The following is a 57,671-nucleotide window of genomic DNA, read 5'->3' as shown; positions in this document are numbered from 1 at the left end:
CGGTCGCGATCGTCGGGCTTGGTGCGCAGTCCAACAGCTATGATCCCAACATCGAGCTGATGCCCGGCACCGAGCGCTTCGTGAAGGTGATTGCGGAGCGGGTGCCGAGCATCGGCGTGCGTGGCCCTTATACGCAGCAGGTGCTTGCACGGCGCGGCGTTCACAACGTCACCGTTACTGGCTGTCCGTCGTTCTACATGCGCGGGCCGGGTGGCCTCAACCTGCAGGCCAAGCCATTCGATCAGGTCAAGCGTATCTCGATCAATGCCTCGCGCGACGTCATCGGACACTCCTTCGACAAGGAGAAGATGAAGAACCATGTGCTGGACATCTACCGCGCCGGCGTCGAATGGAAGGGCGACTTCATTGCCCAGAGCGAGCAGGCCGAGATCAGGCTCGCGGACCGTCAACTTGGCGCTTCGACTGATGCCCAACTGAACGAGATCGTCACCTTCCTGAGTGGTGCGGTCCCCGCCGACGCCGCACGGGCCTGGGCTAATGAGCATGTGAAGGTCTTCTTCGACGTCGATCAGTGGCTCGATGCAATGTCGAACTACGATTTCGTCTTCGGCACGCGCTTTCATGGTTGCATGGCGGCAATTCAGCGAGGCGTGCCGGCACTGGTCATCTGCCACGATACGCGGACAGAGGATATGTGCAGCTTTCTTGGCATGCCGAATGTCAGCATTGTAAAGCTGAATGAGGTCAACGTTCGACAATTATATGAGTTGAGTGAGCCCAGCAAACTTAACCGACGCTACAGTGATCTCTATCCAAAGTACGTCGAGTTCTTGCGAGCTAACAATCTTTCTACAAGGTGATTGCGGGGCCGCCTATGCCCACAATTATGTCTGCATCCAGTGGTGTTTGAATGTCAACGTCAATCAATCAGCCAAGAGTTGCGGCTGTTACGATGGTTTGGAACGAGATGCTGTTCCTGCCGCTATGGCTCGACTATTATGGTCGCCAGCTTGGGCGTGAAAATCTCTTTATAATTGATAACGATTCAGACGACGGGACTACGGCTGATCTCTATCCTTCTTCTCGCGTACGCTATAGGCGATCTGAATTCGACGACGTTGCGCGGACCGCCTTCGTATCGTCATTCGCAAATTTAGTTCGCAGGGACTATGACGCGGTTGTTGTCACGGATTGTGACGAGTTTCTGGTTGCCGATCCGACCCAATATTCTTCGCTGAAGGATTACATAACCCAGACTCCTGGCGACGCATTAGCCGCGATTGGTCTGAACGTGCATCATGTTCTTGGTCTTGAAGCGGCCCTAGACCCGACTAAGTCGATTTTTGAGCAAAGGCGCCATGTACAATTCGTTTCACCCATGTGCAAGCCAGCAATCACCCGCAAGGACGTCGTATATGCTCCGGGCTTCCACAGCTGCTCGTTGTCTCCGACATTCGGCCGGCTGTATAATTTTCACTTAAGATGGGCAGACTACGATTACGCTCTCAAGCGCCTTTCGATGACGAGAGAGATGGCTTGGAAGGACTCTTCAAATTGGCACTATCAGCGGCAATCCGACCAGGAAACAGCGGCTCAGTTTCGATATTTCAGCGGTTTTGAGCGCCGCGTTGATGATGAGTTCAAGTTCTCAGATCGCATAGCCGAAGTGTCTGCCTCAATCTCCGAACAAGCTTCTAGTCCAATTTACAAGCTTCCAGATGTGCGGGATAAGTTCTTGACAAGCCTGCCGGCTAGATTCAATCGCTCGGTGCTGTAGTGAGCTGTTAGCTGCTACTTTGTGCAAGAAGATAGCGTGTCTCTCGCAGCGCGCAGCATTGATGAGTTCGGATCCCCAATGGTTGGAGCTAGAGCTCCACCTTCGCTATATTCGTTCCAAGAGTAAATCAATACAAGCCCGTACGGGCATATACTTGGGTGGTCTACTACGAATCTCTCTGCCTTCTGGCAAGCAGTAGCGAATTCTCCGGGCGTTGCTATTTCGACGTGCGCTTGGCGATCGATGCGGCTATAATCTCGCTTGTCGTAGGCTGGCGGAGTTTCCTTGCGCGGCCTTGAATCCCATCCAACGACTACGGTCGGCACTACCCCAGCCTTGGTCACCTGCGCTTCTGTGCGCCAATAGCTCTCAATATAATTCTCAAGCTTGGAATAGGCTGCGTTTCCGTTTGGGCCTAAGCTAATCCCATATGTGGATATTGCATCGGCGCCGATCTGCGAACGGACCGCCTCGGCTTCCGGCGGAGGTCCGTGCAACAGGACGATAAACGGATCGCCATGGCCGGCCTTCCTCGATCTAGCTCGTAACGCCTTTAATGCGCTCTCAAGTTCGAAGGTGGAGTTCGCCCAATAACCGGGGAGAAGAGCAGCGAGGTAGTACAAAAACAATACGGGGCGCCCATCTGGCGTGCGTTGATAATTTCGATCACTAAACAAGTCGCAGATCCGGCCTATGGCGTCATCGAACGCCTTGGCCCTTCCCAAAGTATCTAAAGTCGATATCAAACAGTAATTCACTCGCGAAGAGATGGTGCTCTTTCTGTGAAAGTTAAGTCCGCTCATCATCGAATGAGTAAAGTCGAGTTTGCCGTCTTTGCCGTAGGCGAGGTACGCCCAATAACCAAGTCCAGCTTGGTGAGCGACCTGGATCTCGTGGTCGAATGTTTGCTGGGTTGCGTCAAACGTCAGCTCTCCTGTGCCTATGTCGCGGCTGTGTACCGGAGCCCGAAAATGCCACTTCGCCGGGCTTAGAGCTCTACCTTCTTCGAAGCATGGCTCCCCCTTCGTATTGCAGTATTGCGCGTCCCACCTTATGGCGCCGAAAGTTGCGCATCTTGCTCCTGCAGACGCACTGCGTGGTACCAGCAGGTATCCGGCAAGCGCCGTACAAAGTTGCCGGCGTGTTACTGAGTTCAGGATCATGTGCGGCAAATTTCCACGTTCAGCGTTTCAAGTAGGATCGCGCGTCCCTTAAGAAGGACGAAAGGAGCGGCTTCTGAGTTTCTTTGGTGAATTCAAGCTTTCCGTCTTGAAGAAACTCGATTGCGTCAGGCGGCAGACTTGTTGGAACAACCTCGTTCTCCGTCGCCAAAAGATTCTTGATCTCCTGAATCCAGTTCCGCACATTTCCTTTGGGAAACCGCTGGGCATCTTCGTGAAGAAGGTCTTCTGGACGGGTTCCCGGCGAAATTGCTCCAAAAGTGACTAATTTTCGCAGGTTTGCTTCGATCCGCTGCCTCGGGAAGAGCAGATTCAGATGTAGCAAAAACAAATCCGCAACTAGGGGCGTGGTGTCATCCATGAGGCTCACAAGTTGATGATTGTGATTCACAAACTCAGGCAGGACTGCATCTCTCCGGATTATCGGCTTACCCCAGAGCATGCCTTGTACCAGCCGGTCCTCGGTCAGCCAGAACCGTCTATCGCTTTTGGCAAGATTCTGAAGCCATACGCCAAAGTACGCGGCTTTTCCCGAGTGCAAAATTTGGCTTCGTGTGGCGTCCGCAGACAACAATTTGTCTTCGTTCATTCCAACTAGGAATTCATCGGTATCAAGAAATGCGAAGTATTCCGATGATTGTCTTAGGGCGTCGTATAGCCGCTTGAAGTTGGTAGTAATATGAATTGTGTCAACGGACCCTTTGTATGTGTAAATCAATATACGATCTGAATATGCTTCGTATGTTTCAATCACCGACTCGTTGGTTGAGCCGTTATCAAATATAACTATTCCGTCGGATCCGAAGAGATCGATGTAGTGCTGGATCCATCGCTTCAAAAGGAACCGCTCGTCTTTCGTTTTCAAAACGACCTTGATTGGCGATTCGCGCCCAGCGATCTCTCGGCAAATTTGATCGGCGTTTTCCTCCCAATTGAGAAGTCTCGTCTCAAGCATATTTTGTACCTCAGCAGTGAAACGACACCTTCCTGTGCAGTCATCCAGAAGGCTGGGATCGAAGTGCATCTTGGAGTTTTTTGTTGGCGTGCATCTTAATGTCAATGTCGTCTTTAGGTATGCTCCGCATAAACCGCTCGGCGATCTCGGTAAGAAGAATGTCAGGCTTGAATTCGTCGACTATCTCCCAGTCAATTGAAGACGACCAGACAAACATCACAGTGCGAACGGTCTCTGCGAACATCCCTGTGAGCATATGGGGGCGATACTCAAAAAAGGAGTCCCCGAAAACCAGGAGCCGAATGTCAGATTTCGCCTCCCGCTCGTTTTGGTACTCTACCATTGAGCCGACATGAAGCATGAGACCATTTGGAAGCTGGCCCGCTTCGCGAATCGTTACCAACTCATTCGCATTCGTACGTGAGGCGCCGATTCCAAATCGTCCAAACCGGATCGTCTCGGTCCTGTGCGGAATCAGTTTGGAACCCAAGTCCCAGCTGCCCTGGATTGATGGTGCAGGGCGTATAATGAGTTCCGCATTTTGCGGTACGTCCATATATGAGCAGAGCATCTGGTAGGCGCTATAGGCACCTTCGATCGTCCAGTGTGTATCTGTTTTGTGGAATATGTTGTATGTTCTCGCCTGCTTCCTGAGGTATGCCGTCAACGGCACTATAGTGCGCGTCAGGAGAGGGTCGTCGATCCTCTCGAGTTCTTCTGCGGGAAAACGCATATTCGATGTGATCGAACTGGCTTTGTCGCGCAAGATCGACAGCTTGTCTGGAACAAAGCAGTGGAGGTAGCGCGTGCCCTTGCGGGCCGCAGTCTCCGCGCGTTCAGCTAAAAGATTGCTCCAGCCAGAGCAGATGGATCGAAGGGCATCGTCGGATTCGGTGAACAGCTGCTGCACATTGTTGGTGCCGCCAACTAGGAAGAGGTGATTGTCGTCACCTTCGAATACATCGTTTGTCACGTGCGCCATGTGGGGCTCTCATCGACGTGGGGCGATATGTGAAAATTGCCCGTCGCGTTAACATGTCGCACCCTACAACGCTTGCGCCGTCGGGCAAATCAGAAGCACCTTTCTCGACGTCCCGGGCTCCTCGGAGGGGCGTGCGCGTCGTCACGGACGTTGGGCCTGGGATGCGGTGGACGTGCCGTGGCCGACTGACGAGCGGCCCTGGTGCGGATGGTCAAGTCGTGTGGTCCTGGCATCCCGATGCTGGTGTCAAGCGCAGCGCGATGACGCGTTGGCGCGACGGGGGCAAACAAGCCGGTCCCCGGGGAGAGCACGAAGTAAGCCGTAAACCACTGTGCAGGGAAGGCCGGCGTGATTCCGGCGCGACCTGTGGTTCCTGCCCCGTGCATTCTTTTCGCACGGGGGCCATGGGTGCGTTGGGCACCCGGTCTTCCCTGCGCCCTCGTCGATGAGGGCTGTGTCTTCAGGACAACTCGGGCGCCGATCGCGCCGCGAGAACGCGGTGCCATGGCCGGAGGTTGCAGGCCGCCGCGGGGCATCGGAGGTCTACTGCGCTGCCTTGCGGCCGAGCCGCTCGGTCTGATAGCCGCGCTGCAGGATCGTCTGCCACCACGGCTGCTGCTCGACATACCAGCGCACGGTCTTGGCGATGCCGGTCTCGAAATTCTCCTGCGCATTCCAGCCGAGCTCGCGCTCCAGCTTGGAGGCGTCGATCGCGTAGCGGCGGTCATGACCGGGGCGGTCGGTGACGAAGCTGATGAGCTGGCGGCGCGCGCCTTGCGGCGCAGGCGCGACCTCGTCGAGCAGGTCGCAGATGGTCTCGACCACGTGCAGGTTGGTGCGCTCGTTGCGGCCGCCGACATTGTAGGTCTCGCCGATCTGACCGCGCTCCAGCACCAGGGTCAGCGCCTTGGCGTGGTCCTCGACGAACAGCCAGTCGCGGATGTTCTGGCCGTCGCCATAGACCGGCAGCTTCTCGAAGCCGAGGCCCTTGATGATCATGTGCGGGATCAGCTTCTCGGGGAAGTGATACGGCCCGTAATTGTTGGAGCAGTTGGTGACCATGGTCGGCAGCTCATAGGTCTCGCGCCAGGCGCGCACCAGATGATCGGACGAGGCCTTGCTCGCCGAATAGGGCGAGTTCGGCGCGTAAGCCGTGGTCTCCGTGAACAGGCCCTCGTCGCCGAGCGTGCCGAACACCTCGTCGGTCGAGATGTGCAGGAAGCGGAAGCCGGCGCGTTTCTCCGGCGAGAGCGTGCGGAAGTGGCGCAGCGCCTCCTGCAGAATCGTGAAGGTGCCGACGATGTTGGTCTGGATGAACTCGCCGGGGCCGTCGATCGAGCGGTCGACATGGCTCTCGGCGGCAAGGTTCATCACCGCGTCCGGCTGGTACTTCTCGAACAGCTTGCGCAACGCAATGGCGTCACAGATGTCGGCCTGCTCGAAGGCATAGTGCAGATTGCCGGCCGCGCCGGGCAGCGAGTCGAGATTGGCCGCATAGGTCAGCTTGTCGATGTTGACCACGCGGGCATGGGTGTCGCGCAGCAGGTGCCGCACCACGGCCGAGCCGATGAAGCCGGCGCCGCCGGTGACGAAGATGGTGGAGCCCTTGAAACGCATCGATGCCTCCAGGCGTCAGCGGTGGAAGGAACGGGAGACGGACTGCAGATATTCGCCGTAGCTGCTCTTGGCGGTGCGCTCGGCGACCTTGTCGAACTGCTCCAGCGAGATGTAGCCCTGGCGCAGCGCGATCTCCTCGGGGCAGGCGATGCGCAGGCCCTGGCGCTGCTCGAGGATCTGGACGAAATGGCTGGCCTCGACCAGCGAGGCGTGGGTGCCGGTGTCGAGCCAGGCGAAGCCGCGGCCGAGCACCTCGACATAGAGGTCGCCGCGCTTGAGATAGGCGTTGTTGATGTCGGTGATCTCGATCTCGCCGCGCGCCGACGGCTTGATGTCGGCGGCGATGCTGACGACGTCGTTGTCGTAGAAATACAGCCCGGTCACCGCGACGTTCGACTTCGGCTGCTTCGGCTTCTCCTCGATCGAGAGCGCCCGTCCGGTGCCGTCGAGCTCGACCACGCCATAGGCCTGCGGCTCGTTGACGACATAGCCGAACACGGTCGCGCCCTTCTTGCGGAACGAGGCGCTCGACAGCATGCTCGGCAGGCCGTGGCCGTAGAAGATGTTGTCGCCGAGGATCAGGGCGACGGAATCATTGCCGATGAACTCGCGGCCGACGATGAAGGCGTCGGCGAGGCCGCGTGGCGTGTCCTGGGTGGCATATTGGAACCGCAGGCCGATCTCGGCGCCGTCGCCGAGCAGGCGCTGGAACAGCGGCTTGTCCTGCGGGGTCGAGATGATCAGGATGTCCCGGATGCCCGCGAGCATCAGCGTGGACAGCGGATAATAGATCATCGGCTTGTCGAACACCGGCAGCAATTGCTTGGAAACAACTGTCGTCACCGGGTACAGGCGCGAGCCCGTGCCGCCGGCGAGAATGATGCCCTTCATGGGACCCCTCAATGCGCAATAAATGTTAAGTTAACAGATGGCGTGCATTGCACAAGTTAGATATCCGGATAGAGTAAATTGGTATGGCTCTTATTTTTCAGCGTTGCCGATGAACCTTATCAAAACCGACCTGCCGGAAGTTATCATTCTCGAACCGAAACTGTTCGGTGATACCAGGGGCTTCTTCCTGGAGACGTTCCAGGCGGCCCGCTATCGCGACCTCGGCATCGCCGGGCCGTTCGTGCAGGACAACATGTCCCGCTCGGCCTATGGCGTGCTGCGCGGGCTGCACCTGCAGAACCCGAACACGCAGGGCAAGCTGGTCAGCGCGATGCGCGGCCGGGTGCTGGATGTCGCGGTCGACGTGCGCGTCGGCAGCCCGAATTTCGGCCGCCATGTCGCGGTGGAACTGTCCGAGGACAACCGCCGCCAGCTCTGGGTTCCCCGCGGCTTCGCCCACGGCTTCGTCGTGCTGTCGGACAGCGCCGACTTCTTCTACAAATGTGACGATTATTACAGCCCGAAGGACGAGATGTCGGTGCGCTGGAACGATCCGGCGATCGGCATCGATTGGGGCGTCGCCGATCCAAAACTGTCGCCCAAGGATGCCGAGGCGCCGCTGCTGGCGAATGCCAGGAATCTCCCGGTTTACGGACAGGTCTGATGCGGATCCTGATCACCGGAACCAGCGGGCAGGTCGGCGGCGCGTTGCGCCAGCTGTTGTCGGCGCGGGGCGCCGATGAGCTGATCTGCCCGCCGCGCGCGGACTTCGACCTGACGCAGCCGGACAGTCTGGCGGCGGCGCTCGATGGCATCAAGCCGGACCTCATTCTCAATCCGGCCGCCTATACCGCGGTCGACCGCGCCGAGGACGAGGTCGAGCTCGCGATGACGGTCAACGGCGCCTCGCCGGGGGTGATCGCGCGCTGGGCTGCCGCGCGTGGCGTGCCGCTGCTCCATGTCTCGACCGATTACGTGTTCGACGGCTCGGGCGAACGGCCCTGGCGCGAGGACGACCCGGTCGCGCCATTGTCGGCCTATGGACGCAGCAAGCTCGCAGGCGAGGACGAGATCCGCGCCGCCGGCGGAGCGCATCTCGTCATGCGCACCGCCTGGGTGTTCGGGGCCGAGGGCGCCAATTTCATGCGCACCATGATCCGGCTGGCGCGCGAGCGCGATAGCTTGCGCGTGGTCGCCGATCAGCTGGGCACGCCGACCTCGGCGCGCACCATCGCCGAGGTGATCGCCGCGATCCTGGCGCAGGGCAAAGGCGATCTGCCGGCGACCTTCGCCAAGGCCGGCGGGCTGGTGCATCTCACCAATGGTGGATCGACCAGCTGGCACGGCTTCGCCAGCGCCATCGTCGATGGCCTGCGCCAGCGCGATGTGGCCGTGAAGGCCGGGGACGTCGAGGCGATCACGACCGCGGACTTCCCAACCAAGGCGCGGCGTCCGGCCAATTCGCGGCTCGATCTGTCCCGGCTCGCGGTCGTGTACGGCATCGTGCCGCCGACCTGGCAGTCCGCGCTGGACGACGAGCTGGCCGAGGTTGCGCCGGGCTTGCGCTGATCGGCTCAGGCGCTGCGGCGCTTGCGGCCGAACGCCTGGCGGCTCCAGTGCCGGTCGGTCGATTTGTAGCGGACGGGGCAATGGATGCCGACCACCCGCTGCAGCGCGCCGAGGTCGAGCACCTGGGTCCGTCGCAGCAGGCCGCCCGGGCGCGGTGTCGCCCATTCCTGCGCGAAGGCGCGGGTGAACAGGCCGGGGCCGGTCGAGAGCCAGACGAGATCGGAATCGCCGCGGTTCATCGCGGCGACCGCCATGTCGAGCGCGCGCATGATGACCGGATGCTCGGGCGTCGCGGCGATGAAATTGTTGCCGATCGAGCCGTAGTTCTCCTGATGGACCACGAGCGTCGCGTCGGACCGGATGAAGTCGTCGACCGGCGCCAGGCAGCGATCGTCGGCATCGGCATAGATGCCGCCCCGCGCGGCAAGGTAGGCGAGGCGGAACAGGTCGGCCTTCTGCGCCGGCATCCGCGTGCGGCGGTAGGCGGACGCGACGTCGTCGCCGAACGCCGCGTCCAGGAAGTCCTGCGCCCGTCGGTCGTCGAAGCAGGTCCAGCGGTGCTTCGGATTGTGCTTGAGCCAGGACGACATGATCTCGCCGACGTCGTCCGGCGGATCGGCGTCCCAGAACTGCACGATATGGCGGGGTATCGGGCTGACGGCGCCATCCTCGCCCGCCGGGGGAGGCGGATCCAGCTGCCCGTCCTGGCGCAGCGCGATCGCGGCGATGATCGCGGCCGGGGTATAGTCGGGATGGGATTTGACGAGCTGACGCAACGGCTCGAATTGCTCGTCGAGCGGCAGCAGGCGAACGAGCCGCAACTGCGCCAGCGCGTCGGCATCGAGAGCAAACTCGTCCAGCAGTTGGCCGACATGATTTTGCGACAGGCCCAGCGACTGCTTCTTGAGCAGCAGCGACGACCGGTTGATGCGGACAAAATCCGACAGGGCCTTGCGTGAGCTCTCGAGGTCCAGGTTCATCAGCGCCGCCCTGGCGAGCTCGAAATGTGCCCACGCGTCGCTCGGGTTGAGACCGATGGACGTGCGATACGCCGCGATCGCCTCGTCATAGCGGAATTGCGCTTCCGCATTTTGCCCTTTGAACAAAGCAACGCGCGCCCGGTCCATCACGCTCGTTGCCGGCGCATCGTCGAGCGTCTTTTTCGCCTGGTCATAGGCCCCGGTCAGGGTCATGATCTGCACGCGGTGCGACCATAGCCAAAAGTTCGGGCGGGCGGCGTGGGCCAAGGCTTTGTCGAGCTGGTCCCGCGCACGGGTCCAGTCGCGCAGGTGACGCAACAGCTCGACCTCCATGCCGACCATCTCGGGATGTGCTCCGATCTGCTCGCGTGCCACCTCGATGATCTGAAATGCTTCCTCGCGCCGACCGAGTTCGAAAGCCGTCCGCGCGGCACCAAGGCGCGCCCAGACATTGGTGGGATGCGCGGCGGCCGCGCGCATGTATAGCGCCAGCGCTTCCTCCGGTTCGTCGCGCTGCACGGCCAGTTCGGCGAGCGCACATAGCGCGCCAGCGTGACCGATTTCTGTTTGAAGAGCGCGCTTGAGCCATTCGCTCGCGGACTCCGGCCGGCCGAGCGCGCGCTCCTCGGTTGCGGCTTCGATCATCGCCTGTACGTTGTCCGGATGATGCTCGATGAGGTCGGTAAACGCCTGGAGCGCGTCGGCGCGGCGATCCTGTCGGCGCATTAGCAGCCCGCGTTGCATCAACGCGCGTGCTTCCACCGGCAAGCTCGCGAGAACGTCGTCGAGAATGGCCGAACTTTGCTCAACGTCGCCCTGATCGCGCAACTCGACCGCGATGTCGATTAGTCTCGCTTTATTGGTCGGGTCAGCTCCTGCAGCTCGTCGGAACATCTCGAGCGCCGTGTTCCGGTCGCCGCGCCGGCGCATGATGTTGCCTAGCGCCGCCAGGCTATCGGCGTGACTTGGTTGAGACGCAATGACGGCAGAGAACAAGGTGGCAGCTTCATCGAGCCGATATTGCGCCTCGAGGAGATAGCCAAGTGCAATTCTTGCCCCGTTGTTGTCGGGCTGCGCAGCGAGAGCCTCACGCAATGCAGCTTCCGCCTCGTCCATTCGGCCAATCCGGCGCAGCGCGTAGCTCAGGCCGACAAGTGCGGCCAAGTTGCCAGGAGACACATTGAGCGCGGCTCGAAACTTTCGCTCGGCCTCGTCCGGCCGTGAAAGACGAAGCAAGATATGCCCCGCCTCGATATTGGCATGAGGATAGGATGGGGCACATCTGTCAGCGTTCTCAAAAGCTTCCAGTGACTGCTCAAGACGGCCCAGGCTTCGGAGCGCATAGCCGATTCCGAGATGCGCCGAGCGCGTATCGGCGCAACTGCTCGCGAAGCGCGTGAATCTTTCGATCGCTTCATCAAACCGCGCGAGCTTGTGCAAGCAGTTGCCGATTTCGATCTGCAGATCCGGCGCGTCCGGGGAATGCTCCGCGGCTCGTTCAAAGAATCTCAAAGAAGCTTCGTGGTCACCGCGTTCACGGGCGATCATCCCGAGTGCGCGCAGTGTTCCAATGTTGGTAGGCTGAAGCTCAACAATCTTCTGGAAACAGGCCATCGCTTGATCGAGGCGTTTGGCCTTGCGATGAACCCAGCCCAGCGCATTCAAGGCGCTGATGTTCTCTGGCGCCTCCTGCAAGACTTCCCCAAGGACCTGCTGGGCATCGTCCAGCGCGTCAATTTCCCGGAGACGGTGCCCAAGCTCGATCCGATGGCCAAGATCCGAAGGATCGAGCGCAATCGCCTGACGAAGAACTGAAGCCGCCTCTGAGGGATTGCCGATCTGCGTCAAGAGTTGACTCAGAGTGCGCAGGTGGGACGCCTTAGATGGTTCGTGCGCCACAAGGGCGCGCAATGCCGCGACGGCCTCTTCGATCCGGCCGAGTTCACGTAGCAGATTGGCCGCCTCGACCAGTGCGGAATTGTTCGACGTCGCGGTTGCTGCGCTCTGAAACGCCTGCAGTGCCTCCTCCGAGCGGTTCATGGACTTCAGCGTGTAGCCAAGCCCCATGCTGGCGCCGCCATGCTTGGGCTCCAGCGCGAGTACGCGACGGAAAGCGCGCTCCGCGTCGGCCAACTGCTTGAGGTGTCGGAAGGTGTGGCCGAGTCCGATCAGCGCAGCCTTGTTGTCTGAGTCGAGATCGAGACCTCGTTCGAACGCCGCGCGCGCTTGTGGTATCTGCGTCATGTGCAGATAGTCATAGCCGCTCTCAATGACTGCTGTCGCATTCGTGGGGTCGAGCGCACAAGCCGCCGTGAACGCGTCAAGCGAAGCCGTTCGATCTCCGCTCGTTCGCGATTTGCGCCCTCTTTCGATCAGTTCTCTGACCTGCTCGGTTTGAGACATCACCTATCCGCTGAATCGGCCATTATTAGTGGTTCTAACGCAAGCATGTCCTCGCCGAACGATATTGCCGAAGCGGCGGTCGAGAAAAACGATCTTCGTTCAGAGTTAACCGGTCGATCGTCAGCAAGAACAGCTTATCGTAACTCCATCAACCCCCGCGCCAGCAGACCCATCGGATCCGCGCTCCGGGCTTCCGCCGGGCCCTGCCGCGCGCCTCGACGCGATTGGCGCGGGCTCTCGCCGAAGGCCTGGCGGTAGGCGCGGTTGAAGGAGGCGATGCTCTTGAAGCCGTTGCCGTAGGCCACCGGTGCGATTCTCCTGTTCAAGAGGCCCGGCTCCTTGATTGTCTCGCGAACACGCTCGAGTCGGCGCGAGCGGACGTAGCTTGCGACGCCCCCGACCGGCTCGAACAGCCGGTACAATGAGGCGCGCGACAGGCCGAATGTTCGTGCAAGCGTTGCGGCGCTCAGATCATGCGCGTTCAGATGAGCGTCAATGTAGTTTCGAATGGTCACAAAGGACGCCAGTTCGGATGTCGCAGCGTCCATCGGTTTGCCGTCCGCGGTCAGGAGATTGAGAGAAAGCGCGGCGACTCCCTCGATGACGTCGTCGAGCACTTGCTGGCCCGTTCGCCGGACTTCCTCAGCGACTGTTTGCAATGCGGCGCCAAACACCGCGACGGCTGCGCTGGAGGCGAGGACGCGCCCGTGCACCCGATCATCGGGGATGCCATTTAACCTCCCCTGCGAGAGCCATAACGTGACGTGGGATCTCGCCGCTTCGCTGTTTTGCCATGCAAGACGAAAGGGATAGCGAAGACTGAACACCAGGATACTGCCGGCCGTACACAGTCGCCGATGGCCCTGTGTTTCGAGACTCAGCGTGCCCGAGCGGATCAGACAGAGCGCGATCTGATCAAAGGAGCGGCCGCTGATCACCCGGGGGATGCGGAGCAACTCCGGCGGCCCGCCCTGACCCATGCTGAGCGCGCCGCGTTGCGTGGCCCACACGCTGAACTCGTCGCTCGGTACGGCGGCGTCATCCTCGGCGACGTCAAATATTGGAAACAGAACGTCACGCCAGCGACGTCCGCCAAGCGTGCCGGAGATGGGTAGTTCGGAGCTTTCAAGGCAATAGGTCAGATCCATACAAGGTAATCGGTGGCCGCTGTTTTTGCAGTTCGTCTCAAATTGTTACTAAATCGTTTATGGGGTGCGTATGTTAATTGCTGGCCTTTTATCACATTGATAACAAATCGCGGCAATCGATTTCAGTAGGGAGCGTTTCATGGCATCGACGACCGAGACTTATAATTACGCATACTCCGTGATTTATAGCGGCGGCAGCTACAAGTTGGTTGACGCCAATCCCGGCTCGCCTGGCGTGAATCCCGTCGCTGACGGCATCAAGGTTCGCGATCCCGACGGTGGTTCCCTCTCGTCCGGTGAAAGCGTTCGTATCCCTAACATTGCCAGCGGTTCACTTGGTACGAGCGCGAAGTACGACTTCGTTGGTACGGCGACGCTTCAGGGCGCGGACGGCATCATCGTCGAAGACAAGTCCGGCAATCTCTTCTTCCTGACGGACAGCGCTTACACGGGCAATCTCAACGGTAATCACGGTACACTGAAGAGCGTCGATACCTCGACGACGATCTCACTCTGCTTCATGGCCGGCACCCTGATCCGGACGCCGGATGGCGAAGTTGCCGTCGAGACGCTGAAGCACGGCAATCAGGTTCTCACCCACGATGGCCGCGTCGCGACGGTCGACTGGCTGGGCGTGCAGACCATCTCGCTGCGGTTTGCCGACAAGCTGCGCGTGCTGCCGATCCGCATCAAGACGGGTGCGCTCGGCGACAACGTGCCGGCTCGCGATCTGCTCGTCTCGCCCGATCACGCCATCCTGGTCGAGGGCGCGCTCATTCACGCCGGCGCGCTCGTCAACGGGACGTCGATCGTGCGCGAAACCGACGTGCCGGCGACCTTCACCTACTACCACGTCGAGGTCGAGGATCACTCGTTGATCCTGGCGGAGAACACCCCGGCGGAGACCTTCGTCGACAACATCGACCGGCTGCATTTCGACAATTGGGCCGAGCATGAAGCGCTCTATCCCAACGGCAAGCCGATCAACGAGCTGCCTTATCCGCGCGCCAAGTCGCACCGTCAGGTCCCGGTCGCAACCCGGGTGATGCTGGCCGCTCGTGCTCAGGCGCTGTCGGGATCGACTGACGATAGCGCAGCCGCGTAGGCGCCGACGAATTCCGCTCTACTGATGGAACAGGCGGCGCCGCCAGCGCCGCCTGTTTTACTTTGAGGGCGGAACGCCCTCAAATGCCGTTCGGAAGATCGCGCGCGATCGGCGGCTCGTTCAGGCGCGGTTCGCGGTCGCCGGGCGGCCAGGCGAGCGCGCCATAGGGCACGCCGTTGCGGGACATCTGCGGACTGTAGAGGGGATCCGCGATCAGATGTTCCCCCCAGCGCGCACGCAGCATGTCCAGCTCGCGCTCGTAGCGATCGCGCCGGTCGGCGCGGCGGTCCTTGCCCCGGCTGGCGGATTCCGCATGGATCAGGCGGGCGTGTGGCGTGAGCACGATCCGCTTGCCGGCCTCACGGAGACGCAGACAATAGTCCACGTCATTGTACGCGACGGGGAACCGGATCTCGTCCATCCCGCCCATGGCGAGATAGTCGCTGCGCCGGGTGAGGAGACAGGCGGCTGTCACCGCACTGCACTCATGGCTCACACGCAGAAGATCAAGGTAGCCGGCATCGTCGGCCATGCGATCCGTGAAGGCGTGAGCGGCACTGAAATTGGTGCCCAGCACGATGCCGCCGTGCTGGATCACCCCGCCGGGCCACGTCAGGATCGCGCCGACCGCGCCGACGTCGGGTTCGGCCAGGCGCGTCAACATCTCCTCGAGCCAGCCGTCGTCGCGGGCCTCGATATCGTTGTTGAGAAGGCACAGGATTTCGCTGTCGACGGCTGCGGCCGCGCGATTGTTGAGCCGTGCGAAGTTGAAAGGCCCAGGGACCTTCAATGTCTTGATTCCCCGGCCTGGCAAAGCGGCCAGGAACGACAGCGTTTCCGGATCGGAGCTGTCGTTGTCGATCACCAGGATCTCTGCCTTCGAGCGCGCCACTGCTGGGGCAATGCTGTCGAGGCAGGTCCGCAGCAGCGGCAAATGGTCGCGCGTCGGGATCACGATGGTCGTGCGGTGGTGCTCGATCTCTCGCCGGACACGCACCGCCGGAAACAATCCGCCGTCACTGACCGTGACTTTCGCGGGCAGGCCGCGTGTTTCCAGGTGCAGCCGGGTGGCCGAGGCCAGACACTGGCCGGCCGCAGCGACATCGAAGCGTTCGACGGTTCCGAGCGAGCCCGGCAGATGCAGCACAGGAGCTGATGACGGCCCGGGCACATCGAACGACGCATTGAAAAGCCGATAGAGGTTTTCCGGCCGGACCACCAGGGCGACCCGGGCGGCATTCGCGCGTAGCGCAAAGAGGTGCGCGCAGTATCCCTGCTCCAGCATGCGTTCGTAGTCGAAGGCTGGAAAGGCCATCGGCCACAGTTCACCATCGGCCGCAACCAGATCAACGTCGCCATACAGCGCGACGGATTGCGGATGCTGGTCGAAGGCTGCAGCGATGCGGGCGAGGGCGTCCGGTGCCAACAGGGCGCCCGCCGCGAGCGCAACGATCGCGTCCGAATCAGCCGCGACTTCGTCGAGAAATTCCTCGAAGGCGTCGGCGTCCAATGCCGGGGCCGGGGCGTCCAGGATGCCGGCGGTCCAGTTCGCGTAGCTCTGCGCCTCGAGCGAGTCGATCGTCCGTTCAGCTCCGGCCTGGCCGACAATGATGACGGACAGCTGGAGCTGGCTCGCATCGGGTTTCGGCAGTGGAAAGCGGTCGCGCCAGGACACGTAGTTCGCGATCGGCAGCGAGGACGGAATGATCTGATCGTACAACTCGCCGCGCAGCCGCTCCGAGGAGAGGTCGCTGATGCGATCCATCATCCCGGCAAGCCCGTCGGGAAAAGCAACGAACATCGTGCTTGCGGGAAGCGGCTCGCGCGCTTCCTTGCGCATGGTCAGCTGATGAACACGGCCGTCGGCGAAGCGCTCGGGCAGATGGAGGTCGAAGGCGCGGACGTTGCGTCCCCCGCCGGGCGCGGCCGCATCGTCGATCCGCGACCAGATGGCCGCACGGACCTGAGCGACCGCCTCGCCGTCGACCAGGACTTCCAGCAGGCCCTCGGTCTGGCTGTCGATCCAGCCCGAAACGCGCAAGCCGCCGTGCCAGCGCAGAACAGCGTTCGGGCGCGGATCCTCGACCCCATCCTCGACGGCGGACAGGTCGATCGGGCGGCCGACCGCAGTCCCCAGATTCGCGATTCTCGCTTCAACGCGGCTGACCGCCGCGAGCTTCGCCTTGAGGATGCTGACGGCAAAGCCGAACGCGCCATCATTGAGTCCAAGCGCCGCAAGCTCGGGAACGAAATTGTCGGCATGGGCGGCGGCCACCACGATCCCGTCCAGGAGGATTTCGACCGTGAGGCGCCGATCCAGATCTGTGGGATCGAGGACGAAGCCCGCGAGCGTTCCGTCCTCCAGTAGGGCGATCCGGCTGGTTTCTGTCAGACCCTCGATCTCTGGGGCGGCCGGCAGCCGCGCGGGGGTGTTGTGCCTGCGCAAGGTGGTCATGATGTCGCGATCCAGCGGGTTACCGCTGCAGCTAGAGCTTCGTCGTCCGCAGTGCCTGGAAGGCCAAGGTCTCCTGGACGCGGTTCGAGCGTTTCGCCTGCCCAGTTGCGATAGGCCACCGGGCGCGGCGCCAGCCTGGCTGCCTCCAGAAGGGGATGGCCGAACACCGGCACTTCGAAATCCGTCAGGATCCAGCCAGGATTATGCGGAGCGAGGACGTCCGGCAACTCTTCAATCGCCACAGGGCCTGTGACAAAGATGTTCGGGAAAGACATCAGCCGGCGGTCATCGAGCGTTTCGCCCACGACGACGATCGAGACGGGGGATTTCGAGCTCCGTAACTGATGCGCCACGGCGCGGATGGCCTGCCAGGCCTGACTTGATGGTGCCATGGGGATGACGACCAGAGCGCGCGGTCGTTCAGGCACGGCTTCCGCGAGGGCCAGCGGCTGCACCGGCCATGCGTTCAGCTGAGCGGGACGACCCTGGCGCCCCTGTCGTACGGATGTCGACGGGCCTTGCGCGGTGCGGTTCTCGGCATAACGAAGCGCGGCCTCGGTCGGGGCCAGGACGCGCTCGTCGGCGCGTCCCTCCATCACCGGTATGTCGGCCGTCGTGATCCAGCGGTCGAGAGCGAGCCCAAGACGGTGGGCGACGTCCGCCAGGGCAGGCGGAAGCGCCGGGTCAGCTACTTCGATCCGCGATGGCCGCAATCTGGCGATCTCGCCTTCCGCCTCCGCGATCGCACTCGGCGTGTCGAAGCGCAGCAGCAGAGATTGCGGGACGTCGCCGTCGGCGGCTTTGAGCCGAAAGGTAAGCTTGGTCTGCTGCGGAATGAGCAGAACCGCTCGCTCGCCATCGTCCGCCAGGTGACGCGCCCGGGTCTCGGCGACCGGCAGCATAGCGCCACGTCCCGCGACGATCAGCACCCGGTTGCCCTCCGTGGCGGGAAGCGCGGATTCCAGCGCAGCACGGGACGAGCGTAACGGATCTGCGGCTTCGATCGCCCGGCATTCACTACGGTAGTTGGGGAATCGCCGATCGAGAATGTCGAAGTTGTAGAGCACGAGGGCCCGCTTGCTCTTCTGGAAGGAGAGCGAACCATGATGCCCGACATAGACGGACGGCGCGCAGACGTTGCGGAAACCTGCGGCGCGGGCGCGAAGGCAGAAATCGACGTCCTCGAGATAGCCGCGCCGAAAGCTCTCCGAGAGCGCTCCGATCCGATCGAGCACGGCTCGCTTGATGTAAAGGCAGAAACCGATGCCGCTCGGCATGTCGACCGTCGTGCCTGCATTCGCCTGTGCGGCGGCCTTGTCCCTGGCGACGATCTCGCCATCGCCGAGCATCGGGTTCGAGATGTCCGACGTCGGAAACGAAAAGAACTCGCCGTTGTTGGAGAGCGGCGTCACGGTTCCGATGTCAGGCGCCGAATAGGCCGCGGCTGCAAGCCTTTCGACAAAGCCCGGCGGCACGATGGTATCCGCATTCAGCAGGATGACATCGCCGTCTCCAACCTTCGTCAAGGCGCGGTTGACGGCGCCGATGAAGCCCTGGTTGGTGGGATTGACCAGAAGCGCGATGTCCTGAAGGGCCGCCAGCGCCTGAAGCTGGGCCTTCAGTGCCGGCTCCGGGCTCCCATCGTCGACCACCAGGATCTGGAACGGCGATCCGGCGCCACGCTTCGTTCCGAGCGCGCGTGCACGGCAGAGACTGTCGAGGCAGGCCATGGTCGCATCGGCATCGCCATAGACCGGCACGATGACCGTCTTGGTCTTTCCGTCCTTCCGTTCGACGGGGGACGGCGCGGGGCGGGGCAGCACCGGTCGGCTCGCAACCGGCGACAGCCGATAGGTCCGAAAGGTGCGCCCACCCAATCGCAGCGTCAGCGTTTGTGCCGTCTCAGACGAGGGACGACGTAGTTTCAACGCCGATGCCCGGATTCTGCTGCTGGCGAGCGGATGGAATGGATCCGGCTCCACAAGACTCGTGAGCGATCCGCCGTCCGTGTCGAGGCAAGCCTCGACATCGGCATCCCCGCTCCAGGCCACCCAGCCGACGATTTCGGAATCGTAGATCGACAACGCGGCCCAGCAGGTCTCGCCGGCGTCCCGCAGCACGGCCATTGCCGTCCGCAAGCTGGCGCCGACTGTGTCGGTCGCCAGCAGCTCGGTGGCTGCTTGGCGTCGACCTTCCTCGTCGGACCAGGCGAGCAGCCGCCGATTGGCGCCGACGTCGTGAGGGGCGATCTCGAGGGCTCTGGCCAGGTCCGCCAGAGCAGCCTCGCGGTGACCGAGGCGCCACGCGGCCTCGGCGCGCAGCACGAAACAATGCGCCCGGGCCGGCGGATCGAGACGGCAGCGCCGGTCGACATACTTGAAGGCAGAAACGAAATCCTCGGCCGCGAGAGCCTGCGCCGCCAGGCGCTCCAGCCGCAGATGGTGGCGAGCCGGCCTCGCCAGCTCTGATATGGCTCCGTTCATGACGAAAACCTTTGGCCGTCAGACCGAAGCCCGAACCATCATGGATGTGTCGAGCGGGCCGATCCCGTCGCAGCGGGGACGTCCTGACGCGGCCGGCTGCGGAAGACGCGAACGCGGCCCGACGAGGCTTCCTTCCGACTCGCCTTCGAAGCTTCTGGCTGAACCGGTACGGCGTCTTCGATCGGTTGGACGCTCTCGACGTTGATCCGAAGCCCGACGAGCGGCTCTCGCCCTGTGGGGCCGGAGAGGACGACTCTGCGACCGGTCGCCCGCAAGGTGGGAGCGCTCAGGAATACGGCCTCGGCGACGAATTGCAGATCACTCGGTCCGCTCATCTCGAGCACAATGCCGGTGATCGGCAGGGCGCGGCCTCGCGTTCCGGCAAAGGTCCCGAGCGGCACGAGCTTGCTGTTGCCAGCCTGGGGATTGGCGAACTGAACTGCGTAGCGGATGTCGAGACCGGCGGGGATATCCGGCCAGTCGAGCATGATCCCTTCGACGCGGGAGGGGGCCGTCGGGCCGGCGATCCAGCTGTTCTGGCCGACCATGACATCGCCGAGGCCGGCGACATGGGCCAGCAGGCGCAAGCCGGGGCCGACATCCTGCGTCAGAGCGGAGGCGGGAGCGGCCGCTGTCGGCGCAAAAGCCATGGTCGTTCGCGACAGCGTCGGGGGACTGCCAGGGGTGATCGGCTCGATGCGGACGGCGGCAGCACGAGAGCCGCCGTGACGCATGGGCAGAACTTGAACCAAAAGCGTGGCCGGAGCCTCGACCCGCACCACCAGTGCCGAATTGGGCTGCCACAGCACGGCCTCGTCAGCGTCCGGATGCAACACCAGCTCGATCCGCCGTTCGTGGCCCGGCGCAGGCGAGACCATCACGCGGGGCGGCGCCGCCAAGTCCTCGGCACTCTTGTAGCTGACGAAGAAAAGGCCCCGGTCGAGCTGGACGACCTTCTGCTGGTCAAGCTCTGTGCCGCGATTCATTCTTTACTCCCGCCCGCTATGCAATCCCGACCGAGGCAACGCCCCGAACACCATGACAAATCCACCATGCTGCTTTACCGTGTTGCATAATATCACATACTTCACACTTCGCGCCCGGAAATGTTCGTTATAGTGAAGGTGTCGGCGAAATACTCAGGCATCAAGTTTTGCAGGTGATTACAGGGCGCAAGCGACGTTTTTGCTTTCGGAGCGGGCAATCCAGCGTGGAGACCGCCTAGTGAAGGTTCTATTCGTTCATAACAATTTCCCAGCGCAGTATCGCAATCTCGCCGTGTCGCTGGCAAAGGAACCGGGCAACGAGCTCGTCGCGATCGGGGCTTCGAACGCGCAGCCGATGCCATCGGTCCGGCTTCTCAAATATGCCCTTGCGGGGGCCGATGTTTCCGCAACGCATCCTTTTGCAAGGCGGTTCGATCTCGAGTGCCGGCGTGCCGAACAGGTGCTCTACAGCCTGTCGAGTCTCTCTTCTTCGGGCTTCGTCCCCGATGTGATTCTCGCACATCCGGGCTGGGGCGAAACCCTGCCTCTCCGGACGATGTTTCCAACCGCGCGCCTGATTCTTTATTGCGAGTTCTTCTACGGCGCGCAGGGACGTGATCTCGGCTTCGATCCGGAGTTTCCGACGACCGGCCTGGATGGCCACATCGGCCTCCACCTGAAGAATGCGACGACTCTGCTGGCGCTGGAGGATTGCGATATCGGCGTCTCGCCGACATCCTGGCAGCATTCGACCTTCCCGACCCAGTATCAAAACAAGATCGAGATCGTGCATGAGGGCATTGATACCTCGCTGGTGAAGCCCAACCCGCTCGCGCGTTTGCGCCTGTCCGACGGACGGGAGCTGAGCCGAAACGATGAGGTCGTGACCTTCGTCGCCCGGAATCTGGAGCCGCTCCGCGGCTATCATATCTTCATGCGGGCATTGCCGAAGATTCTGGCCCGGCGCCCGAAGGCGCAAGTCGTCATCATCGGCGGCGATGGGATCTCCTACGGACTTGCGCCGCCGCCGGGCACCAGTTGGAAGGCCACCTTCCTCAACGAGGTCAGGCAGCAGATCGACCTCTCGCGAGTCCACTTTCTTGGACGTGTCTCCTACGAGACGTTTCTGGCGACCCTGCAGGTGTCCTCTGCTCACATCTACCTGACCTATCCGTTCGTGCTGTCGTGGTCGATGCTGGAGGCGATGAGTGCCGGTTGTCTCGTGATAGGCTCGGACACTGCGCCGGTCCGCGAGGTCGTGCAGCCCGACCAGAACGGAATGCTGGTTCCCTTCCACGCCGTCGACGATCTCGCCGACCGGGTCTCGGCCGTTCTCAAGGATCGTGATCGACTGCAGCCGATGCGGGACGCGGCGCGTCGCTACGTGGTCGAGAATTTCGATGCGGCGCGTGTGTGCGTGCCGAAGATGCGGAGCCTGCTCATCGGCGAACCGCCGCGTCCGCCGTCACGCCGCTTCTGGCCCGGACGGGTGCTGCCGTCCTGGGAACGCCGCGGCAAGGCCGGCGCGAGCACGATAGGTGCGGCGGCTGAGAAGGCCGCGCATGCTCCTGTGAAGAACGGCCAGCGGGCGAGTGGGGCGGAGATCGCAGCCAAGCGCGTGAAGTCTGGCCGGCGGCGATCCGTCCAAGGTGCATCCAGCGATACAGGCGCGCCGCGCCGGGGGCCGCGAGGTTAGATTTCCGTCGTTCGTCATGCTATCAATTCGACGCCTGCAGACCCGCTGCTCATGAGGAGGAACAGATGCCATCACGCGCTGCCATTCGCCAGACGCTCGCCTGCGGCGCGGCCGGCTTTCTCATCTGCTCTCTGCTCGGCATCACCGCAGCCGGTGCCGCGGACGCCGCGATCCCTCGGCGCGAGGCGCGGCATGTGAAGGCCACCACGGAATATGACGTCTATCCACGGCGCATCCGTCACCGGCATTGGGGATGCTCGGACCGGTATTCCTGCATGGCGCTCTACGGCGCCTATGGTCCCTATGGTGGCCCGGGCTATTGGGGTGCATATACGGGATGGTACCGCTGACCGCCGGCCGCGGCGCGTCCACGTGAACGACGCGGCGGTGATCTCGCATGTTTAGTCGGTTGTTGTCGCGGATCGACCAGCGCGCGCGGATTCCTGACGGTATCGTTCTCTACGCCATCGGCGATATTCACGGCTGCGCCGATCTCCTGGCCGACGCGTTCGACCTCATCGACCAGGATATCGCGCGGACGCGTTCTGGGCGCGCGATCCATGTTTTTCTCGGCGATTACATCGATCGCGGCCCCGATTCGCGCCGCACGCTCGATCTCCTGATCACGCGCGCGCGAGCTCATGAGAGCGTATTCGTCAGAGGAAATCACGAGTCGATCCTGAGCGACGTGCTCCGGCGCGACGATCTGCTGCCGGATTGGCTGCGGCTCGGCGGGGCGGCGACACTGATGTCCTATGATGTTCTCCTGCCCCGTGCGAATCCCGAGGCGGCACTGCTTCGCAGGTCGCTATCAAAGGCTCTGCCGCGCGCGCACAGCGAATTTCTCACCAGCCTCAGACCATCCTTCACCTGTGGAGATTTCTTCTTCGTCCATGCCGGTGTCCGTCCAGGCGTGCCGCTCTCGCATCAGAGCGAGGAGGACCTGATGTGGATCCGCGAACCGTTTCTCAGCAGCAGCGAAGACTTCGGCAAGGTCGTCGTCCACGGCCACACGCCGGTCCGTGAGCCGGACATTCGGGACCATCGCATCAATATCGATGTCGGTGCCTATGCCACAGGCAGGCTTGCCGTGCTCGTGATCCGCGGCCACGACATCGACATCCGCTGCGTCGGCCGGCCGAGGTAGTCCGTCATGCCTGTAGTGGCGGATCATGCCAGGCGCTTCATGTGGCGAGCGGTACGCGGGCGTACGCTGCGTGTCGTCCCCGCGCTGATCATGCTGGTCGTGCTCTGTGTTGCGGCCGGAAAGATCTGGCTCGGCCTTGCGGCCCGCGATGCCGTCGCGCTCCCTAAGCGAGGCTCGCTGTTCTACGAGGCATTGGCGGTGCTGGATCCCGCGCCCGCCGCCGCCGTGTCGGTCGACGCCGCCGAAGCCGCGTTTCGTGCTGCCACGAATGACGATCGCGCCGGCCTGATCTTCCGCAGCGAGCACGCCCAGCAACTGATCGTTCGCGCGCTGAGCGAGCGGCCCTTACAGCCGCGGCTCTGGCTGTGGCGGGTGTCTCTCCTGGAACGGCTGGATCCCGACGACCCGCGGATCGCACCGAGCATGAAGATGGTCTACTTCACCTCGCCGGCGTCGGGGACGCTCACCGCGGAGCGGCTGCGAGCAGCGGTGCAGCTGAGGAAGCTGGACGATCGGGAACTCGCGGACTTGATTCGCGCCGATATCACGATGCTGTTGTTGCAAGGTGGAATGTTACAAGGTCGAAATGCCCAACCAGCGATCATCCCGTCTGAGATCGGGGACGCCTATCGAGAAGGCTCAACGGCCGGCCGCGCTCTGCTGGTCGGGGTGGTCGCGGACACCAGGCCCGACCTGCTCTCTTTGCTTCGCTGACCCGCCCCTCGATTCTCTGGACTGATCAAGCAGGTTCCGTGGCGGCAATCAGTTCGATCCGAGACTCGATCTTCGCATGCGCTGGGTCTGGCTGGTGAGGTCTGCGGCGATGCGCCTCAGCTTCTCGTTCTCGTCGAGCAGGAGCGCAATCCGCTCCTGAAGGTAGAAATCGGCACCGGGAAATCCGCGGTGATCTTCGTAGTTCTCATCGTAATGGTGTAGTTCACTACGCTTCATGTCGCTATCCTACGTCTTAAAGCCAAATAATAATTGACGTGACTCACAATGAATAACCGACGATCTCATACGCACATGTGACGCGTTGACGGATGCGTACACGAGATGCGCGAGGTCTTCGACCAATGCACGGGAATATGTCACGGCTCGGCCGGATTGGGTAGCCGGTTTATTCGGCGGCGGCTGCAAAGCCATTATGCGGCGTGTGCCTGAAAATGTTAACGAATGAGAATCGTGCGGCTCTATGATATGTCGGCCGTAGCTGCTCCAAAGCTTGTTTTTTCAGGTTCTTCGCGCCATCGGTCCGGTCCGGATGTCGCGTTTTCTTAACAGACGAGTGTGAAGTTCCATGGATCGACGGTCAAGCTCATGACATCGGACCGTTTGCCTCCTCAGGTCAAGAACGCCGTCGCTGCGCATCCAGAGGTTGAATTTGCGCTCGTGTTGGCGCGCACGATCGATGCAGTGAACGGAGATCCCGAGCAGCTGCGTAGTGCGGTCTACGAACTCGCTCGCCACAAGTTGCAGCAGCTGTCGGAAGACGATCCGACGGAAAAGGCGCGGCTGATGCAGGCGCTCGAGGTCGCCATTGCCGGAGTCGAGTCGCACATGACGACGGCGGGTCAACAAAGTCTCCCGCGGCAGCCAACTCCGCTTGTGCATCGCGTTCAAGGAGAGCCTCGCTTGTCGGTGTCGCTCATCGAAGGTCCGGAACGCGGCTCTGAAACGCTTCATGCTCCGCCGGCGAGCGACGACAACGCGACCAGGTCCGTCGCAGTTTTCGACGTCGTCCGTCGCCTTCTGTCTTTCATGCCTGCGCGTCTTGCCGTCGTGCTGCTGTTGATCGTCATGGTCGTTGGTGGCATCGCGTCGGCTCGGCGACACGACCTTGCGGCTCTCCAAAGCCTGTTGGGCTTTCGGACGTCGGCCCCTGCGGCTGCGCCGGTCGCGGCGCCGCCTTCACCGTTGCCGGAAGTCCCGATAGCCGCAGCAACGCCGGCTGCACCGGCGCGAGACCCTCGACTGCCTACAGCCTATGGTGTCTACGCGGCGACTGCGGACCGCCTTTTCGACCTGCAGCAATTACCAGGACGCGTCCCGGATCCACGTGTTGCCATCTCGGCTGCGATCACGAAGCCGAGCGAGACGACGCTCCCTGACGGTCGCGCGAGGTTCGTCGTCTTCCAGCGGGACTCGGCCGCTGACGTATTTGAGAAGGTTGAAGTTCGTGTCATCGCGCGGGTCAGGCAGGCGACCAGCTTCGATCCATCCGGCAAGCCGATCGTCTCGAACGAGGACGAGACATGGGTCGTTCGCAACATCTCGATTCCGTGCCGAGCGGCTCCGATGAAGGATGATCCTCAGATGTATGAAGTCACGCCACGCGATCCAGATCTCCAATTTCCCGCTGGCCGCTATGCCCTCATCGTGAAAGGGCGGGCGTTCGATTTCTCAATCGCTGGCCCGGTGACGGACAAGCGCCAGTGCCTTGAAAGATTGGTCGCCGCGAACGGGACGTTTTATTCGGAGTGCCAGAAGCCTTGAAGGGGCGGTCGTGGCGTCGACCGGCTCCCTTGGCAGCAGGATATCCCGCTCGCGTACGAGGTTCCTCGGGAGTCGTCGAGCTTGCCCGGGGGTGTGACGCGCGCCACAGTCACGCCTGCTGATCTGCGCCATCCTCCACGGCAATGATGGAGGTGACAATGGTCTATGTGCTCGATTCCGTACTGGCTGCCGCGCTGCTGTTCTTCCTGTTTCTGCCGATCACGGATCGCCGAACGGTGACGATGAAGCTTGGAATGATGGTCGCTCTCGCCGCCATCCTCTCGCTCTCGCTGACCATCCCTGGCGGCTCCGCCCCGGGCGTCCAGCCTGCCGGGATGGTGTTGAGCAGCAATTGAGCATGGCGGATCGGGCATTCGCTCCGGTGTCCGCGTGCACTCCAAGCGAATGCTGGAGCCGGAACACCAGTAGCGTCGTCCTCTCCGTCGGTTCGATCGAGGTGCCTCGCCCCAACATTGGCAGCGCGTCCTTCATCGTGTAGCACCGGGCAACCTTCATACGACACCCGAGGACACAGATGCCCGCTCTTGCCCATGCGCTGCTTGCGGCACTCAAGGATCATGGCGCCCGCGAGATCTTCGGCATTCCCGGTGATTTCGTCCTGCCGCTGTTCAAGGTGATCGAGGAAAGCGATATCCTGCCGAACGTCACGCTGAGCCATGAGCCGGCGGTCGGCTTCGCCGCGGATGCAGCGGCGCGATACCATGGCGGGCTTGGCGTTGCCGTCGTGACCTACGGCGCCGGTGCCTTCAACCTCGTGAATGCGATCGCCGGCGCCTATGCGGAGCGCTCGCCGGTCGTGGTGATCGCCGGCGCTCCCGGCGCGCGCGAACGCGTCTCCGGCTTTCTGCTGCATCATCAGGCCCGCACCGTCGACACGCAACTCGCGGTCTTCAAGGAAATCACCTGCGATCAGGCGGTTCTCAGCGATCCGGTCACCGCACCGGCGCAAATCGCGCGCGTGCTGCGCAGTGCGAGGGAAATGTCGCTGCCGGTCTATCTCGAATTTCCACGCGACATGGTGGACGCCGAGGTCGAGGCGGTGGTGCCGCTGCCGTCGCGGCAGGCCAACCAGGAAGCGCTCGGCGAATGCGTCGAGGAGATTCTCGGCCGCATCGAACGGGCCGTACGTCCCGTGATCGTGGTCGACGTGGAAATCCGTCGTTATGGCGTCGAGGACCGGATCGCAGCGCTCGCGCGCAAGCTGGCCTTGCCGCTGGTCACGACCTTCATGGGGCGCGGCCTGCTCGACAAGGCGGACGATGTCGTTGCCGGCACCTATCTCGGCGCCGCGGGTGATCCGGCGATCACGCAACTCGTCGAAGATGCCGATCTCGTGCTGATGTTGGGTGTCATCCTGTCGGACACCAATTTTGCCCTGTCGAACCGCGCACCGGACCCGCGGCGCATGATCCTCGCCGCCAGTCGTGAGGTGCAGATCGGCCATCATGTCTATCGCGACATGCCGCTCGGCGACCTCATCGACGCGTTGGACGATCGCGCAACGAAGCGGACGGCTCCGACCACCTTGCCGCGGCAGCGTACGGCCTATCCGCGCGGCCTCGTTGCCGACGGCCAGCCGATCGCACCGTCGGACATCGCGACCGCCATCAACGACATGTTCGACCGTCACGGTCGGATGCCGATGACCTCGGACATCGGCGATTGCCTGTTCACCGCGATGGAGATCGACAACACGGCGCTGGCGGCGCCGGGCTATTACGCCGGCATGGGTTTCGGCGTACCGGCCGGCATCGGCGTGGCCGCGACCGGGCTTCGGCCGCTGGTCCTGGTCGGCGACGGCGCGTTCCAGATGACAGGCTGGGAGCTCGGCAACTGCCGCCGCTATGGCCTCGATCCGATCGTCGTGGTGTTCAACAACTGCAGCTGGGAGATGCTGCGCGTGTTTCAGCCGGAGTCCCGGTTCAACAATCTCGACGACTGGCACTATGCCGACATCGCCAACTCCATCGGCGGCACGGGCGAACGCGTCGCAACCCGCGCCGAGCTCGTCGCCGCGCTGGAGCGCGCCGCGCAGCGGCGCGGACAGTTCTCGCTGATCGAAGTCATGCTGCCGCGCGGCAAGACCTCGGACACGCTTGCGCGTTTCGTCGCGGGCTTCAAATCGGCCCGCGAGCGCATGACGAAAGCCTGAGGGAAGTGGCCGGCTGTCGAGCTCTCGCTGCCACGAAAAACCGTGCCCAATAGCTCCCGTTTCGCTGTGCAGGACCGATCCGATCGGTTGCCACCGACCTATTGCACCGCCTTCTCATGAGCGGCCAGGCCCACCGCCATGTAGTCGTAGGTGGGATAGAACTCGGTGCGATACGCGCCCCACGCCGTGTTCTCCAAGATGCGATTGACCTCGCGCAGACGCGATGCCGGCAGGCGCAAGGTGACGACTTGGCCGATCCCCATCATCACGTACCAGCTCACCACCTCGACGCCTGCGGGCGGAAACGCCTTGTAGTAGCCCTGGCGCTCGAGCTGGGCATTGAGCTCGTTCAGCGGCCGCGACTGATCGTGCTTGAGGAAGATGGTCAGCAGCACCGCATTGTCCGCCGTCGGCGTCGTCGCTGCCGGATCTCCCGCGCTCTGCGCGCCACCGTCGGAATTGAACAGCGCGGCGCATGCCAGCACCAGGGCGGTCATCAAAGCCTTGCTCGCTCTCACGTCAGCCTCCTTGCTTGCGGGGTCTCGCGTGCCGAGAGCCGCGATCGGCGGCTTAGCAGGTCCGGCAAATCTGGAAACGTCCGGGCGCGCCGGCTCAGGCGATTGTGAACCAGTTCACAGTCGAACACGGTGCAATGCGGTAAGAACGGCGGGTCCCTTTTCTGTGGGGAAGCCCAGATATGTCGACCCGACGTCTAGCGTTCTGGTGGCTGCAATTCGTGTTCTCGGGACGGTTCATCGAGACCTTCCTCGGCCTGCGTGCGAACCGTTCGAAATGACGGTCCCTGCTCAGCCCGTTGCCGAGCGCAACGCCGTCTTGAGCGCGTCACGGCCTTTCCAGGCGAGGTAGGTCAGGCGGCCGCCGAGCGAGCGGTGGCTGCGCAGCCGTTCCGAGCCGAGCACGTGCCCGACTTCGTCGGGGAAGCGCTTGACCTCGGCCTCCACCATCCTGGCCGTACTGGTCATGATATTGTTCAACCGGTTGCCCCAGTCGGATTCCTCGATCCGGTCGATGCGCACCTGGATCGCATATTCGATGTCGTAGATGCTGGTCAGGATCTCCTTGGCCGTCACGACGCGGTTGTTCTTCAGGGCGATCCTGAGAGCCAGGCGCTTGTCTTCGAGCTGATCGAGCACCATCGGCACGGTCATCGCATAGGGCGTCGCGAGGACGTCGGCGACGCTCTTGCTGCGCGCCGCCTTCGTCGCCAGCCGCATCACTTGCCAAGGCTCCTTCAGACGCTTGGCGACGAGCGTCAATGCAAAGGGCAGGGCGTCCGGCTCCTTCTTGCGCAGACCGTCGATGAGGAGCGTCATCTTCTTGACCTGCGGATCGTCGAATTCGACGATCCGGTCCGGCAGCGAATCGGCGAATTTTGCGATGTCCTCGCGGGCGCGCAGCGCCTTCGTCAGCTTCACGACGTCGTCGAAGACCGACGGCGACGCCGTATAGGCCTTGAGCTTGCTGCGGACCTGCTCGATCCCCTCGGGCCTCGCCAGCGTGCCTTCCAGCGACTTCGCCACCTTGGTCTGGAACACGCTTGCGGTCTGGCCGATCTCGCGCTGCTTGTCCGACGCGATGAGATCCTTCATCCGCGCATTGTAGTCGCGGGCCATCGTCGGGAGCAGATCACGCGAAATCCATTCCCAGATCGGCGTCAGTGAGCCGCGGGCGATCCGCCCTTCATTGGCATGCTCGGGCGAGCCGTCGACGAGGAGTTGCTCGATGGGCATGAAGAAGAAGCGCGAAGGATTGGCGGTCCGATGGCCACCGTTGCTATCCTTGCGGATCTCGGCGCGCAGCCGGGCCTGGATGTCGGCGAATCCGGGCATATCGACGCCGCTCAGCTCCAGTCGTTCGAGCTCGCTGAGCAGACAGCTCCGTGTCAACGGCGACAACCGCTGCAGAAATTCCCAGATGCGGTCAACCGGTCCCATTGGCGTCTGGCTGTCAGTTGAAGTCCGAAACGGCTCGTCTCCATGGACGAGAACAGAGAGCATCGGACCACGAAACAGTTGGTGCTCGATTAATTTCGGTAAACAATCGCGCGAAAGCGTGCTCTCAACGGCCCAGCGGGTCCGGTCGAGGCCGGTCGCCCGGAGCCTGCGTCAACCGTTAGCGCGTTAATCTTTCGAAATTGCAACTTCAGGAAGAAAATATCGACGTTTACGCGAGCTATCGTGGGAAACCCGTATTGTTACGGCTTCAGATGTTAACCATGTTAGAGCCCGCCCTGCGCCACTATGAGGCATGGCACAGCTGAGCAACAGCCTCTCCGATGATCGTCCCGCGGCCGTTCCAGGCGGCCAAAAGGTTAACGACTGCGCCCCCGCGCCCTCTGACGTGGTGGTGCCGCTGGCGAGGGGATGCGGGGACGACCAGGATACTTCCGCCCTGGCACGGCAGCTGAACGGGTCGCTCACGGCTCTGATGCTCTACATGGTCGAGATCAAGCAGCGCAGCGATGAGATCGCCAGGACACCCAGCGAGCGTCGACATGTGCAGATGGTCATCGACAACGCGGTGATGCAGACGGAGCGCGTCTGCGCACTGGTGAGCCGGATGTCGGACCGGCAGAGCCATGTTGTCCCCACGTCGAATACGGGACCGGTTCACGACGCCGGCGGTGTTGCCGGCACGACGTCTGCGAGGCTTCCCGGCCGTGCCGCGAGATCGCTGACCCCGCGCGAAGGCGAAGTCCTCAAGCTCATCAGTGAAGGGCATTCGAACAAGGAAGGCGCATTGCGGATGGGCATCAGCCCTCGCACGTTTGAGAGCCATCGCGCCGAAGCGATGCGCAAGCTTGGGGCGCGCAATACGGCCGAGCTGGTCCGAGCGGCACTTCTCGATCGAATCGGATGATTGCACGCGAGCGCGAAACCGTGGCGCCCGCATTTCCGATTTTGATGTGCTCGGCAATGAACGGCCGTGGCGGGTTCGCGATGGTCCAGAAACCATCACGGCCGCGGCTCGATCTCATCATGGGCTGAGGGGCCGCAACGTCCGCTGGTCCGATCATGCTCGGGTGACGACTGATCAGAATCCGGTATACATGCGCCGTCAGAAATAATCCTCTGCAAAGGGACGCGCGCGCGAGGCCGGACGCAGCGGCGCCTGGGCCTTGGGCGGCGTCGGCACGATCGTGATGGTCCAGCGCGGCGGAATGCTCGCTTCCTTTTCCATCACCGAACGGACGTGGCCGGTAATCGTTGCTCCGCCGGACTTTACGGTTGCGGTCCGGCCGTTGAACTGCGCAATTCGGAAACGCCTGACTTCCTTCTGGTCGGCGGTTTCAAAAGTAAACATGGGACACATCTCCTATGTACCCCCAATCTCGCAGCTCATGATTAGTTGATTGTGAAAATCTTGAGCCGTAGAAGTACGGCGTCAACCTATTGTAAGGGAATATGAAGATCGCGTTCAGCGAATCCCGGCGGTGAGGGTTCGCTCGGCCATCGCAATCCGCCGATCAGAGGCGCGCAGCGCGCCGCACGGTCCCAATGCGGACAGGCTCGCGCAGAAGACTGGCGCTTGCTTTGCCATCCGCCGAGCCCGCAAGTTCGATGTGGCCATTGGCCCGTCGGTAACCGCGACGGCTGCCGCCGAGCGGCGGAGAGACGCCGTACGTCACGGGATGGGCGTCGCAGAACCCCGGCCTGCGGAGACTTCAGTATTGCAGCTCTAGTATTGCAGCTCTTGAGTGCGGGCGGCCGCATAGGCTGATTCGATGCTGTCGAGCAGTTCGGAATAGTCCTTCGGTGACAGGCGCGGCGCGCTCTTCTCCAGCGCGAGGGCATAGGTTGCAAGCCGCCGGTAGCCGAAAGTTCCGGCCGCGCTCTTCAGCGAATGGGCCTCGCGGCCGATCTTGATACGCTCACCATCGAGCGACAGTTTGCGGAACAGCTTCAGCCGGGCATCCGTTTCGCTGAAGAAGACGTCGCGGATTTCCTGGGCCGCCTCGTCTCCGATCTCGCCGACCAGCTCCGAATAGGCCTCGCGGTCGAGTGCCGGTTCGGGAGCAACCTCGGTCTCGGCCGCGAGTTCGGCCTGGTTGGCGTCTCGTTCGGCCGGCACGAGCGGGGCAATGTCGGGGGGCACCGTTTCCAGCACGGCTGCGGGCGCCGGCAGCACGCGCAGGATCGCTTCGACGAGCGCCTTCTTGCGGGCGGGCTTGACGACGAAGTCGTTCATCCCCGCCTCGCGGCATGCCCGGATGTCCTCCATGAAGGCGTTCGCGGTGAAGGCAATGATTGGGACGTTGGAGCGGCGCTCGCCGCGGGCGCGAATGGTCCGCGTCGCCTGGAAGCCGTCCATCTCCGGCATCCGGACATCCATCAGGATCAGATCGTAGTTGAAGCGGCTCGCAGCGGTGACCGCCTCGGCGCCGTCGCAGGCTGTATCCGTCTGGATGTCGAAATCCTTCAGCATCTTGGTCGCCACGAGCCGATTGGTCGGATTGTCGTCGACTACCAGCACGCGCAGCGGTCGTCCGACGGCTGCAAGCCGGTTCTGCAGCGAAGCGTAGATGCTGTCGTCGTTCTGCTCGGGCACCGCGATGGCTTCAGCGATCGGCAGGGTCAGGCGGAACGAGAACGTGGAGCCTTGGCCCAGCGTCGAGGTGGCGTTGATTTCGCCCCCCATCTGCTCGGTCAGGCGTTTGCAGATCGCAAGCCCCAGCCCCGAGCCGCCGAACCGCCGGCTGATCGAATTGTCGGCCTGCACGAAGTTCGCAAACAGCGAACCGATCTTGTCCGCCGCGATGCCGATGCCGGTGTCGGTCACCGTCCATTCGACGCTCGCCGTTTGCTCGTCCTTGGCGATGCAGCGCGTCGTGATGACCACCTCGCCTGATGCCGTGAACTTGACCGCGTTGGAGACCAGGTTGAGCAGGATCTGCCGGATGCGGCCGGCATCGCCGACCAGCGCGGGCGGCACGGCCGGATCGCTGACGTTCCTCAGCTTGAGATCCTTGGCGGAGGCTCGTGGCCCGATGATGCTCAGCGTGTTCTGAACCAGTGCCTCGGCGGAGAACGCAATGTCCTCGAGCGAGAGCTGACCGGATTCAAGCTTGGAGAAGTCGAGAATGTCGTTGAGGATCTCGAGCAGATTGTCGCCGGCATTGTGGATCGCGACCACGGAACGGCGCTGCTCGGGATCGAGATCGGTCTCGAGCAGCGTGGTGGCAAGGCCGAGCACGGCATTCATCGGCGTGCGGATCTCGTGACTCATCATTGCGACGAAGGTCGACTTCGCGGCATTCGCGGCTTCGGCTGCTTCGATCAGATGTTCGTGGCGTTCCCACCAGCGCGAGATCAGGACCGCGGCCGCCAACACCGCCATCGCGCTCACCAGCGACATGATGACCAGCAGCGTCGCCATCGCGCGCCAGGCCTTCAGGACGTGCTGTTCCGGCACCGACACCACGATCATCGCGGGATAGTTGGGCAGCATCTTCGCGGCCCGCAGGCGCATCTCGCCGGTCCTGCCGGAGAGCTCGCGCAGCACGCCGCCGGCCGCCAGCGCGCGTTGGCCGAAGCCCGAGGTCGATTTGCCGATTTCGCTGGTCGGCGGGAAGTGGGCGAGCAGCGTGCCGTCCTCGCGGATCAGCGACACCGCGGCTTCGAGACCGAGCGAGGTCGAGCCGAAGAAGTTCTCCAGATAGGGGACGGACATCGCGCCGAGCATCAGGCCCATGAAGTCGCCCTTGGCGTCATCGAGCCGCCGCGCAAAATAGATGTTCCAGGTGCCGTCGCCCCGATTCTGCACGGGCGTGCTGACGTAGCTCTGAATCGCGGGGTCGGCCTTCACGGCCTTGAAATAGTCGCGGTCCGCGATGCCGACGTCGGGGATAGGCCAGTAGCGGGAGAAATTCAGGAGCTTGCCCTGTGCGTCGATCAGCGTCACCGCGTCGATCTGCGGCAACCCGGCGATCTTCTCCTTGAGCAGCAGATGCGTCTCGTAGTCGGACGCAATCTTGCGGTAAGCGGGCGCATCGATGGCGCCGCCGCGTACCAAATAGTCACGGACGCTCGACAGCACGAGGTCGACCGATTTCACCGAACGGTCGGCATTCTCTGCCAGCGTGAGGCTGTGGCGGCTGAGGTCTTCTTCGGCGTGGACGAGCGCGTTCTCGCGCAGGTTGGTGAGGAAGAACAGGTTGCTGCCGGCAATGATGCAGATGAGGATGAGTGCGATCGCGGCAGGCGCGCCCAGGAAACGTTTCTTGTTGTTGCTCATCGTCCGTTACCAACCCGCCGCTCGGACCAGCTTCTGACGATCGGTCTCGCCCGCGATCTGCTTCAGGGTCTGCCGGAGCAGCGGCAGATTGATCGGCTTGGGAAACGGGGGATACACGTTCAGCTCGAGGAAATTGCCGATGCGGACCGACGCGTGGAGTGTATCGTCCTCGGAGGCGCTGATGATGAGGACCGGACCGCGGTATTTCAGCTCCGCAAGCAGTTGGAGGACCTCGGTGCCGGATCGTTCGCCGAGCGAGAGGTCCAGCGTGACGCAATCGAAATGCCTGTTCTGCAGGACGGTGGAGGCGGCGTCGACCGAGCTCACGCCTGTCGTGCTGAAGCCGGCCTGGGCCGCGATCTTCCGCAAGATTGAAAGATGCACGTCGGCATCTTCGATCACGAGGAGTTCGTTGCGCATGAATTCCCTGTCCCCGTTGCCACCCTGTCGCGGTTGTCGGCAGGCAGAGACTTGTCTAGCGATCGGCTCTGACCCCCTCGTAAATTTTGGCTCCCGTACAACTACGGGAGCGGGGGATCCGCCATGCTGGGCGGCGGGCGCCAGGTGTCTCGCGGAGGCGCGCCCGATCGATGCAGGAGATGACCGGCAAAAAGAGAGCGGCCGGATGCCGCTCCGGCCGCCACGGACACAATGATCGAGACCGCGATCGAGACCGGGATTATTCGGACGGGCCGAATACGGCTTCCATCTTGGTCTTGAGTGTGGCGGCATTGAACGGCTTGACGATGTAGTTGCTGACGCCCGCCTTCTTGGCGGCGATGACGTTCTCGGTCTTGGACTCGGCGGTGATCATGATGAAGGGCGTCTTGGACAGCTCCGGGCTGGCGCGCACCTCGCGCAGCAGGTCGTAGCCGGTCATCGGTTCCATGTTCCAGTCCGAGATCACCAGACCATACTTTTTCGCCTGCATCTTCGAGAGCGCGGCCGATCCATCGCTGGCGTCGTCGACGTTCTCGAATCCGAGCTGCTTCAGCAGATTGCGGATGATCCGAATCATAGTGGCATAGTCATCGACCACCAGGATCGGCATCGACAGATCAAAGGCCATGTCATTACTCCGCGCGTTTCGTCAAAGGCCAAACACGGGCGAGATATATCAGCACGAAGATTATTCGACGCTTCTTGGAACTCGCGCTCGTCAGCACATCGACAATTATCAGCGCCCGTTGAACAGCGCGTTAATTCGGGACGGGCCGATGATGTCGAGAACGGCGTGGGCCGTAGTTGTACGGAAGCCGTGTGCTGGAAACCGGATGCGGATGGTCACGGCCTGCGGAGAGGAGCCGCTCAGGGCTGGCCGCGCGGACGAACCAGCCGCTCATAGTGGCCCTTGACCGCGCCATAGCATTCGCAGGCGGTTTTCTTCAGCCCTTCCAGGTCGATGATCTCGATATGGCCGCGGCTGTAGTGGATGAAGTCGGCCTGCTGCAGCGTGCTGGCCACGAGCGACACGCTGTTGCGGCGGGCGCCGATCATCTGGGCCAGGGATTCCTGTGTGATGTAGAGCTTGTTGCCGCCCGAGAGGTCATATGTCTGCAGGAGGCAGCGGGCCAGGCGGGATTCAACCGTATGGGCAGCGTTGCAACCTGCCGTTTGTTGGCTCTGCACGTAGATGGCGAGGGCATGTCTCAGTATCAGGGAGCGGAATGCGGCGCTCTGCTCGGTCGCGGCCCGCACGCGGTCGATGTCGACCACCGATGCGATACCGGGCACGATGACCGCAGCGCTGTTGATCACCACCGGATCTCCGCCGGTGAGCAGAGACATGCTTCCGAAGAGACTGTCTCGTCCGATCATGGCGACCTGTACGCGTTCTCCACGCGCCAGGTTCACGACCAGCGAGATGACGCCGCGATGGGGGAAGTAGATGCGCGGCAGCTTTTCGCCGGCCTCGGCCAGGACGGAGTCCTGCACCAGATCGACGGTCCGCAAATACGGACGGATCAGCTCGAAATCATCGTCAGCCAGCGACGACAGGAAGCCGTTCGGAGAACGCAAGCTGGGGTCCAAAGCCATCTCCTGCATTGCAGTAACGGAGCCTCGCAGATCTCAATGCACTCATGGTTCCATAGAACTGCGTCCCATCTGCTGACAAGAAAAATAGCAAGGACATCATTCCTGGCAACGCGTATTCGCTCCTGTTGTGCTTGTTGTCGTGCAGACGCGGCGGAATGTGCATTCGTGCCGCCACAACCGTGCACGCGATAAGCTGAGCGCAGGCTGTATACAGTCGAGATTCCCAGTTTGCCGCGTCGGGCGAGTCGAGGCGGCGCCGGTCCTCGGAGCGCGCATGAAGGCCGCGCCCGTCGATCCCGGCGGCTGCGAACTGCCGAGCCACGTTCGGCGCGACAATACGGGCAGCCGCGATTGACAGCGGTCATCTTGAGGCCAAAATCGATAGCAAGCGCGCTGATTCGTTGACGGATCGTTTTCCGCCGGATGCGACCCTTGGTCTTGAATGGTGGCACCAGCTGGCCTCCTGCGATTGACGGCGACGACGCGGCCGTCGTCGCGAGAGCCGTCTTCCAGGCTGATGAAGACTCACGCTGGAGCGCGATCGATGGTCAGCAATGAGGCCGCATGGCACGACGAAGCTGAACACCGCAGCCGCGTCCGATCGTCTGGATTTTCCTCGCAAGCCCGCGATCTTCCAAAACGCGATCTTCCAAAACAGGCAGCTTAGCATTCATGGCGCTTCCTACTCGTCGACGTTCCGAAAAATCACCACCGAGCAAAGGCGCGAGCGATGCGGCGCCCGCGATGCCCGAGGCCAATCCGGGCCTTGCCATCGTGGGTCAGGTCGCCGGCGGCATCCTGCACGACTTCAACAACATTCTCACGGTGATCACCGGGACGATCGATATTCTTGCAGAGGCGGTCGAAGGCCGGCCCGAGCTGGCGGCGGTTGCCCGCCTGATCGATGAGGCGGCGACGCGCGGGGCGCGATTGACGGCGCAGCTTCTGTCGTTCGCGCGGGGCCGGCCACCGCGTCCATGTGCCGTCGACTTGAACGAACTGCTGATCGACGTCGGCCGCCTGCTTCGACCGACACTCGGGACGGAGATCGAGGTCACGACGTCGGTGGACGCAGACGTGCCGGCCGTTTTCGCCGATCCGGGCCAGCTGATGGCTGCGCTGCTGTGCCTCGCGATCACGGCGCGCAACGGCATGGAGACTGGCGGCAAGGTCGACATCAGGGCGATGAGTAGCGGCTCGGGCGCACCGGACAGCGTCTCCGGCTGCGACGTCGTGATCGTGCTGAGAGCGGCGGCGCATGCGGGAGGCGCAGCGCGGTCGCATCGCCTGTTTCAGGACATCCGGATGGTCGAGGATTTCGTCAGTCGTTCGAATGGACGTCTCGAGCTCAAGGAGCCGTGCGGAGCGGCTGCAGACATCGAGATCGTGTTGCCGCGGGCCGCTCCGGACCTGCCGCAATCCGCCGGACGCCTCAGCTCATAGTTAGCGCTCTCCTAACGACGAAACCCGCGCCGGCGCGCCGCGGCCGCGGTGGCGATTTTGTGCGCCGTCGATCGTCGGATTTCGACGGATTCCGGCCGTTACATGCGTGTTTTAATGAGACGGTTAGCGGCTGATTAGGATTAACGACGGCCGTGGTCGGCGCGACGGGCCGTTCCGACCTCCCTTTAACGAACGGGTAGGATTCCGCGGATCAGTCTGCGCCCATCGCCGACAGAACGGTGCGGCGATGTTTACTCGTGTTCATCCAGAAGGGAATGACAATGTCAGGTATCGTACTCTCTGCGTCGGTGCGCCAGAATCTGCTCTCGCTCCAGTCGACGGCTCAGCTCCTCGCCACCACCCAGAACAACCTCTCCACGGGCAAGAAGGTCAACTCGGCTCTCGACAATCCGACCAACTTCTTCACCGCCCAGGGGCTCGACAACCGCGCCTCCGACATCTCCAATCTGCTCGATGGTATCGGCAACGGCGTGCAGGTCCTGCAGTCCGCCAACACCGGCATCACCTCGCTGCAGAAGCTCGTCGACAGCGCCAAGTCGATCGCCAACCAGGTGCTGCAGAGCGCCGTCGGCTACTCCACCAAGTCGAACGTCACGTCTGCTGCGCTGACCGGTGCGACCGCCACCAGCCTGATCGGTGCGAGCTCGACGGCCGTGACCGGCTCTGCCGTGCTCAACGACAACACCTCGACTGCAGTGGCGATCACCGGTTCGACGCTGCTGTCCGGCACGGCGGGCACTGCTTCGAACGACCTCGCCACCGCGATCACCACCGCGGACACGCTGGTCGTCAACGGCACCACCTTCACCTTTGTCGCCGGCTCGACTTCGTCCGGCACCAACATTGGCGTCAGTGACACCGTTACGCATCTGCTGTCGACCATCCAGAGTGCGACCGGCGTCACCTCGTCGATCACCGCTGGTGCGATCACGCTGACGCCTCCGGCAGCCGGTCTCACGCTGTCCGGTACGTCGCTGGCCAAGCTCGGTCTCAGCACCGTCGGTGACGGACTGTCCGGCCAGACGCTGACGATCGGCGCCACAGGAGGTGGCACGGCGACCAGCATCACGTTCGGTCTCGGGACAGGGCAGGTCAACTCGTTGAACGACCTCAATGCGAAGCTCGCAGCGAACAACCTGCAGGCCACCGTTGACTCGGCGACCGGGAAGATCAACGTCACGACGACCAACGACGCCGCCTCTGCGACGATCGGCACGATCGGCGGTACGGCAGCAGCGGCCAGCCAGTCCTTCAACGGTCTGACGGCAGCGGCTCCGGTGGCTGATACGACCGCGCAGTCGCAGCGCGCCAACCTGGTCTCGCAGTACAACAACGTGCTGGCGCAGATCAACACGACGGCGGCCGACGCCTCGTTCAACGGCATCAACCTGTTGAACGGCGACACGCTGAAGCTGACCTTCAACGAAACCGGCAAGTCGACGCTGTCGATCACCGGCGTCACGTTCAACTCGGCGGGCCTCGGCCTGGCGAGCCTCACCTCGGGCACCGACTTCCTCGACAACAGCTCGGCGAACAAGGTGATCGGCGTGCTGAACTCGGCGAGCTCCACGCTGCGTAACGAGGCGTCGACGCTGGGTTCGAACCTGTCGGTCGTGCAGGTCCGTCAGGACTTCAACAAGAACCTGATCAACGTGCTGCAGACCGGTTCGTCGAACCTGACGCTGGCCGACACCAACGAGGAAGCGGCCAACAGCCAGGCGCTGTCGACCCGCCAGTCGATCGCGGTGTCCGCGCTGTCGCTGGCCAACCAGTCGCAGGCGAGCGTGCTGCAGCTCCTGCGCTAAGGCGCGGCGAGACGATCAATATCGGAGGCGGCGGGGCATGCCCCGCCGCTTTCGGCTAGAGCATCCGGATTCTCGCCGATCGCGTTCGAAGGCGCCGGCTCAGGATTCCGCGAACCAATACGGCGAATTCGAAGTTCCGATCGGTTTGGCCGCGCCGGCGGCATCGGAACTTCAAATTCAAGGCCGCACTGGATCAAGCGCTTGCGAGTGCGCTGTGTTTTCCGAATTCGGAAGCGGCGCACGCGCTGCGGGGCGATCACGAGAGCGTCGTCACGTCGACGCGAAAGCAGCCTGCCGGCAATGCCGCTCCCGAGAGGACACTCCGAGAGGAGACCTGGGCCATGCCCCTGCGCGTCGAGCTGAAGCCTTTCGAACGTATCGTGATCGGCGACAGCGTGATCGTCAATTCGAACACGCGCGCGCGCTTCATCGTCGAAGGCGATGCCCCGATCCTTCGTGAGCGTGACACCGTCACTGCCGAGACGGCTGATACGCCGGCGAAGCGGCTCTATCTCTGCGTCCAGACGATGTACCTGAAGAACGACGCGATCCGCTATCGCGCGTCATATCTCGCCTGCATGGGCGACTTGGACAGCGCCATGCCAGGTGTGGCCCGCCTGGTCGAGGCGGTCGATCGTCACGTCACGGCGGGCGCTCTTTACAAGGCACTGAAGGAGATCCGGGCGCTGATCGAGCGCGAGGACAGTGCAGCTGTGCAGGCCGAAGCGGTGCCGTGACAGCGCTGCTGCGCAAGGGCATCAGCTGGCCACACCCCGGGGCGTTGGTGGCTGGTCCGTATTAGCACGGACGTTAAAATTAACGGGACGGAGAAAGGCCGGGCCTAACGATGGCAAGAAGGAAGGTCCGTTCAGCCGAGCCAAGCGACGGCCGGGGTCTGATCCACGGCGCCTGGTGAAGGCTCTGGACCGACCGTCGCTCTGACAGGATCAGCGGTCGCAGTGCGATTGCAGCGCCAATTCTTGGAAGGCCAGTTTCATGGATGATCTGTTGCGTGAGTTCCTGACGGAGACCAGCGAGAGCCTGGACACCGTCGACAATCAGTTGGTGCGGTTCGAGCAGGAGCCGAACAACGCGAAGATCCTGGATAACATTTTCCGGCTGGTGCACACGATCAAGGGGACTTGCGGTTTCCTCGGCCTGCCGCGGCTCGAAGCGCTGGCGCACGCCGCCGAGACCCTGATGGGCAAATTCCGCGACGGCATGCCGGTGACCGGCGAGGCCGTGACGCTGATCCTGACCACGATCGACCGCATCAAGGATATCCTGTCGCAGCTCGAGGCCAACGAGGCCGAGCCGGAAGGCGAGGACCGCGACCTCATCAGCGAGCTCGAGGCGATGGTCGAACGCGGCATGGCGGCGATGTCAGGCTCGGCGCAGCCGATGCCGCCCGCCGGTGAAGCCGCGCCACCTGTTGCGCCCGCGGCTCCAGCTGCGGCAGCTGCACCGGCGTCCGCGCCGGCGCTGACGCAGGGCTCGCTGATCGACCAGACGCTGGAGCGTCCGCTGCGCCCGGGCGAGGTTTCGCTCGACGAGCTCGAGCGCGCCTTCCGCGAGACCGCGATCGAGATGCCGCCCGCGCATGAGACGGCGCCCGAAGCCAAATCTGCCGAGCCGAAGCCTGCCGCGCCCGCGGCAAAGGCCAAAGCCGAAGCGAAAGTCGAAGCCAAGGCAGAGAGCAAGGCAGACGCCAAGGCAGAGGCGCCGAAGAAGGCTGTGCGCAGCAGCAAGGCCAATGCCGACGGCGAGGTGCACGAGAACGACAAGGTCGCCAACCAGTCGATCCGCGTCAACGTCGACACGCTCGAACATCTGATGACGATGGTCTCGGAGCTGGTGCTGACCCGCAACCAGCTCTTGGAGATCGCCCGCCGCAACGAGGACACTGAGTTCAAGGTGCCGCTGCAGCGGCTGTCCAACGTTACCGCCGAGCTGCAGGAGGGCGTCATGAAGACGCGCATGCAGCCGATCGGCAATGCCTGGCAGAAGCTGCCGCGCATCGTCCGCGACCTCGCGACCGAACTCGGCAAGCAGATCGAGCTCGAGATGCACGGCGCCGACACCGAGCTCGACCGCCAGGTGCTCGACCTGATCAAGGATCCGCTCACCCACATGGTGCGCAACTCCGCCGACCACGGGCTCGAGACCCCGGCCGAGCGCGCCGCGGCCGGCAAGGCTGAGCAGGGCACCATCCGCCTCTCCGCCTATCATGAAGGCGGCCACATCCTGATCTGCATCGCCGACAACGGCCGCGGCCTCAACACCGAGCGGATCAAGGCCAAGGCGGTCAGCAGCGGCCTCGTCACCGAGGCCGAGCTCGAGAAGATGACGGAAGCGCAGATCCACAAATTCATCTTCGCCCCCGGCTTCTCGACCGCAGCGGCTGTCACCTCGGTATCAGGCCGCGGCGTCGGCATGGATGTGGTGCGCACCAACATCGACCAGATCGGCGGCACCATCGACATCAAGTCGGTGGCCGGCGAGGGCTCGTCCGTCACTATCAAGATCCCGCTGACGCTCGCGATCGTCTCGGCGCTGATCGTCGAGGCCGCCGGCGACCGCTTCGCGATCCCGCAACTGGCCGTGGTCGAACTGGTGCGGGCGCGCGCCAATTCCGAGCACCGCATCGAGCGCATCAAGGACACCGCGGTCTTGCGGTTGCGCAACAAGCTGCTGCCACTGATGCATCTGAAGAAGCTCTTGAAGATCGACGACGGCTCGTCATCGGATCCGGAGAACGGCTTCATCGTGGTGACGCAGGTCGGCAACCAGACCTTCGGCATCGTGGTCGACTGCGTGTTCCACACCGAGGAAATCGTGGTCAAGCCGATGTCGACCAAGCTGCGTCACATCGACATGTTCTCCGGCAACACCATCCTGGGCGACGGCGCCGTCATCATGATCATCGACCCGAACGGCATCGCCAAGGCGCTGGGCGCCGCAGGCACCGCCTCGCAGGCGGTGTCCGACGAGCATGCCGCGCATCACGCCATCGGCGGCGAGCAGCTCACCTCGTTGCTGGTGTTCCGCGCCGGCACGGCGCAGCCCAAGGCGGTGCCGCTGGCGCTGGTCACGCGGCTGGAGGAGATCGCGGCCGACAAGATCGAGATCTCCAACGGCCGCTACATGGTGCAGTACCGTGACCAGCTGATGCCGCTGGTGCAGATGGAGGGCGTGTCGGTGCAGACCACCGCCTCGCAGCCGATCCTGGTGTTCGCTGACGAGACCCGCGCGATGGGCCTCGTGGTCGACGAGATCATCGACATCGTCGAGGAACGTCTCAACATCCAGGTCTCCGGCGCCAAGGACGGCATCCTCGGCTCGGCCGTGATCAAGGGCCAGGCGACCGAGGTGATCGACGTCGGCCACTTCCTGCCGATGGCGTTCGCCGACTGGTTCATCCGCAAGGAGATGACCACCGAGGCGCAGACGCAGTCGGTGCTGCTGGTCGACGACTCGCCGTTCTTCCGCAACATGCTGGCGCCGGTGCTGAAGTCGGCCGGCTACAAGGTCCGCACCGCGGCCTCGGCGATCGAGGGGTTGGCGACGCTGCGCTCGGGGCACACCTTCGACATCGTGGTCACCGACATCGAGATGCCGGAGATGAACGGCTTCGAATTCGCCGAAGCGATCCGTGCCGACCAGAACCTGAACCAGATGCCGGTTATCGCGGTGTCGTCACTGGTGTCGCCGGCGGCAATCGAGCGCGGCCGCCAGGCTGGCCTCTACGACTACATCGCCAAGTTCGACCGGCCCGGTCTGATCGCGGCGCTGAAGGAACAGATCGAGGAACGAGACCGCGCCGAAGCCAGCCGGCGCGCCGCGTAACACCAGGGGGCAGGAGTAGCGTGCGATGAGCAGCAAGATCGAAACCACCGAGGGCGCGGCCTCCGAATTCGTCACCGCCGTGATCGGCGGCCAGTTGTTCGGCCTGCCGATCTCGCGGGTGCAGGACGTGTTCATGCCGGAGCGGGTGACGCGGGTGCCGCTGTCGTCGGCTGAGATCGCCGGTGTGCTGAACCTGCGCGGCCGTATCGTGACGGTGGTCGACATGCGCGCGCGGCTCGGCCTCGAGCGGTTTGGCGAAAGCAAGCCGCCGATGGCGGTTGGCGTCGACCTGCGCGGCGAATCCTACGGCCTGCTGATCGACCAGATCGGCGAGGTGCTGCGGCTGCCCGAGGAGAGCCGGGAAGAGAACCCGGTCAACCTCGACCCGCGCATGGCGAAATTCGCCGGCGGCGTGCACCGCCTCGATGGCCAGCTGATGGTCGTCCTCGATGTCGATCGGGTGCTCGATATCTTGCCGAAGGCCGCGATTGCTGCTTAGCCGTGAACCGTCCCATAAGGGAGACATAAGATGAAAAGTTGTTTGGTCGTGGATGATTCCAGCGTGGTGCGCAAGATCGCGCGGCGCATCCTGGAGGAACTGGGTTTCTCGGTTGTCGAGGCGGAAGATGGCGAGCAGGCGCTTGCGCTATGCACCAAGAACCTGCCGGACGCTATTCTGCTCGACTGGAACATGCCCGTCATGGACGGCTATGACTTCCTCGGGCGGCTGCGTCGTCTGCCGGACGGCGATGCGCCGAAGGTGGTGTTCTGCACCACGGAGAACGACATCGATCATATTTCTCGCGCGCTGAACGCCGGCGCGAACGAGTACATCATGAAGCCGTTCGACAAGGAAATCGTCGCCGCGAAATTCCAGGAAGTTGGTCTCATCCAGGCATTGTCAGCCGAATCCGCCTGATCCTTCGTCTGACCAGAAGAGGCCTCCCGTGAACCAGCCAGATTACGAATTCCTCCGCAAACTGCTTCGGGACAAGTCAGGTCTCGACCTGTCGGCCGACAAGCAATATCTGATCGAGAGCCGTCTGCTTCCGCTCGCGCGCAAGGCGGGCCTCGCCAGCATCAGCGACCTTGTTCAGAAGCTGAAGGACGGGTCGATCAACCTGATCAACCAGGTCGTCGAGGCCATGACGACCAACGAGACGTTCTTCTTTCGGGATAAGGTTCCGTTCGACCACTTTCGCGACGTCATCATGCCGGAGCTCCTGAAGACGCGGGCCAATCGCAAGTCGATCCGCATCTGGTGCGCCGCGTGTTCGACCGGGCAGGAGCCCTATTCGCTGGTGATGTGCCTGAAGGAGATGGGGGCCGCGCTAAGCGGATGGCGCGTCGAAATCATTGCCACCGATCTGTCCCAGGAAGTCCTGGAGAAATCGAAGGCGGGTCTCTACAGCCAGTTCGAAGTGCAGCGCGGGCTGCCGATCCAGCTTCTGGTGAAATACTTCAAACAGGTCGGCGAGCTCTGGCAGATCAATTCCGATGTTCGCGGCATGGTGCAGCATCGCCAGCTCAACCTGCTGCACGATTTCTCGCAGCTCGGCACCTTCGATGTGGTCTTTTGCCGCAACGTGCTGATCTATTTCGATCAGGAAACCAAGGTCAACATCTTTGGCCGGCTTGCCAAGTTGATGGCGCCGGACGGCTTTCTGGTGCTCGGTGCCGCGGAGACGGTGGTCGGACTGACCGATGTCTTCAAGCCGCTCCCGGATCGGCGCGGGCTCTACCGTCCGAGCGGGGCCGCTCCCGCCGCGAAGGCGCCGGTTCCCGGCGCGTCCAGGGTCGCGGCGGCGGGACACTAGATCTTGCCGTCCCGCAACAGAGCAGGACACGAAGATGTCTGAAGAGAACAAGGGTACCGAGCGCGTCACCTTCAGCCGGGGCTACGATGTCTGCATCATGGGCATCGACGGAACCTGGCGTCGCGATTGCCAGCTCAACGCCATTTCGGACAACGACGCGGTGTTGACGGTCGAGGGATCCATCCAGGGACTGAACCTGAAGGAGTTCTTCCTGCTGCTGTCATCAACGGGCCTTGCCTACAGGCGTTGCGAGCTCGTCCGGGTCAACGGCTCGGAGATGGATATCCAGTTCATCAAGGGCAAGAACAAGAAGAAGCGCGGAAGCGGGTCTTCCGGCCAGGAAACGACCGTCAACTAGTCTAGTGCGGCGGACCGGATGATTGAGTTCCCCTGCGCGACGATCGCAATTAGGTGAAGTACTTGCTCTCAGGCCCGTTCCTCGAAATTCTCACGGGACGAGGCGATAGATCGAGCACCTTCCCCAAGGTGCTGCACAAGTCCTAAGGCCGGTGCCGGATTTTCGGATATCCGCTTTACGCCATCGCAGGGCGCCTCCGTCTATGAGAATGCGTCAGTCAATTTGCCGAGGGCGACCAATGCCGGTCATGAGTTCGGAATCCACAGTCAGCCGGCCTGAGGCCACGTGGGATGGCGAACGGCGTGCGCTGCAGCTCCTGGTCGTCGATGACGACGCGGCTCAAAGAACGCTGATTTCGCTCGCTGCCAAGCAGGCCGGCCATGCGGTCACGGTGGTGTCGAGCTGCGCCGACGCGATCCGCGAGCTCCGCACCAGGCGCTTCGACTGCGTGACGCTCGATCTGATGCTCGACGACGGAGATGGGACCGAGGTTCTCAAGGCCATCGCTGACGGCCGATTCGCCGGTTCAGTCATCGTGATCAGCGGCATGGACGCGGCGCGGCGAACCGGCGCCCGCCTCTATGCTCGCTCGCTCGGGATCGATTTGCAGAGCCTGCCGAAGCCAGTCGATCTGGCGGCGTTGCGCATCTGCCTGGCCAATCTCGGCAAGACCGCACTCGGGTTGCCGGTCGTCCACACCTGGGGCGGCGTAGCGGCCGATAGTGTTGCCGCGAAGCATCGGTCTTGAGATAGATGGATCGGCTCACGGTCGGATCGAGGCGACTCGATCTTGTGCAACTTTCCTCTCGCGCCTCCATATGATGAAAACAAGGGCAGCGCCGGCCGATGGCCCGGCCCTTGTGTCAGATGCCGTGCAGAGTTTCGTTGAATCTAAGGCCCATCGCTCTGCCGAAAGCGCCGCGATCATGCGTCGCAATGGCCCGCGCTGCCTATCAATCAGAGCTTGATGTCGATCATGATCGACCCGGCGTCGACGTGCTCTGCTCGCCAGCATGCAGCATGTGAAGACGATCTTGAGATCGTGTCCAGATCGTGTTCTCGTGGTGGCGGCTATTGGTCTGCCGCTACTACTTGTGGGCTAAGATCATAAGCCGTACAAATACGGGTGCCCAAACGACCTGCCGAGTGTGGTATCATAAGACGCGCTTTCATTGTTTCTTCTCTCTTTGCAAGAGCATTCGCCCATGGCCGAACAAACAGCTTCCCGCGGTGAGATTTTTGTCGTCGATGATGACCCAGCTGTGCGCGACACCCTCTCGATGGTCTTGTCGGCGGGTGGATATGAGGTGATCTGTTTCGCGGACGGAGCCGCGCTCCTGGCGGTGGCGCGAAGCAGGACACCGGCCTGCATTCTGCTCGACGTGCACATCCCGGGAAAGTCGGGACTCGACATTCTCAGGGAACTGCATGGCGAGGACTATCCGGCGCCGATCTTCATGATCTCGGGTCAGGGCGACATTCCGATGGCCGTGAACGCCATCAAGAACGGCGCGCTCGACTTCATCGAGAAGCCGTTCCGGGGCAGTGAAATCGTGGCGCGTCTGAGCGAGGCGATCGGCGCGTTCGCGCGGCGCCAGAAGGAGAATGCCTCGCCGAAAATCGGCTCGCTGCATTTCCCGGGACGCGAGCCGCTGACGCGGCGCGAGCGCGAGGTGCTGGAACAATTCACGGCGGGCGCGTCGAACAAGGAAGCCGGACGTACGCTCGGCATCAGCCCGCGCACCATTGAGGATCATCGCGCCAACATCATGAAGAAGCTGGGTGCGCGGAATGCGGCGGATCTGATCCGCATCGTGATGACGGCGTCGCGGGCTAATTGATAGCGCCGTCGTCGCTGCCGGCGGCCGCGCGGAAAGCCTTACATCTCCGGCGGGGCGAGCGCCTTGCGGAGCATCTTGGCCAGTTCGGATTTGCGATACGGCTTGGCAAGCAACAGGCATCCTTCGTCGAGGCGGCCGTGATGGACGATCGCATTTTCGGTGTAGCCAGAGGTGAAGAGCACCTTCTGGCCTGCCCGGATACGCTGGATTTCGGACGCAAGCTGCCGTCCGTTCATCGTCCCCGGCATGATGATGTCAGTGAACAACAGGTCGAACGGCTCGCCCGCGTTGGTGATCGCGAGTGCTTCCGTCGCATTCGCGGCCTCGAGCGTCGCATAACCCAGGGCATGGAGCTGGGCGAGCACGTAACCGCGCACCAGCCGGTCGTCCTCCACCACCAGGATCGTCTCGTGGCCGCCCTCGATCGCCGGCTCGGCTCCGGACGTCAGGGCGATCGCGCCCTCGCTGCCGGGCGGCAGGTACATGCGGATTGTGGTGCCGTTGCCTTCCTCGCTGTAGATCCTGATGTGTCCAGCCGATTGCTTCACGAAGCCGTACACCATCGATAGCCCGAGTCCGGTCCCCTTGCCGGGACCTTTCGATGTGAAGAACGGATTGAAGACCTTGTCGATGATGGCCGCCGGAATGCCGCTGCCGCTGTCGCTGACCGCGATCGTGGCGTAGCGCCCAGGCCGGACGTCGTCATAGAGGCTCGCATAGTTCTCGTCGAGGTCGGACCATCCCGTCTCCAGAATGAGCTTGCCGCCGTTCGGCATCGCGTCGCGGGCGTTGAGCGCGAGATTGATGACGGCCGTGGCGAGCTGGTTGGGGTCGACATGGGCTACGCATGTTTCGTCCTGGAATACCGACTCGATCTCGATCTGCTCGCCGAGCGTCGGCCGCAGCAGCTTGGCCGTATCGATGACCAGCGTGTTGACGTCGACCTCGCGCGGCTGCAGCGGCTGCCGGCGTGCGAACGCGAGCAGGTGCTGGGTCAGGTCGGCGCCGCGCGCCGCGGCCTCGTCGATCATCCTGGTGATGGCGGCGAGCTGCGGCTCCTTGGCAACGGCAGCCGCGAGGATCTCGATCGTGCCGGTGATCACGGTGAGAATGTTGTTGAAGTCGTGGGCGATGCCGCCGGTGAGCTGCCCGATCGCTTCCATCTTCTCGGACTGACGAATCCGTTCCTCGGTCGCGATCTTGTCGGTCAGGTCGCGGAAGAAGCCGTTGAGGACGAAACCGTTGCGGGTCTTCAGCGCGGTCACGCTCAGCTCGGCCTTGAACTCGCGACCGTCGCGCCGCCTCACCATGACCTCGCGGCGCCGGCCGGTTCCCAGCGTGCTGGCCTGTCCGGTCAGCAGGATGCGTCCGAGCGCCGCGCGCAGTTCTTCGCCCTCGCCCGCGACCGTGATGAGGTCGAGCACATCCATGCCGATGATCTCGGCGCGCGACCAGCCGAAGATCTTTTCGGCCTGTGAGTTCCAGTTGAGGATGCTCCCCTTGTCGTCGATCTGGACAAAGGCGTCGAGCGCGGTCTCCACGATGTTGCGGGCCAGCTGCTCGCTCTCGCGCAGTGTTTCCTGCGCCAGCCGGCTCTCCGTCATGTCACGCCCGATGAAGAAATGGCGTTGCACCGGCTCGGACCAGTTCGAGGTCCACGACAGGGTCACGACGCGGCCGTCCTTGTGGATGTAGCGTGCGTCGGAATTCAGCGCGCGCAAGCCCTTTCGTGAGGCGCGGAGCTCGTCGCGGGCTTTGGGCAGATCGTTCGGGTGGATGAAATCGGCGCCGTTGCGTCCGATCATTTCTGCCGGCTTATAGCCGAGAATCGCCTCCGCACTCGGTGAGGCCTGCACCACGACGCCGTGGCGATCGGTGATCAGGATCAGATCCTGCGAGGTCTCGAAGATGCGGCGGCGCTCTTCCGTCTGCTGCCGCAGGGCCTGTTCGGTCTTGCGGCTCTCGGTGATGTCGCGCGCGATCTTGGAGGCGCCGATGATCTGGCCCGTCGGCGATTTGATCGGGGAGATGCTGAGCCAGACCAGGATCGGATCGCCGTCCTTGCGGATGTGCACGGTTTCGAAGTGCTGGATCCGTTCACCGCGTGCCACGCGCACCAGAATATCCTGCGCTTCGGCGAGACGGTCGGGCGGCACGACGAAATTGGCGTCACGGCCGACGGCTTCCTCGGCGGAGTAGCCGAGCATGGTCTCGGCGGCAGGATTCCAGCCGGTGATGGTGCCGTCCAGCGAGAGCGTCACGATCGCATCGTTGGATGATTCCACTGCGGCGCTGTAGAGCCGCTCGCGGGCGGCGAAATGGTCGCGCGCCGCTTCGGTCAAATAATGTTCCTGAACCTCGCGCTCGAGTTCGGCTGTCTTGGCGCGGACCTCCTCCATGACGCGGGCGAAAGCGTGCGCCAGCACGCCGGTCTCGCCGACCGCCTCGAGCGGAATCTTCACCGCTTCGCCGCGTCCGACGCCCTCGACCGCCTGGGTCAGTTGATTGATCGGGCGTGTCAGCGAGCGCGCCACCACGAATGCGAGCGCGGCAGCGCACAGCATCGCGATCAGGCCGACCTCGATCGCCGTCTTGCGAATGGCGAGGGCGGGCGCCATGAACGCGGTGTTCGGGATCGTCTCGATGACCGCCACCCATTCCTGTCCGGCGAGCAGCGCCGGCGCGAACGCGACCCCGCCGGGACGCTCCGCCTCGTCGTGCAGGATCCGCGCGAACCCCTGCGTCGAGCCGGTGGCGCTGGCGAGCGTCGGAAAGTCGTCCTGCCATCGCGTGGACCGGCCGCGCTTGGAAGCGAATTCGCGATCGGATTCGGGATGGAAGAGATAGTCGCCCCGCGCGTTCACGACGTAGAGCTGCGCGCCCGGCCGCGCCGCGATGCGCAGATGCGCAAACACCGGCCGCATGTCGACATCGAGCATCAGGATGCCGAACGGCTTGCCGTCCGGCGAGAACACGGGGGTGCCGACGCACAGCATCGGGACGCCGGTCTTCGGGTCCGTGGTGTTGCCATCGAGAATGACCGGCGAGACGCGGATTTCGCCAGGCCCAAGGCGCAACGTCTCCTTGATGTAGTTGCGCTCGCCGCGGGTGATCAGCTCGTCTTCGGCGGCGATCCGGACGCTGTCGCCGGGCCCGAGCCGGTCGACCCGGATCACCTCGCGGTAGTTGTTGTCGATACCGACCACGCGGATCATCGCGTAGGTCTGTTTGGCCTGAAGCTCGGCGAAATAGCGCGTCGCGACCCGCTCGCGCCACGACTGCGCCGGCAATCCCTCGCGCGGATCCAGGCCGCCCGTCTTCAGGGTGCGGATGAGGGTCGCGAGGTTCGGCGAGGCGCGATAGCTCGCCAGATCGTTGCGGGCGCCCCCGACATAGTTCTCGAGTTCGTTCGCCATCAGGCGCGAATGCGCCTCGATGCGGTCGAGTGCCCGCGGCAGCAGCGCGCGCTCGAGGCTGCGGTAGCCGAGCCAGCCGACGGCGAACACGGCGATTGCGACCAGCAGAATCATCGCGATGGCCAGCCGCGTCGTCAGCGTCATGCGGCGGCCGAGACCGAGCGGGTCGTTTCCGTTTGAGGAACCGCTCAGCAAAGGCTCCTGGCCGGTTCTGCTGTCAGGAGTTCGGAATAGCATCGTGGCCTGGCCGAGGTGGAGCCGCCTTGTCGCCTGCCGACGCCAGGCAATCGGAAACCAGGGCCAGGAGGGTCGCCGGTTTGAACGGCTTCGGCAATGCGGAGACCGCTCCCAATTTGGTGGCCATGGTAAGATAATCGGGTTCTGAAATCGAGTTCGGGGTATCGGGTCGTCCCGAGGTCATGATGATCGGGACGTCCGGCCGGCGCTTGAGGATCAGGCGCATGGCCTCCAGCCCGTCCATGCCCGGCATGAAGATGTCCAGGATCACGAGATCGAAGCTGTCGCTCTCGAACCGGGCGAGGGCCTTCTGGCCGTCGCCGGCCACCGCCACGACGTGGCCTCCCTGTTCGAGCACGCGCTGAATGGTCATCTGAATGACCGGATCGTCGTCCACGACCAGTATCTTCGCCACGCTCCGCGTCTCCCCGAATGGCTGGCAGAAGGACCAACGGTCAGTTGTAAAGGTTTTGCCCAATTCGCGGCGCGCCGCAAGCGCTTCGCCGAGCAAGTCACATGGACCAGCCGGCACCGACCGCGGCGGCGGCGGTGAGTTGGCACCTTTGCGGTCGCTCCGGGCGCGGCGGCCGGCGTCTTCGGCTCTAAGCGCGCCGCCGCCTCAGCTTGAGGCATTCTCGCCGTAGTTGTACTGGCGGACAGTTTCACGCCCGCTTAATGCGATCAATGGAAAAGTTACCAAGATTCCCGCCTTGCCTGCTTCGGCGCGCTGGTTGCGATCGGGCTCGCCGCGGCCGCTTTCGCGTTGCGCCCGCCCGACATGATGTCCGCGAAAGGTTCTGCGCGTGGGAGACCAGTCACAGAACGCGATCGGAACGACCTCGCAGGCGGGGCGTGGCGGGGGACGCGGGTGGCGTGATTTGAGCTGCGCGGCGGCGAACGGCCGGACGGTCTGGGAATATTGGGGGATTGAATGTTTGGCTTCGTTTCCAGCTTGAAGATTCAGAGCCGGCTGCTCGCCGGATTTGGCTTGATCTGCATATTGCTCGCCTGCGCCGTGGGTTACTCCGCCTATGCGGTCTCGGATGTCGCGGAGAAATTCCGCAAGGTCGTCGAGCTGAGATCGCCGGTGGCCATCAGCAGCACGCAGCTGGTCGGCAATCTCTACGCGACGCTCGCGGCGCTGCGCGGCTATCTGCTGACGGGGGATCCGAACATGAAGCAGGCGCGGGCGGCGCTGTGGACGAATTTCGACCGTTCGATCCAGGAGTTCGACCGTCTGGCTGCGGGCTTCGCCGGCGCCGACAACCGCGCACTATGGGCCGACGCCAAGCCGCTGCTCGCCGAGTTCAAAGCCGCCCAGGACAAGGCCGAGGTCGTGGCCTTCACCGCCGACGCCTATCCGGCGACGAAACTGCTCGGCACGGAAGCCTCGCCTCTGATCGCGACGATGTTTGCCGAGATCACGAAGATGATCGAGGAGGAGAATTCGCTGGAAGCGACGCCGGAGCGGAAGCGTCTGTTGAAGACGATGGCCGACGTCCGCGGCAACCTTGCCGCGGCGGGCTCGCAACTCCGGCTCTATGTCGCCTCGGGCGAAGCTTCCGATCGCGACAAGTTCACCGGCCCCTACACCAATTTCAGGACCGCGGTGGCAACCGTCAGTTCGCAGGCAAGCCTGCTGTCGGCTTCGCAAAAGGCCGCGTTCGACAACGTGACCCGGGCAAGCGAGGCGTTCGCGCCGCTTCCGGACAGGATCTTCGCGATCCGCCAGTCGCCGCAATGGAATGCCGCAGTGTTCCTGCTGGCGACCGAGGCGGCGCCGCGGGCGAACAAGCTGCTCGAGCTGCTGGACGGCAAGCACCGCGCCGACGGAACCTTCGGCGGCGGACTGAAGACCAACCAGCTGGACGTGCTGGTAAAGGACTCGGGTTCTGTTGCCGCGCTGATCGAGAACCTCCTGTTCGCCGAGTGGACGCTGCTCGGCGTCGGGCTCTTGCTCGGGGTGGGCATTGCGGTCCAGGTGGCGCGCTCGATCACCAAGCCGATCAAGGAGCTGGTCGCCGATTCGGGCCGCCTGTCGGGCGGCGATACGACGGTGGAGTTCAAGACGGCCGATCGCGGCGACGAGATCGGCGACGTATCCAAGGCCGTGGCGAAGTTCCGTGACAACGTGATCGCGCAGCACGAGGCGTCCAGCAGATACGTCCGTGAGGCCGAAGCGCGCGAGGCGATGAACCGCGTCGTGGAACAGGCCGTCGAGGCCTTCCGCGCCAAGTCCGCCGAATTGCTGTCGCAGGTCGACGACAATGTCGATGTGATGAAGAGTACCGCCGTGACACTGACGGGAATCGCGAGTCACGCGACCGATCAGGCCGCGTCGGCCGCCGGCGCGTCCGAAAAGACCGCCGCGAACGTGCAGACGGTCGCGGCCGCGGCGGAGGAGCTCTCGAGCTCCATCGTCGAGATCGGGCGCCAGATCGAGCTGTCGAATTCGACCGTGCGGAGCGCCAATGCGACGACGGCCCGTTCCGAGGCGGAAATCGAGGGCCTGGCGCAGGCCGCGCAGAACATCTCGACCGTGATCGATCTGATCCAGGCGATTGCGGCACAAACCAATCTGCTGGCGCTGAACGCTACCATCGAGGCGGCTCGCGCCGGAGAGGCTGGTCGCGGCTTCGCGGTGGTGGCGCAGGAGGTCAAGTCTCTGGCCGAGCAGACCGCGCGGGCGACGCAGGAGATCGGTCAGCATGTGCAGGGCATCCAGAGCTCGACCAGCAACGCGGTCGCTTCCGTCAAGCAGGTCGCCACCGCCATGCGCCAGATCGAGGACGTCACGACCGCGATTGCCAGCGCCGTCGAGCAGCAGGGCGCAGCAACGCGCGAGATCTCGCACAACGTCCAGATGGCTGCTTCCGGCAGTCAGACGCTCGCCTCCAACATCTCCACCGTCAGCGGCGCGATCGAGGAAACCAGCCAGTCTGCCGCCAGCGTGCGCAACGCATCCGACAACGTCTCACGGGTCGCCGAAGAGCTTGCTGCGGAAGTCCAGGAATTCTTCACGCGGCTCCGCAGCGGCCCGCTCGACCGCCGCGGCGAGGACAATCCGGGCTATCGCGGACCCGAGCGTCGCGGCAATCCTGTGGCAGGGGACAGGCGGAGACGGACTGCCGCCTGACGCCGCGGCAGCGGAGTTGCCTCGGCATCGCCGCCACTACCCGCTGAGGTAGTCCGGCCAGAGGCTGCGGATGGTGGCGAGGTCGCTCAGCGTGCCCGTCAAATGCTCGCGCAGATGTGCCTGTGCCTCGTCCGGCTGGCCGGCCGCGATCGCCTCGACGATCTGCTTGTGGTGGCGCAGGATGGTCTGCGCCTTGCCGGGCGACGGCAGATGCAGCCGGCGCAGCCGGTCGATGTGGCCGCTGCGGCTGCGCACCAGAGTCCACAGCTCCTGCTTGTCGGCCGCGCTGTAGAGCCGCGCATGGAACGCATTGTCGACCACCGTGAAGGCGGCGAAGTCGCCGTCCTTGGCGAACCGCCTCTGCTGGCTGATCAGGCCATCCAGCTCGTCCACGGGGGCGCTCGCCGGTTGCAGCGCGAGCAGGCGCACGATCTCCAGCTCCAGCGCCTGGCGCAGGAACTGCGCCTGCTGGGCCCTGCCGATGTCGATGCGGCTGACCAGCGTCGCATGCTGCGGGAAGACGTCGACGAGGCCCTCTTCGGCCAGCCGCATCAGCGCGTCCCGGATCGGTGTCGAGCTCAGGCCGAACTCGGTCTGCAGCGCCGTGCGCGACAGCGGCGCGCCCGGCGGCAGCGCCAGCGCGATGATCTGGTCGCGCAGCCGATCGAACACTTGCGGCGCCGCGCGCCGGCTCGGATCGAGCCGGTCGGGCGAGCTGGCGGCGGAGTGCGGCGCGGGCAGGGAGGCCATGGGGTCCAATCGCGGACGTTCGGACGCAGGACGGAAAGGACGCTTGTCAGAGATGCACTAATGCATTAGTGCATCTCTTCACCGGCCGTCAAGAAGGAGCCGGCACGCGAGGAGGGATGTCCCATGTTCGAGAAATTCGGGCGCTCGGCCACACGGGCCGCCGGCCTGCTGGCCGCGATGCTGGTTTCGGCGACCTGGAGCGCCACGGCGCAGGCCCAGCAGAAGACCGAGGTGTCGCTGTCGCGCCAGCCCGGCATCTTCTACATGCCGAGCCACATCATCGAGAAGAACAAGCTGATCGAGAAGCACGCTGCGGCGCTCGGCGTGCCCGGTGTCACCACGAAATGGCTGACCTTCTCCGGCGGCGGCGCGCAGACCGATGCGCTGCTGTCGGGCAGCGTCGACATCCTCAATACCGGCACCGGCAATCTGCTGTTGCTGTGGGACCGTACCCGGGGCGGCGTGAAGGGCATCGTCGCGACCTCGGCGCAGCCGATGACGCTGATCAGCCGCGATCCCAACATCAAGTCGATCAAGGATTTCGGTCCCACCGACAAGATCGCGGTGCCGACCGTGAAGGTCTCGACCCAGGCCATCGTGCTGCAGATCGCGGCCGCCGAGGCGTTCGGCGCCGACCAGTGGAACAAGCTCGATGCCAACACCGTGCAGCTCGGTCATCCCGATGCCTACACGGCGCTGAGCAATCCGCAGCACGAGGTACACAATCATTTCTCGATCCCGCCCTACACGTTCCTCGAAATGAAGAACGTGCCCGGCGCGCATGTCGTGATGTATTCGCCTGATGTCATGGGCGGGCCGCTCAGCCAGGCGCAGTTCTTCACCACGACGAAGTTCGCCGACGCCAATCCGAAGATCATCCAGGCGGTGCGCGACGCCACCAAGGAAGCGCAGGACCTGATCCGCAGTGACACCAAAGCGGCCGTCGAGATCTACAAGGAGATCACCGGCGACAAGACCTCGGTCGAGGATCTGCTCGCCTGGCTCAAGGAGCCCGGTATGATGGAATGGAATCTGGAGCCGCAGGGCACCATGAAGTTCGCCACGCATCTCGCCAAGATCGGCACGCTCAAGACGCAACCGAAGGCCTGGACCGACTACTACCTGCCGGTCGCGCACGATCTGAAGGGCAATTGACGCCGATGTCCGCGCTCCTCGATGTCGATGGCGTCACCCTGCGCTACAAGACCTCCAGCGCCGTGATCACGGCGACGGAGCGGGTCGGTTTCTCCGTCGACCGCTCCGACCGCTTCGTGCTGCTGGGGCCGTCCGGGTGCGGCAAGTCCACCTTGCTGAAGGCCGTCGGCGGCTACATCAAGCCGAGCGAAGGCCGCATGCGGATCAACGGCCGCGAGATCACCGGCCCCGGCGCCGACCGCATGATGATCTTCCAGGAGTTCGATCAGCTGCTGCCGTGGAAGACCGTGCTCGCCAACGTGATGTTCCCGCTGCTGACGGCGCGGCGGATGCCGCGCAAGGAGGCCGAGGGCCGCGCCCGCGCCTATATCGAGAAGGTCGGACTGACGCGCGTCGTCGATGCCTATCCGCACACGCTGTCGGGCGGCATGAAGCAGCGCGTCGCGATCGCCAGGGGCATGGCGATGGAGCCGGACATTCTCTTGATGGACGAGCCGTTCGCGGCGCTCGATGCGCTGACGCGGCGGACCTGCCAGGACGAGTTGCTGCAGCTGTGGAACGAGACCAAGTTCACGGTGCTGTTCGTGACGCATTCGATCGCCGAAGCCATCAAGATCGGCAACCGCATCCTGCTGCTGTCGCCGCATCCGGGCCGTGTCAAGGCCGAGGTCATCGACGTCGACAAGGTCTCCGCCGAGGACGGCAGCGCCGCGCGCCTGGAGAAGCAGATCCATGATCTCCTGTTTTCTGAACCCGCAACGGCACATTGAGGTCCGCTCCCATGGCTGAAGCAAAGATCATCCTGCGCGACACGGCTGCGGCGAGTGCGTCACCGGTCGAGGTCGAGCGCAAGCTCAGCGTGTTCGAGCTGCTGTGGAACGACGGCTTCGTGCGCAAGAGCCTGATCATCGTCGTGCTCGCCGCGATCTGGCAGGCCTATGGCAGCTATCTCGATAATCCGCTGCTGTTCCCGACCTTCTCCGACACCATCGCCGCGCTCTGGGAGAAGGTGCGCGACGGTACCATCCCGATGCGCGCCTGGACGTCGCTGAAGGTGCTGTTCATGGGCTATGCCGCCGGCATCACGCTGGCGGCCATCCTGACCGTGCTCGCGATCTCGACCCGGATCGGAACTGATTTCCTCGAGACCGTCACGGCGATGTTCAATCCGCTGCCGGCGATCGCATTGTTGCCGCTCGCCTTGATCTGGTTCGGGCTCGGCAGCGGCAGCCTTGTTTTCGTGCTGATCCATTCGGTGCTGTGGCCGGTCGCGCTCAACACGCATTCCGGCTTCAAGAGCGTCTCGAACACGCTGCGCATGGTCGGCCGGAACTATGGGCTGAGCGGCCTTTCCTATGTCATTCGCATTCTGATCCCGGCCGCGTTCGGCGCCATCCTCACCGGCCTGAAGATCGGCTGGGCGTTTGCCTGGCGCACGCTGATCGCGGCCGAGCTGGTGTTCGGCGTGTCCTCGGGGCAGGGCGGCCTCGGCTGGTTCATCTTCGAGAACCGCAACCTGCTGGAGATTCCCGCCGTGTTCGCCGGCCTG

Annotated in this window: 48 protein-coding genes (2 of these 48 only partly in view); 27 read left to right on the top strand and 21 right to left on the bottom strand. The window is 63.3% G+C overall.

What is annotated here, in order from left to right:
- Positions 1-821, top strand: the 3' portion of a protein-coding gene (locus tag LQG66_RS21150) for a polysaccharide pyruvyl transferase family protein (RefSeq protein ID WP_231317614.1). It extends 280 nt beyond the left edge of the window; the window shows 821 of its 1,101 coding nt (coding positions 281-1,101); its start codon lies off the left edge, out of view; its stop codon occupies positions 819-821.
- Positions 822-871: 50 nt separating this feature from the next.
- Positions 872-1,738 carry a glycosyltransferase family 2 protein gene (locus LQG66_RS21145; RefSeq protein WP_231317613.1) on the top strand — a complete coding sequence of 289 codons (867 nt, stop codon included), beginning with the start codon at positions 872-874 and terminating at the stop codon, positions 1,736-1,738.
- A 14-nt stretch (positions 1,739-1,752) separates the two neighbouring features.
- On the opposite strand, the gene LQG66_RS21140 is transcribed toward LQG66_RS21145, so the two are convergent.
- The 5 genes from LQG66_RS21140 to rfbA form a co-directional block, all read right to left on the bottom strand.
- A complete protein-coding gene (locus LQG66_RS21140; RefSeq protein WP_231317612.1) occupies positions 1,753-2,901 on the bottom strand; it encodes a glycoside hydrolase family 71/99 protein in 1,149 nt (382 codons plus the stop codon).
- Positions 2,902-2,920: 19 nt separating this feature from the next.
- Positions 2,921-3,943: a glycosyltransferase family 2 protein gene (locus LQG66_RS21135; RefSeq protein WP_231317611.1), complete on the bottom strand. Its 1,023-nt coding sequence runs from the start codon at positions 3,941-3,943 to the stop codon at positions 2,921-2,923.
- The gene (locus LQG66_RS21130; protein ID WP_231317610.1) at positions 3,915-4,856 is read right to left on the bottom strand and encodes an alginate O-acetyltransferase AlgX-related protein; all 942 of its coding nucleotides are present in this window, start codon (positions 4,854-4,856) and stop codon (positions 3,915-3,917) included. Before LQG66_RS21130 ends, LQG66_RS21135 begins: the two co-directional genes overlap by 29 nt.
- 543 nt (positions 4,857-5,399) lie before the next feature.
- A complete protein-coding gene (gene rfbB / locus LQG66_RS21125) occupies positions 5,400-6,473 on the bottom strand; it encodes a dTDP-glucose 4,6-dehydratase (protein ID WP_231317609.1) in 1,074 nt (357 codons plus the stop codon).
- Between the two features lie 15 nt (positions 6,474-6,488).
- Positions 6,489-7,364: a glucose-1-phosphate thymidylyltransferase RfbA gene (rfbA, locus tag LQG66_RS21120; protein WP_231317608.1), complete on the bottom strand. Its 876-nt coding sequence runs from the start codon at positions 7,362-7,364 to the stop codon at positions 6,489-6,491.
- A gap of 109 nt (positions 7,365-7,473) precedes the next feature.
- On the opposite strand from rfbA, the gene rfbC reads away from it, so the two are divergent.
- Entirely contained in the window at positions 7,474-8,028 is a 555-nt protein-coding gene (gene rfbC, locus LQG66_RS21115; RefSeq protein WP_231317607.1) for a dTDP-4-dehydrorhamnose 3,5-epimerase, read from the top strand.
- The gene (gene rfbD / locus LQG66_RS21110) at positions 8,028-8,933 is read left to right on the top strand and encodes a dTDP-4-dehydrorhamnose reductase (protein WP_231317606.1); all 906 of its coding nucleotides are present in this window, start codon (positions 8,028-8,030) and stop codon (positions 8,931-8,933) included. The genes rfbC and rfbD overlap by 1 nt, the downstream gene beginning before the upstream one ends.
- Positions 8,934-8,938: 5 nt before the next feature.
- On the opposite strand, the gene LQG66_RS21105 is transcribed toward rfbD, so the two are convergent.
- Together LQG66_RS21105 and LQG66_RS21100 are read right to left on the bottom strand one after the other, a co-directional pair.
- The gene (locus LQG66_RS21105) at positions 8,939-12,316 is read right to left on the bottom strand and encodes a tetratricopeptide repeat protein (RefSeq protein WP_231317605.1); all 3,378 of its coding nucleotides are present in this window, start codon (positions 12,314-12,316) and stop codon (positions 8,939-8,941) included.
- 134 nt (positions 12,317-12,450) lie between these two features.
- Positions 12,451-13,464, bottom strand: a complete 1,014-nt coding sequence (locus tag LQG66_RS21100; RefSeq protein WP_231317604.1) for a helix-turn-helix domain-containing protein — start codon at positions 13,462-13,464, stop codon at positions 12,451-12,453.
- A 139-nt stretch (positions 13,465-13,603) separates the two neighbouring features.
- Between LQG66_RS21100 and LQG66_RS21095 the strand changes: the two genes are divergently transcribed.
- Entirely contained in the window at positions 13,604-14,569 is a 966-nt protein-coding gene (locus LQG66_RS21095) for a Hint domain-containing protein (protein ID WP_231317603.1), read from the top strand.
- A gap of 79 nt (positions 14,570-14,648) precedes the next feature.
- On the opposite strand, the gene LQG66_RS21090 is transcribed toward LQG66_RS21095, so the two are convergent.
- From LQG66_RS21090 to LQG66_RS21080, 3 genes are read right to left on the bottom strand one after another with little or no spacing between them, the layout of a single operon-like run.
- Positions 14,649-17,024: a glycosyltransferase gene (locus LQG66_RS21090; protein ID WP_231317602.1), complete on the bottom strand. Its 2,376-nt coding sequence runs from the start codon at positions 17,022-17,024 to the stop codon at positions 14,649-14,651.
- The gene (locus LQG66_RS21085; protein ID WP_231317601.1) at positions 17,021-19,507 is read right to left on the bottom strand and encodes a glycosyltransferase family 2 protein; all 2,487 of its coding nucleotides are present in this window, start codon (positions 19,505-19,507) and stop codon (positions 17,021-17,023) included. Before LQG66_RS21085 ends, LQG66_RS21090 begins: the two co-directional genes overlap by 4 nt.
- Before the next feature lie 38 nt (positions 19,508-19,545).
- Entirely contained in the window at positions 19,546-20,493 is a 948-nt protein-coding gene (locus LQG66_RS21080) for a hypothetical protein (protein WP_231317600.1), read from the bottom strand.
- Between the two features lie 238 nt (positions 20,494-20,731).
- Between LQG66_RS21080 and LQG66_RS21075 the strand changes: the two genes are divergently transcribed.
- From LQG66_RS21075 to LQG66_RS21060, 4 genes are all read left to right on the top strand, one after another.
- Complete coding sequence (locus LQG66_RS21075; protein WP_231317599.1) at positions 20,732-22,189, top strand: glycosyltransferase; 1,458 nt, start codon at positions 20,732-20,734, stop codon at positions 22,187-22,189.
- Between the two features lie 65 nt (positions 22,190-22,254).
- Positions 22,255-22,539: a hypothetical protein gene (locus tag LQG66_RS21070; protein WP_231317598.1), complete on the top strand. Its 285-nt coding sequence runs from the start codon at positions 22,255-22,257 to the stop codon at positions 22,537-22,539.
- A 47-nt stretch (positions 22,540-22,586) separates the two neighbouring features.
- The gene (locus LQG66_RS21065; protein WP_231317597.1) at positions 22,587-23,336 is read left to right on the top strand and encodes a metallophosphoesterase family protein; all 750 of its coding nucleotides are present in this window, start codon (positions 22,587-22,589) and stop codon (positions 23,334-23,336) included.
- Between the two features lie 6 nt (positions 23,337-23,342).
- Entirely contained in the window at positions 23,343-24,050 is a 708-nt protein-coding gene (locus tag LQG66_RS21060) for a hypothetical protein (RefSeq protein WP_231317596.1), read from the top strand.
- Positions 24,051-24,098: 48 nt separating this feature from the next.
- Here the strand turns inward: LQG66_RS21060 and LQG66_RS21055 are convergent, their stop codons facing one another.
- The gene (locus LQG66_RS21055) at positions 24,099-24,287 is read right to left on the bottom strand and encodes a hypothetical protein (RefSeq protein WP_231317595.1); all 189 of its coding nucleotides are present in this window, start codon (positions 24,285-24,287) and stop codon (positions 24,099-24,101) included.
- A 369-nt stretch (positions 24,288-24,656) separates the two neighbouring features.
- Here LQG66_RS21055 and LQG66_RS21050 point away from each other — a divergent pair, with 369 nt between their 5' ends.
- The 3 genes from LQG66_RS21050 (at position 24,657) to ipdC (ending at position 28,005) form a co-directional block, all read left to right on the top strand.
- Positions 24,657-25,832: a hypothetical protein gene (locus LQG66_RS21050; protein WP_231317594.1), complete on the top strand. Its 1,176-nt coding sequence runs from the start codon at positions 24,657-24,659 to the stop codon at positions 25,830-25,832.
- Positions 25,833-25,990: 158 nt separating this feature from the next.
- Positions 25,991-26,188 carry a hypothetical protein gene (locus LQG66_RS21045; RefSeq protein ID WP_231317593.1) on the top strand — a complete coding sequence of 66 codons (198 nt, stop codon included), beginning with the start codon at positions 25,991-25,993 and terminating at the stop codon, positions 26,186-26,188.
- Between the two features lie 179 nt (positions 26,189-26,367).
- On the top strand, positions 26,368-28,005 hold the full coding sequence (ipdC, locus tag LQG66_RS21040) for an indolepyruvate/phenylpyruvate decarboxylase (protein WP_231317592.1): 1,638 nt from the start codon (positions 26,368-26,370) through the stop codon (positions 28,003-28,005).
- A gap of 98 nt (positions 28,006-28,103) precedes the next feature.
- Here the strand turns inward: ipdC and LQG66_RS21035 are convergent, their stop codons facing one another.
- Positions 28,104-28,502 carry a hypothetical protein gene (locus LQG66_RS21035; protein WP_425601346.1) on the bottom strand — a complete coding sequence of 133 codons (399 nt, stop codon included), beginning with the start codon at positions 28,500-28,502 and terminating at the stop codon, positions 28,104-28,106.
- Positions 28,503-28,811: 309 nt separating this feature from the next.
- Entirely contained in the window at positions 28,812-29,960 is a 1,149-nt protein-coding gene (locus LQG66_RS21030; protein WP_231317590.1) for a hypothetical protein, read from the bottom strand.
- Between the two features lie 313 nt (positions 29,961-30,273).
- On the opposite strand from LQG66_RS21030, the gene LQG66_RS21025 reads away from it, so the two are divergent.
- Entirely contained in the window at positions 30,274-30,885 is a 612-nt protein-coding gene (locus LQG66_RS21025) for a helix-turn-helix domain-containing protein (RefSeq protein ID WP_231317589.1), read from the top strand.
- Positions 30,886-31,083: 198 nt separating this feature from the next.
- Here LQG66_RS21025 and LQG66_RS21020 read toward each other — a convergent pair whose 3' ends face one another.
- The 5 genes from LQG66_RS21020 to LQG66_RS21000 all read right to left on the bottom strand — a co-directional run bounded on the left by LQG66_RS21020 (position 31,084) and on the right by LQG66_RS21000 (position 36,291).
- Entirely contained in the window at positions 31,084-31,329 is a 246-nt protein-coding gene (locus LQG66_RS21020; protein WP_231317588.1) for a hypothetical protein, read from the bottom strand.
- Positions 31,330-31,704: 375 nt separating this feature from the next.
- Positions 31,705-34,260: a hybrid sensor histidine kinase/response regulator gene (locus LQG66_RS21015; RefSeq protein WP_231317587.1), complete on the bottom strand. Its 2,556-nt coding sequence runs from the start codon at positions 34,258-34,260 to the stop codon at positions 31,705-31,707.
- Positions 34,261-34,266: 6 nt separating this feature from the next.
- A complete protein-coding gene (locus tag LQG66_RS21010) occupies positions 34,267-34,680 on the bottom strand; it encodes a response regulator (RefSeq protein ID WP_231317586.1) in 414 nt (137 codons plus the stop codon).
- A 259-nt stretch (positions 34,681-34,939) separates the two neighbouring features.
- Positions 34,940-35,329 carry a response regulator gene (locus LQG66_RS21005; protein WP_231317585.1) on the bottom strand — a complete coding sequence of 130 codons (390 nt, stop codon included), beginning with the start codon at positions 35,327-35,329 and terminating at the stop codon, positions 34,940-34,942.
- A 239-nt stretch (positions 35,330-35,568) separates the two neighbouring features.
- On the bottom strand, positions 35,569-36,291 hold the full coding sequence (locus tag LQG66_RS21000; protein ID WP_231327879.1) for a Crp/Fnr family transcriptional regulator: 723 nt from the start codon (positions 36,289-36,291) through the stop codon (positions 35,569-35,571).
- A 678-nt stretch (positions 36,292-36,969) separates the two neighbouring features.
- Here LQG66_RS21000 and LQG66_RS20995 point away from each other — a divergent pair.
- The 10 genes from LQG66_RS20995 to LQG66_RS20950 all read left to right on the top strand — a co-directional run bounded on the left by LQG66_RS20995 (position 36,970) and on the right by LQG66_RS20950 (position 47,428).
- Entirely contained in the window at positions 36,970-37,740 is a 771-nt protein-coding gene (locus LQG66_RS20995; protein ID WP_231317584.1) for a histidine kinase dimerization/phospho-acceptor domain-containing protein, read from the top strand.
- 281 nt (positions 37,741-38,021) lie between these two features.
- Positions 38,022-39,566 (top strand): flagellin N-terminal helical domain-containing protein, encoded by a 1,545-nt coding sequence (locus LQG66_RS20990; protein ID WP_231317583.1) that lies wholly within the window; start codon positions 38,022-38,024, stop codon positions 39,564-39,566.
- Positions 39,567-39,907: 341 nt separating this feature from the next.
- Entirely contained in the window at positions 39,908-40,303 is a 396-nt protein-coding gene (gene flbT, locus LQG66_RS20985; RefSeq protein WP_231317582.1) for a flagellar biosynthesis repressor FlbT, read from the top strand.
- A 259-nt stretch (positions 40,304-40,562) separates the two neighbouring features.
- Positions 40,563-43,412: a hybrid sensor histidine kinase/response regulator gene (locus LQG66_RS20980; protein ID WP_231317581.1), complete on the top strand. Its 2,850-nt coding sequence runs from the start codon at positions 40,563-40,565 to the stop codon at positions 43,410-43,412.
- Between the two features lie 25 nt (positions 43,413-43,437).
- Positions 43,438-43,911, top strand: coding sequence for a chemotaxis protein CheW (locus LQG66_RS20975; protein ID WP_231317580.1), 474 nt, complete (start codon positions 43,438-43,440; stop codon positions 43,909-43,911).
- Between the two features lie 30 nt (positions 43,912-43,941).
- Positions 43,942-44,331, top strand: a complete 390-nt coding sequence (locus LQG66_RS20970; protein WP_231317579.1) for a response regulator — start codon at positions 43,942-43,944, stop codon at positions 44,329-44,331.
- Positions 44,332-44,359: 28 nt separating this feature from the next.
- On the top strand, positions 44,360-45,229 hold the full coding sequence (locus LQG66_RS20965) for a CheR family methyltransferase (protein WP_231317578.1): 870 nt from the start codon (positions 44,360-44,362) through the stop codon (positions 45,227-45,229).
- Between the two features lie 34 nt (positions 45,230-45,263).
- Complete coding sequence (locus LQG66_RS20960) at positions 45,264-45,587, top strand: PilZ domain-containing protein (RefSeq protein ID WP_231317577.1); 324 nt, start codon at positions 45,264-45,266, stop codon at positions 45,585-45,587.
- Between the two features lie 238 nt (positions 45,588-45,825).
- Positions 45,826-46,335 carry a response regulator gene (locus LQG66_RS20955; protein WP_231317576.1) on the top strand — a complete coding sequence of 170 codons (510 nt, stop codon included), beginning with the start codon at positions 45,826-45,828 and terminating at the stop codon, positions 46,333-46,335.
- A gap of 457 nt (positions 46,336-46,792) precedes the next feature.
- Positions 46,793-47,428, top strand: a complete 636-nt coding sequence (locus tag LQG66_RS20950; RefSeq protein WP_231317575.1) for a response regulator transcription factor — start codon at positions 46,793-46,795, stop codon at positions 47,426-47,428.
- Positions 47,429-47,466: 38 nt separating this feature from the next.
- Here LQG66_RS20950 and LQG66_RS20945 read toward each other — a convergent pair whose 3' ends face one another.
- Together LQG66_RS20945 and LQG66_RS20940 are read right to left on the bottom strand one after the other, a co-directional pair.
- Positions 47,467-51,081, bottom strand: coding sequence for a PAS domain S-box protein (locus LQG66_RS20945; protein ID WP_231317574.1), 3,615 nt, complete (start codon positions 51,079-51,081; stop codon positions 47,467-47,469).
- Positions 51,062-51,496 carry a response regulator gene (locus tag LQG66_RS20940; RefSeq protein WP_231327878.1) on the bottom strand — a complete coding sequence of 145 codons (435 nt, stop codon included), beginning with the start codon at positions 51,494-51,496 and terminating at the stop codon, positions 51,062-51,064. The genes LQG66_RS20945 and LQG66_RS20940 overlap by 20 nt, the downstream gene beginning before the upstream one ends.
- A 516-nt stretch (positions 51,497-52,012) precedes the next feature.
- On the opposite strand from LQG66_RS20940, the gene LQG66_RS20935 reads away from it, so the two are divergent.
- The gene (locus LQG66_RS20935; RefSeq protein WP_231317573.1) at positions 52,013-54,217 is read left to right on the top strand and encodes a HAMP domain-containing methyl-accepting chemotaxis protein; all 2,205 of its coding nucleotides are present in this window, start codon (positions 52,013-52,015) and stop codon (positions 54,215-54,217) included.
- Between the two features lie 36 nt (positions 54,218-54,253).
- On the opposite strand, the gene LQG66_RS20930 is transcribed toward LQG66_RS20935, so the two are convergent.
- Positions 54,254-54,967 (bottom strand): GntR family transcriptional regulator, encoded by a 714-nt coding sequence (locus LQG66_RS20930; protein WP_231317572.1) that lies wholly within the window; start codon positions 54,965-54,967, stop codon positions 54,254-54,256.
- 123 nt (positions 54,968-55,090) lie between these two features.
- On the opposite strand from LQG66_RS20930, the gene LQG66_RS20925 reads away from it, so the two are divergent.
- The 3 genes in view from LQG66_RS20925 to LQG66_RS20915 are tightly spaced (at most 11 nt apart) and all read left to right on the top strand, a layout consistent with a single transcriptional unit that may run on beyond the window.
- On the top strand, positions 55,091-56,122 hold the full coding sequence (locus LQG66_RS20925; protein WP_231317571.1) for an ABC transporter substrate-binding protein: 1,032 nt from the start codon (positions 55,091-55,093) through the stop codon (positions 56,120-56,122).
- Positions 56,123-56,127: 5 nt separating this feature from the next.
- A complete protein-coding gene (locus LQG66_RS20920) occupies positions 56,128-56,892 on the top strand; it encodes an ABC transporter ATP-binding protein (RefSeq protein WP_231317570.1) in 765 nt (254 codons plus the stop codon).
- A gap of 11 nt (positions 56,893-56,903) precedes the next feature.
- On the top strand, positions 56,904-57,671 hold the 5' portion of the coding sequence (locus LQG66_RS20915) for an ABC transporter permease (protein WP_231317569.1). It continues 93 nt past the right edge of the window; only the first 768 of its 861 coding nucleotides appear in the window; its start codon is at positions 56,904-56,906; the stop codon falls past the right edge of the window.

This window comes from Bradyrhizobium ontarionense (assembly GCF_021088345.1).
In the GTDB taxonomy this organism is placed as follows: Bacteria; Pseudomonadota; Alphaproteobacteria; order Rhizobiales; family Xanthobacteraceae; genus Bradyrhizobium; species Bradyrhizobium ontarionense.
Note: the sequence above shows the minus strand (reverse complement) of the source record. Positions and strands in the feature narration are given on the sequence as shown.

Bases quoted from the DNA above. Each gene is read 5' to 3' on its own strand.
- LQG66_RS20930 (WP_231317572.1), bottom strand. From the start codon at position 54,967: ATGGCCTCCCTGCCCGCGCCGCACTCCGCCGCCAGCTCGCCCGACCGG.
- LQG66_RS21095 (WP_231317603.1), top strand. From the start codon at position 13,604: ATGGCATCGACGACCGAGACTTATAATTACGCATACTCCGTGATTTAT.
- LQG66_RS20950 (WP_231317575.1), top strand. From the start codon at position 46,793: ATGGCCGAACAAACAGCTTCCCGCGGTGAGATTTTTGTCGTCGATGAT.
- LQG66_RS21020 (WP_231317588.1), bottom strand. From the start codon at position 31,329: ATGTTTACTTTTGAAACCGCCGACCAGAAGGAAGTCAGGCGTTTCCGA.
- rfbB (WP_231317609.1), bottom strand. From the start codon at position 6,473: ATGCGTTTCAAGGGCTCCACCATCTTCGTCACCGGCGGCGCCGGCTTC.
- LQG66_RS20990 (WP_231317583.1), top strand. From the start codon at position 38,022: ATGTCAGGTATCGTACTCTCTGCGTCGGTGCGCCAGAATCTGCTCTCG.
- rfbA (WP_231317608.1), bottom strand. From the start codon at position 7,364: ATGAAGGGCATCATTCTCGCCGGCGGCACGGGCTCGCGCCTGTACCCG.
- LQG66_RS21015 (WP_231317587.1), bottom strand. From the start codon at position 34,260: ATGAGCAACAACAAGAAACGTTTCCTGGGCGCGCCTGCCGCGATCGCA.
- ipdC (WP_231317592.1), top strand. From the start codon at position 26,368: ATGCCCGCTCTTGCCCATGCGCTGCTTGCGGCACTCAAGGATCATGGC.
- LQG66_RS20935 (WP_231317573.1), top strand. From the start codon at position 52,013: ATGTTTGGCTTCGTTTCCAGCTTGAAGATTCAGAGCCGGCTGCTCGCC.
- LQG66_RS21080 (WP_231317600.1), bottom strand. From the start codon at position 20,493: ATGAATCGCGGCACAGAGCTTGACCAGCAGAAGGTCGTCCAGCTCGAC.
- LQG66_RS21105 (WP_231317605.1), bottom strand. From the start codon at position 12,316: ATGTCTCAAACCGAGCAGGTCAGAGAACTGATCGAAAGAGGGCGCAAA.
- LQG66_RS20955 (WP_231317576.1), top strand. From the start codon at position 45,826: ATGCCGGTCATGAGTTCGGAATCCACAGTCAGCCGGCCTGAGGCCACG.
- LQG66_RS20920 (WP_231317570.1), top strand. From the start codon at position 56,128: ATGTCCGCGCTCCTCGATGTCGATGGCGTCACCCTGCGCTACAAGACC.
- LQG66_RS21025 (WP_231317589.1), top strand. From the start codon at position 30,274: ATGGCACAGCTGAGCAACAGCCTCTCCGATGATCGTCCCGCGGCCGTT.
- LQG66_RS21030 (WP_231317590.1), bottom strand. From the start codon at position 29,960: ATGGGACCGGTTGACCGCATCTGGGAATTTCTGCAGCGGTTGTCGCCG.
- LQG66_RS21060 (WP_231317596.1), top strand. From the start codon at position 23,343: ATGCCTGTAGTGGCGGATCATGCCAGGCGCTTCATGTGGCGAGCGGTA.
- LQG66_RS21065 (WP_231317597.1), top strand. From the start codon at position 22,587: ATGTTTAGTCGGTTGTTGTCGCGGATCGACCAGCGCGCGCGGATTCCT.
- LQG66_RS21090 (WP_231317602.1), bottom strand. From the start codon at position 17,024: ATGACCACCTTGCGCAGGCACAACACCCCCGCGCGGCTGCCGGCCGCC.
- LQG66_RS21045 (WP_231317593.1), top strand. From the start codon at position 25,991: ATGGTCTATGTGCTCGATTCCGTACTGGCTGCCGCGCTGCTGTTCTTC.
- LQG66_RS21005 (WP_231317585.1), bottom strand. From the start codon at position 35,329: ATGGCCTTTGATCTGTCGATGCCGATCCTGGTGGTCGATGACTATGCC.
- LQG66_RS20970 (WP_231317579.1), top strand. From the start codon at position 43,942: ATGAAAAGTTGTTTGGTCGTGGATGATTCCAGCGTGGTGCGCAAGATC.
- LQG66_RS21140 (WP_231317612.1), bottom strand. From the start codon at position 2,901: ATGATCCTGAACTCAGTAACACGCCGGCAACTTTGTACGGCGCTTGCC.
- flbT (WP_231317582.1), top strand. From the start codon at position 39,908: ATGCCCCTGCGCGTCGAGCTGAAGCCTTTCGAACGTATCGTGATCGGC.
- LQG66_RS21035 (WP_425601346.1), bottom strand. From the start codon at position 28,502: ATGACCGCCCTGGTGCTGGCATGCGCCGCGCTGTTCAATTCCGACGGT.
- LQG66_RS21085 (WP_231317601.1), bottom strand. From the start codon at position 19,507: ATGAACGGAGCCATATCAGAGCTGGCGAGGCCGGCTCGCCACCATCTG.
- LQG66_RS21130 (WP_231317610.1), bottom strand. From the start codon at position 4,856: ATGGCGCACGTGACAAACGATGTATTCGAAGGTGACGACAATCACCTC.
- LQG66_RS20995 (WP_231317584.1), top strand. From the start codon at position 36,970: ATGGCGCTTCCTACTCGTCGACGTTCCGAAAAATCACCACCGAGCAAA.
- LQG66_RS20960 (WP_231317577.1), top strand. From the start codon at position 45,264: ATGTCTGAAGAGAACAAGGGTACCGAGCGCGTCACCTTCAGCCGGGGC.
- LQG66_RS21050 (WP_231317594.1), top strand. From the start codon at position 24,657: ATGACATCGGACCGTTTGCCTCCTCAGGTCAAGAACGCCGTCGCTGCG.
- LQG66_RS20945 (WP_231317574.1), bottom strand. From the start codon at position 51,081: ATGCTATTCCGAACTCCTGACAGCAGAACCGGCCAGGAGCCTTTGCTG.
- LQG66_RS21070 (WP_231317598.1), top strand. From the start codon at position 22,255: ATGCCATCACGCGCTGCCATTCGCCAGACGCTCGCCTGCGGCGCGGCC.
- rfbD (WP_231317606.1), top strand. From the start codon at position 8,028: ATGCGGATCCTGATCACCGGAACCAGCGGGCAGGTCGGCGGCGCGTTG.
- LQG66_RS21100 (WP_231317604.1), bottom strand. From the start codon at position 13,464: ATGGATCTGACCTATTGCCTTGAAAGCTCCGAACTACCCATCTCCGGC.
- LQG66_RS20980 (WP_231317581.1), top strand. From the start codon at position 40,563: ATGGATGATCTGTTGCGTGAGTTCCTGACGGAGACCAGCGAGAGCCTG.
- LQG66_RS21135 (WP_231317611.1), bottom strand. From the start codon at position 3,943: ATGCACTTCGATCCCAGCCTTCTGGATGACTGCACAGGAAGGTGTCGT.
- rfbC (WP_231317607.1), top strand. From the start codon at position 7,474: ATGAACCTTATCAAAACCGACCTGCCGGAAGTTATCATTCTCGAACCG.
- LQG66_RS21145 (WP_231317613.1), top strand. From the start codon at position 872: ATGTCAACGTCAATCAATCAGCCAAGAGTTGCGGCTGTTACGATGGTT.
- LQG66_RS21010 (WP_231317586.1), bottom strand. From the start codon at position 34,680: ATGCGCAACGAACTCCTCGTGATCGAAGATGCCGACGTGCATCTTTCA.
- LQG66_RS20925 (WP_231317571.1), top strand. From the start codon at position 55,091: ATGTTCGAGAAATTCGGGCGCTCGGCCACACGGGCCGCCGGCCTGCTG.
- LQG66_RS20975 (WP_231317580.1), top strand. From the start codon at position 43,438: ATGAGCAGCAAGATCGAAACCACCGAGGGCGCGGCCTCCGAATTCGTC.
- LQG66_RS21055 (WP_231317595.1), bottom strand. From the start codon at position 24,287: ATGAAGCGTAGTGAACTACACCATTACGATGAGAACTACGAAGATCAC.